Source organism: Streptomyces sp. NPDC002463 (assembly GCF_042889835.1).
Taxonomy (GTDB): domain Bacteria; phylum Actinomycetota; class Actinomycetes; order Streptomycetales; family Streptomycetaceae; genus Streptomyces; species Streptomyces nymphaeiformis.
On the sequence record NZ_JBIARL010000001.1, the window covers coordinates 1 to 57671 of the forward strand.

Below are 57671 nucleotides of genomic sequence, written 5' to 3' on the forward strand. Positions count from 1 at the left end.
CCCATCCCCAGCCGCTGGGCACCCTGACCGGAGAACAACACCCCCAGCCCCATGCCACTGGAGGCAGACCCCCGGGCCGCCTCCACCACACCCTCGGCGGAAGCCAGCAACACACCCCGGTCCTCGAACACCGGCCGCCCCAGCAACGACCAGCCCACATCCACCCGCGAACCCGCCACCCCGGCAAGACCCGCAAGCCCCGCCTCCAACGCCCCCACACCACGCCCCGACACCACCCACGGCACCACAGACGCATCCACAGAAGACTCAGGAGACGACGGCTCAGAAGGCGCGGCCTCCACGATCACGTGCGCGTTCGTCCCGCTGATCCCGAACGACGACACCGCCGCCCGCGCCACCCGACCCGAATCCGGCCACTCCACATTCCGCGTCACCAGCTCCACCGCACCGGACGACCAGTCCACATGCGGCGACGGCGCATCCACATGCAACGTCCGCGGAACCACACCCGCACGCATCGCCATCACCATCTTGATCACACCACCCACACCGGCCGCAGCCTGCGCATGACCAAGATTCGACTTCAACGACCCGAGTAGCAGCGGCCGTTCACGATCCTGCCCATACGTCTCCAACAACGCCTGGGCCTCGATCGGATCACCCAGAGACGTCCCCGTCCCATGGGCCTCCACCACATCCACATCCCCCACCGACAACCCCGCCACCGCCAGCGCGTCACGAATCACCCGCTGCTGCGACGGACCGTTCGGCGCCGTCAGACCATTCGACGCACCGTCCTGGTTGAGTGCCGATCCCCGGAGTACGGCGAGGACCGTGTGGCCGTTCTCGACGGCGTCGGAGAGCCGTTCGAGCAGGATCATGCCCGCGCCCTCGGCCCAGCCGGTGCCGTTGGCGCCGGCCGCGAACGCGCGGCAGCGGCCGTCCGGCGAGAGGGCCCGCTGGCGCGAGAAGTCGAGGAAGACCTGCGGGGAGGACATGATGGCGACGCCGCCGGCGAGGGCGAGGTCGCACTCCCCCTGTCGCAGCGCCTGCGCCGCGAGGTGCAGCGCCACCAGCGACGACGAGCACGCCGTGTCCACGGTCACGGCGGGGCCTTCCAGGCCCAGGGTGTACGCGATGCGGCCGGAGGCGACGCTGCCGGCGGCGGCGGTGCCGAGGTAGCCCTCCAGCTCGCGGGGCACGCCGGCGAAGCGCTCGGCGTAGTCGTGGTGCATGAGGCCGGCGAAGACACCCGTCCGCGAGCCCCGCAGCCCGAGCGGATCGATCCCCGCCCGCTCGATCGCCTCCCACGAGACTTCCAGCAGCAGCCGCTGCTGCGGGTCCATCACGAGGGCCTCGCCGGGGGCGATGCCGAAGAAGGCGGCGTCGAAGTCGCCGGCGTCGTGGAGGAAGCCGCCGTGGCGCGTGTAGCAGGTGCCGGGGGCGTCCGGGTCGGTGTCGAAGAGGGCGTTGAGGTCCCAGCCGCGGTCGGTCGGGAATTCGGAGATCCCCTCACGACCCTCGACGACCATGCTCCACAGATCCTCCGGAGACGCCACTCCCCCGGGATAACGGCAGCTCATCGCCACGATCGCGACCGGCTCGTCCACCACACCCGCACCACCGCGCCGCACCACCGACGCCGGCACCGCCCGGTCGGTGCCGGTGAGGCGGGCGGCGATGTGGCGGGCGAGCGCGGCGGGCGTCGGGTGGTCGAAGGCCACGGCGGCGGAGAGTCCGAGGCCGGTGGTCTCGACGAGCTGGTTGCGGAGTCGTACGGCCGTGAGGGAGGTCAGGCCGAGTTCCTTGAAGGCGCGGTCGGCGGCGGCGGGGGCGGGGGTGTTCCCTCCGAGGACGGCGACGACCGTGTCGAGGACGAGCCGTTCGAGCTCCGCGTGGCGCGCCTCGTCGGTGAGCGGGGCGAGTCGGGCCGTGAGGGCGGCGCGGACCTGCGGGTCGGCGGCCGTCCAGGCGTCTCCGGCCTCGGTGAGGCGCGGCGGCAGGAGGTGCTCCGGTCCTTCGGCGGGGGCGAGCAGGCAGGCGTCGGGGCCGGTCAGGGCGGTGTCCACGTACGCCGGGGTGTCGCCGTCCCAGGTGGAGGCGGCGAGCAGCGCGCCGGCGCCGCCGCGGGCCCGGTGGGCCCGGACGAGGGCCGCGGCGGCCGTGGTGGACGCGGCGGCGTCCTGGCCGTCGGCGCCGAGGACGGCGGTGAGCGGGGCGAGCACGACGAGGGCGGGCAGGGTCGTGGGGCCGTCCACCGCCTCGTACAGGGTGGGCAGGTCGACCGCTCCGTCCTCGTCGGCGTGGACGAGGGCGACGACCGTGCCGTCGGGGGCCGAGGTGGGCTCGGTGGCGGTGTCGACCTGGGCTCCGGCCGCCGTGAGCGCCGCCGTCAGTTCGGTGTGGCGGGCGGTCTCGGGGCCGGTGAGGAGCAGTCGGCGGACGCCGTGGCCGGTGACGAGCTGGGTGGCCGCGGCGGCGACGGCGTCGGTGAGCGGGCCGCCGAGTCCGGTGACGACGGCGATGCCCTCGGGGGCCTGCGGGCGGGCCTCGGCGTGGGGTGCGGCGGCCGGGGCGAGCCGGGGCGCGAGGGCGGTGCCGGCGCGGACGGCGATGCGGGGTTCGCCGGTTTCGACGAGGGCGCGCAGGGTGTCGAGGGGCAGGGTGTCGTCGTCGAGGTCGACGAGGACGAGGCGCTCGGGGTGGGCGGCCTGGAGCGACCGCAGGCGGGCCCAGGTCTCGGCCGCGCCGCCGGGGGCGGCGGTGTCGGCGGGGCCGCCGGGGGCCGCGTCGACGGCGTCGCGGAGGACGACGACGAGCCGGTCCTGTCCGTCCGTGAGGCGGGCGGCGAGCTCGTCGGCGAGGTCCGGGGTGGCGGGCAGGGCCCGCGCCGTGGTGTCGCCGCCGTGGCCTCCGTACACCTGCCAGGCGGAGGTGTCCGCCGGGGCGGGCTCGGAGAGGGGGGCCCATTCCGGACGGTAGAGGCCGTCGACGGTGCCGGTGCCGGTGGCGAGCAGTCGGCGCGGCAGGTCGCGCAGGGCGTCGCGGACGACCTTGCCGGAGGAGGTCCGGACGATCTCGCGGACGGCGTGGATCTCCTGGGGGACCTTGTGGTACGCGAGCCGGGCCCGGCTCGCGGCGAGGATCCGGCGCGGGTCGACGCCGTCGGGGCCGGGCACGACGAGGGCGACGGGCACCTGGCCGAGGACGTCGTGGGGGGCGCCGACGACGGCGGCGTCGCGGACGCCGGGGACGTCCCTGAGGACTTCTTCGACCTCGCCGGGGTGGATGTTCTGGCCGCCGCGGATGATGAGTTCCTTGATGCGGCCGGTGACGGTCAGGAAGCCGTCGGCGTCGCGGGTGGCGAGGTCGCCGGTGCGGTGGACGCCGCCGGCGGGGGCCGTGGCGGTGGCGGTGGCGGCGTCCCAGTAGCCGAGCATGACGTTCGGGCCCTCGACCCAGACCTCGCCCTCGGCGCCCTCGGGGACGTCCTCGCCCGTCTCGGCGTCGACGAGGCGGACGGTGAGGCCGGGCAGGACGGGCCCGCAGGAGCCGGGGACGCGGGGGCCGCCGGGGGCGTTGGAGGTGATGGGGCCGCAGGTCTCGGTGGTTCCGTAGCTGTCGAGGAGGTCGGTGCCGAGGCGTTCCCGTACGAGGGCGCGCAGCGGTTCGGCGGCGACGGAGCCGGCGGTGAGGCAGGTCCTCAGGCCGGTCGGCAGGGGGGTGTCGCGCTCGCCGACGGCGCTGACGAGCTGGTGGTACATGGCGGGCACGGCGGCCAGGAAGGTGAAGTCGCGGCTGCCGAGCAGGTCGAGCGCCTCGCCCGCGGAGAACGCGGTCATGATGTGGGCGCTCGCGCCGACGGCGGTGACGCCGAGCACGCCGAGGTGGTGGCCGAGGCAGTGGGAGAGCGGCAGCGGCCACAGCACGTGGTCGTCCTCGGAGAAGCCGAGCATCGGCGCGTAGCAGGCGGCGATCGTCCACAGGGAGTTGCGCTGGGTGGACAGGGCTCCCTTGGGGCGGCCGGTGGTGCCAGAGGTGTACAGCATGTAGGCCGGCTCGTCGAGGCCGAGGTCGTCGCGGGCGGGCTCGGCGGGCTCGGTGGCGGCGAGGGCGGAGAACGGGACGGCGCCGTCGGGGAGTTCGGCGGCGGGCGCGTCGCCGGTGACGACCAGGACGAGGCCGGGGTGCCGGGGCAGCAGGTCCCGGACCTCGTCGAGGTGGGCCGGGTCGGTGACGAGGAGGCGGACGCCGGCGTCGGTGAGGACGTGGTCGAGTTCGGCGCCGGTCAGTCGGGCGTTGACGGGGACGGCGATGCCGGCGGCGCGGGTGACGGCGTGGTAGCCCTCGACCATGTCGACGCCGTTGTCGAGGTGGAGGGCGGCGCGGTCGCCGCGCCGCAGGCCGAGGGCGCGGAAGTGGCCGGCGAGCCGGCCGGTGCGGCGTTCGAGCTCGGCGTAGCTGACGCTGCGGTCCGCGTCGGAGAAGGCCGTCTTCCCGCCGAACCGCTCGGCCTGGGCGCGGAGCAGTTCGTGCATCGGCCGGATCAGGTCGCTGCGCAGCACTTCGGCACTTCCCTCGTTGTCGTTCTCGATGCTTCGTAAGGTGTTCTGTTCGGGCCGCCGGCCCGAAGACGCCCTGGGGGGCGGGCGGTCGGCGTCAGGACAGGCCGATGAGGCCGTCGAGGGCGAGGTCCTCGCCGAAGACGCGGTCGACGAGTTCGGCGGCCTGCTCGGGGTTGAGCCGGGGGTCGCACAGCGTCGTGTAGTGGCGTTCGACGTCGGAGGCGTCGCGGACGGGGCCGCCGAGGCATTCGGTGACGTCCTCGGCGGCGGTCTCCAGGTGGAGTCCGCCGAAGTGCTGTCCGTGGGCGCGCAGGACGTCGCGGCAGGCGAGGGTCTCGGCGACGAGGTCGTCGAGGCGGCGGACCTTGGTGCCGGTGGGCAGTTTGACGGTGTTGCCGTGCATGGGGTCGCAGAGCCAGACGACGGGGTGGCCGGCCTCGCCGACGGCGCGGACGAGCGGGGGCAGGGCAGTGCCGACGGCTTCGCGGCCCATGCGGCTGATGAGGGTGAGCCGCCCGGGTTCGCGGTGCGGGTCGAGCGCGCGGCAGAGCTCCAGGACGCTCTCGGGGGTGGCGCGGGGTCCGATCTTGCAGGCGATCGGGTTGACCACGCCGCTGAGCAGGGTGACGTGGGCGTCGGCGGGGCCGCCGGTGCGCTCGCCGATCCACGGGAAGTGCGTGGATCCGAGGAACGGTTCGCCGGTGGTCTCGTCGATGCGGACGAGGGCGGCGGTGTAGTCCATGACGAGGGCGTCGTGGCTGGACCAGGGGCCGGGGTTGAGGCTGCGCAGGGAGGTGGCGGCGCGGTGGGCGCGCAGGGCCTGCTGGATCTCGTCGCTGAAGTGGTAGGCCCAGAGCATGCGGACGGGGTCGTGCCGGCGGGCCTCGGCCGAGCGGCCCTCGGCGTTGACCATGTGGCCGCGGAAGACGGGCAGTTCGGTGCCGTCGACGGTCTCGGTGGGCTGGGAGCGGGGCTTGGCGTACTGGCCGCCGAGGCGTCCGATCCGCAGGACGGGGAGCCGGGTGTGCTCGCCGAGCCGGTCGGCGAGCGCGTCCAGGTGGGCGATCTTCGTACCGGTGTGGTGCGGGGTGCCTTCGTAGAAGCTCTCCGCGCAGTCGCCCATCTGCAGGATGTGGGCCCGGCCGGCGGCGACCTCGGCGAGCCTGTCGCGCAGTTCGCGGATCTCGCCGGGGCGGACGACGGGCGGTGCGGCCGCGAGGGTGGCGCGGACGCGTCCGTACGCGGGGTGGTCGCGCCACTGCGGCTGCTGGGCGGCGGGCAGGTGCTCCCAGGCGGGGACGGTGCGGGCCGGGGACACCTGCTCGCGGACGACGATGCCCTCCAGTTCGACGAGGAGGTCGGCGCGGCACACGTCGGCGTTGAGGAAGACGATGTCCGCGGCCGGGGAGAGCGCCTCGCGGCAGATCTCCTCGACGCGGGCGATGTCGGAGCGGTGGCGTACGTACACCTTGACGCCCCGCAGGTCGTCGAGGGTGCAGCCGGGGCCGATGCCGTGCACGGAGAGGTTCCGGCCGCCGATGACGTGGGCGATGTTGTCGAGGGCGAGGCGGCACTGGGCCTCGACGTCGTCGGCGTGCATGGTGCGGTGGCCGAGGATGCCGGCGGTGCCGGAGACGTAGAGCTGTTCGCCGCCGCCGTCCTGGGCGAGGTAGGTGGCGCGGGCGAAGTTCGGGGCCTTCGGGCCGTAGCGGTTCGGGTAGTGGTAGGGCGGCACCTGGCGCGGGTTGTCGATGTTGACCTGGGTGCCCTCGCGGCAGGCGAGGAGGTAGAGGACGATCCCGCCGCCGTGCACGCCGATGACGGTGGCGGCGGGCATGCTGTCGGCCATTCCGTACCGTTCGAGGGCGCGGGCGCGGCCCACGCAGAACTCGCGGTACACCTCCAGGCCGGAGGCGTTCTCCTCGTTGATCCGGCTGATGTAGTGCCAGATGCGGTAGAGCTGCGGGTAGCCGAGGGAGCGGGTCAGTTCGACGGCCTCGGTGTAGACGGCCTCGGTGGCGTCGACGTAGTCGTCGCTCTCGGGGATGCGGGCGGTGCAGAAGAGGAACTCTCCGTCGACGGCGTAGGACAGTTCCCCGGACCGGCCCGTCTCGACGGGCCGGTCGGAGGTCCACACCTCGGCGAAGCCTTCCTCGACGGACTGGGCCGCCTGGATGCCGACGGCCGGGTGTCCCGCCTCGAGGGTGGGAGAGAAGGGCTCGTGGGTGAAGTCGACGCGGCCGAGGACGTGACGGCCGGGTGTCGTCAGGTCGTCGTCCTTCAGGCTCCTGAAGGACGGGGTCGGCGCGGTGGTGCTGTTCATGGACTGATCCCCCGTTGTGTCGTACCGAGTCGGCTACTGCGCCGGTCCTGGGAGCGTGCGTGGTGCGCCGGTCATGAGGCGTCGCGGCCGAGTGCCAGCCGGACCAGCTCGTCGGCGGCCATGTTCTTGATGGCGTGCTCCGCCGCGCGCTGCTCCGGGCGGGCCGGCCGGGCCGGTCCCGTGGGCGTGCTCGGGGCGGTGTCCGCGGGGACGATGCGCCCGGCGAGCCACTCGGCCATGGCCAGCGGCGTCGGATAGTCGAAGATCATCGTGGAGGGCAGCCGGAGTCCGCTGACGGCGTCGAGGCGGTTGCGGAGCTCGATGCCGGTGAGCGAGTCGAGGCCCAGGTCGAGGAAGCCCCGGTCCACGGCGACGGTCGCCGGAGTGGCGTGCCCGAGGACGGCCGCGACGTGTTCGCGGACGACGGCGAGGACCTCGCGGGCCCGGTCCTGCTCGGGCAGTTCGGCCAGCCGGGCCCGCAGGGCGGCCGACCGGTCGGAGCGGTCGGCGGTCCTGGCCCTGGGGAGCCGGACGAGGCCGCGGAGCAGCGGCGGCACCTGTTCGGCGTGGGTGAACATCCGGCGCAGCGCGCGGACGTCGAGGCGGGCGGGGACGAGGGCCGGCGCGTCGGTGGCGGTGGCGAGGTCGAAGAGGGCGAGGCCCTCCTCGGTGCCGAGCGGGGTGAGGCCGACGCGGGCGGCGCGGGCGCGGTCCGCCTCGGCGAGCCGGTCGACCATGCCTCCGTCGGCCTCCCAGGCGCCCCAGGCCAGGGACTGCGCGGGCAGTCCGAGGGCGTGGCGGTGGGCGGCGAGGGCGTCGAGGAAGACGTTGGCGGCGGCGTAGTTGGCCTGGCCGGCGCCGCCGAGGGTGCCGGACAGGGAGGAGAAGAGCGCGAACATCCGCAGGTCGTGGCCGCGGGTGAGCTGGTGCAGGTGCCAGGCGGCGTCGGTCTTGGGCCGCAGGACGTCCTGGACCTGGCGGTCGGTCAGGGTCTCCAGCATGCCGTCGGACAGGACGCCGGCCACGTGGGCGACTCCGGTGAGCGGCCGGTCGGCCGGGAGGGCGTCGAGGACGCCGGCGAGGGCGTCCCGGTCGGCGACGTCGCAGGCGACGGCCTCGGCGTCGGCGCCGAGGTCCCGCAGCGCCTCCAGGAGGTCGGCGGCGCCTTCGGTGGCGGGGCCGCGCCGGCCGAGCAGCAGGAGGCTGCGGGCTCCGTGGCGGACGACGAGGTGGCGGGCGAGGGCGCTGCCGAGGGCGCCGAAGGCGCCGGTGACGAGGACGGTGCCGGTGGACAGGTCGGGTCCCGCGGCGGTCTCCTCCGTGCCGGCGGTGGCGTCGGTACGGGTGGGGGCCTGGGCGCGGAGCAGCCGGGGCACCAGCGGTTCGCCGTCGCGCAGCGCGAGCTGCGGCTCGTCGAGGGCGAGGGCGTTGGGCAGGGCGGCCGCGGAGGCTTCGGTGTCGTCGGTGTCGACGAGGACGAAGCGGTCCGGGTGTTCGGTCTGCGCGGTCCTCAGCATGCCCCAGACGGCGGCGCCGGCGAGGTCGGTGGGGGCGGTTCCGGTCGCGTCGCGGGTGACGACGACGAGCCGGCTCGACGCGAGCCGTTCGTCGCCGAGCCACTCCTTCAGGAGGGCGAGCGTGTCGGTCGCGGCCTTCCGGACGGCCTCGGGCAGGTCGTCGGCGGGGTCGGTGCCGGGGTGGGTGAGGACGACGAGGGCGGGTGCCGCGGTGCCGGCGTCGAGGGCCGCCCGCAGGGCGTCGGTGTCGGCGAACCAGCGGCCGTCGCCCCACTGGGCGCGCAGGGCCCGGCTGAGCCGGAGGTCGTCGGGGCCGACGGCGGCCCAGGCACCCGCGGGGCGGCCGGTGCCGTCCTGGGGCAGCGGCAGTTCGGAGGGGGTCCACTCGACCTGGAAGAGGGCGTCGCTCGTGGTGTCGGGTGCGGCGAACTGCTCCGGGGACACGTCGCGCAGGCGGATGGTGCCGGCCCGGACGACGGGAAGCCCGGCCGGGTCCACGGCGGTCAGGGAGAGCGTCTGCTCGTCGGCGGCGGCGATGCGGACGCGCAGGGCGACGGCGCCCTCGGCGTGGACGGCGACGTCCTGCCAGGCGTACGGGAGCCGGGTGTCTCCGTCCACGTCGTCGTAGCCGACGAGGATGAGGGCCTGGAGGGCGGCGTCCCACAGCGCCGGGTGCAGGACGAAGGCGTCGGCCTCGCCGTGGCGCGCGTCGGGGAGCTCGACCTCGGCGAAGACCTCGGCGTCGCGGCGCCAGACGGCGCGGACGCCCTGGAAGGCGGGGCCGTAGTCGTAGCCGCGGGTGGCGAGCCGTTCGTAGACGCCCTCGATGTCGACGGTGGTGGCGTCCTGCGGCGGCCAGGTGCCGGCGAGTTCGACGACGGCGGGGTCGGTGCCGGGGTCGTCGCCGGAGGCGGGCACGACGGTGCCGGACGCCTGGAGCTCCCACGGGTCGTCGGGGAGGCCGTCCTCGGCGCGGGAGTGCAGGGTGAGGGAGCGGGCGCCCTCGCCGTCGGGCGCGGAGAGCGCGACGCGGAGGTGGACCGCGGCGTCCTCGGGCACGCGCAGCGGGGCGTGCAGGGTGATGTCCCGTACGAGGGGGCATGCGGCGAGTTCGCCGGCGCGGGCGACGAGCTCGACCAGTCCGGCGCCGGGCAGCAGGGCAGTGCCCCACATGGCGTGGTCGGCGAGCCACGGGTGGGTCTCGGCGGAGAGGCGTCCGGTGAGCACCAGGGCGTCGGAGCCGGGGAGTTCGGCGGCGGCGCGCAGGAACGGGTGGTCGACGGAGGTGAGGCCGAGCCCCTCGGCACCGGTGCCGCCCTCGTGCGGGGCGGCCCAGTAGCGGGTGCCCTGGAAGGCGTACGTGGGCAGGTCGAGGTGCGGGACGGGGTGGCCTGCCCAGACGGCGTCCCAGTCGAGGGCGGCTCCGTCGGTGTGCAGGCGGGCGAGCGCGGCGAGCAGGGTGCCGGTCTCGGGGCGGCCTCGGCGGAGCACGGCGGCGAAGACGGCGCCGTCGGCCTCGGGTTCGCCGGCGAGGGTGTCCTGCGCGGCGGCGGTGAGGGCCGTGTCGGGGCCGATCTCCAGGAAGCGGGTGGTGCCGCGGGCGTACAGGGTGCGCACGCCGTCGGCGAAGCGGACGGTGCGGCGGACGTGGTCGGCCCAGTACTCGGCCGAGCGGGCCTGTTCGGCGGTGAGGAGCTCGCCGGTGACGTCGGAGACGACGGGGAGCCGCGGCGGGTGGGCGGTGACGGTGCCGAGGACCTTCGCGAACTCCTCGAGCATGGGGTCCATGAGCGCGGAGTGGAAGGCGTGCGAGGTGCGCAGCGGTTTGGTGCGGACGCCTTCGGCGCGGCAGGCGGCGGCGACCTTGGCGACGAGCGTCTCGTCGCCGGAGACCACGACGGCGGAGGGGCCGTTGACGGCGGCGATGCCGGCCGTGGGGCCGTCCTGGCCGGCGGTGTCCTCGTCGATGCCGAGGCCGGTCATGAGGGTGCGGACCCAGTCCTCGGGGGCCGCGACGGCGACCATGGCGCCGCCGGCGGGCAGGGCGTCCATGAGGCGGCCGCGTTCGGCGACGATCTTCACGGCGTCGGGCAGGGACCAGACCCCGGCGAGGTGCGCGGCGGTGAGTTCGCCGATCGAGTGGCCGAGGAGGGCGGTGGGGCGCAGGCCCCAGCTCTCGGTCAGCCGGTAGAGGGCGGTCTCCAGGGCGAAGGTGGCGGCCTGGGTGTAGGCGGTCCGGTCGAGGAGCAGCGCGTCGGCGGTGTCGGGCCGGGCGAACAGGACGCTCTTCAGGGGACGTTCGAGGTACGGGGCGAAGGCGGCGCACACCTCGTCGAGGGCCTCGGCGAAGACGGGGTACGTCGCGTACAGCTCCTGGCCCGCGCCGGGCCGCTGGGCGCCCTGTCCGGTGAGGAGGACGGCGGTGCCGCCGTGGCGGCGGGAGTGGGCGGCGACGGCGTGCTCGGTGGGTTCGCCGGCGGCGAGGGCGTCGAGTCCGCGCAGCAGGTCGGCGCGGTCGGTACCGAGGACGGCGGCGCGGACGGGCAGGACGGAGCGGCGGGTGGCGAGGGCGGCGGCGACGTCGGCGGGGTGGGCGTCCTCGGTGCGCTCGGCCCAGGCGCGGAGCCGGGCGGCCTGGGCGCGCAGGGCGTCCTCGGTGCGGGCGGAGAGGAGCCAGGGTGCGGTGCCGGTGACGGTCCGGGACTCGGTGGACTCGGCGGCGGCGGGGGCCTGTTCGAGGATGACGTGGGCGTTGGTGCCGCTGAGGCCGAAGGAGGAGACGGCCGCGCGGCGGGGCCGCCCGGTCTCGGGCCAGGGGACCGGCCCGTCGGTGACCAGCCGGGCGGCGCCCGCGGTCCAGTCGACCTGGGGTGTGGGCTCGTCGGCGTGCAGGGTGGGGGGGACGGTTCCGTGGCGCATGGCGAGGACCGTCTTGATGATGCCGGCGACGCCGGCGGCGGCCTGGGTGTGGCCGATGTTGGACTTGAGGGAGCCGAGGAGCAGCGGGCGGTCGGCGGGCCGGTCCGCGCCGTAGGTGGCGAGGAGCGCCTGGGCCTCGATGGGGTCGCCGAGGCGGGTTCCGGTGCCGTGGCCCTCGATGACGTCGACGTCGGCGGGGGTGAGGCGGGCCCGGTCGAGGGCGGCGCGGATGACGCGCTGCTGGGCGGGGCCGTTGGGGGCGGTGATGCCGTTGGACCGGCCGTCCTGGTTGACGGCGGTGCCGCGGACCACGGCGAGGACGGGGTGGCCGAGGCGGCGGGCGTCGGAGAGCCGCTCGACGAGCAGCACTCCGACGCCTTCCGCGAAGCCGGTGCCGTCGGCTCCCGCGCCGTAGGACTTGCACCGGCCGTCCGGGGCGAGCCCGCGCTGGCTGCTGAAGTAGACGAAGGTGTCGGGGGTGGTCATGACGGTGGCGCCGCCGACCAGGGCGAGCGAGCAGTCGTCGTCGGCCAGGGCCTGTCCGGCCAGGTGGAGGGCGACGAGGGAGGAGGAGCAGGCGGTGTCGACGACGACGGCCGGGCCTTCGAGGCCGAAGGCGTAGGCGACGCGGCCGGCGGCCATGCTGGCGGTGTCCGTGGAAGGGCCGGAGGACATGATGCCGTTGAACACTCCGGTGCGGGAGCCGCGCAGCGCGTCGGGCCGGATGCCGGCGCGTTCGAAGGCCTCGGCGGAGCACTCCAGGAGCAGCCGGTGCTGGGGGTCGACGGTGGCCGCCTCGCGCGGGCTGATGTCGAAGTACTCCGCGTCGAAGGAGGCGGCGTCCATAAGGAATCCGCCGTCTCGAACATAGCTCTTGTCGACGGCCTCGGGGTCCGGGTCGTAGATCCCGGCGATGTCCCAGCCGCGGTCCCGGGGGAATCCGGTGACCGCGTCACGGCCTTCCTCGACCAGCCGCCAGAGTTCGTCAGGTGTGGTCACTCCACCCGGAAATCGGCATGCCATTCCGATGATGGCGAGCGGTTCCGAGGAGCGCTCTCCCGCCTTCTCCAGGCGCTCCCTGAGGTCTTTTATCTCGGCCGTGGCGCGCCGCAGATAATCCACATACTTCTGCTCGTCAGCCATTTCTTTCCCCCGTGGCGTACGCAGTCCCATTCAATGGTTTTCGGCATACCGAAGAGAACGCCGAATAATTTCACCCGGCCTGCCTGGGACGACACGGCGGCGGGGGCGGGGCAGAGGGCCCGTCAGAGAGGGTGGATCAAGTGGAATCCAGGGCCCGCCGGCCGCGAGAGCGCGGCCGGCGGGGCGGCGGGCGTGTGCCCGCGGATCAAGCGGAACGGCGCTGGGTGGTCAGTTCGTCCAGCTGCCATCGGGCGGAGCAAGAGGGACATTGGGCCACAGACCGGCCTCTCGCTGTCCTGCGGAACTGCTCCAGCGAGTCCCCTTCGACGCACAGGGCATCGGCCAACAGTTCGATCGAGCGCCGCTGCGGCGCGGTGGTGCGACCCCTCTCCAGATCGGAGATGGTGCGAATGCTGAGCCCCGAATTGAATGCTAATTCTTCCTGAGTGAGCCCGGCCCGCTCGCGCAGCAGACGCACCAGCGAAGGAAGCTCCTCCAGGCCTTGTACCACTTCTTCCAGCGGTTCTTCTCGATGTGTCGTTCGAGATATCACGCAGTTCTCCCCGTGAGCCCCCCCAGGGGCAACCGAATCCAGCCACCCCCGGGGGGAACAACGTGACGTGCATTGGCGAGATCCACCCTAACATGACGCTTCTGATCTTGGTAAGCGAGATAGGGCACACCCCCCTCACGTCACATTTCTTCACGAGGAGTTCACGCCTCCCGCGACACGCGCTCGGAGAACTCGGCCACGAACTCGCCGATTTTGCGCTCAGGATGAGCCACCATGGCCGAAAGGAGGTGCACGTACTCCTGGACCCACCGGGCCACCGCACCGTCCGGGAAATAGCCGGAGCGGTGGTTGGCCGCGATGACCGAGAACTGGTCGGTGAAGTGGATCTCGACCCGGAGCGGATGCTCCGTCTGCGCGAGCACCTGGACCGGCGTCGCCGCCCCGAGCACCGACATGAGACGTCCCAGGCCGGCGATCATGCCCGGCACGTTCTCGTTGACGACGTAGCTCTCGAAGAGCGGATCGGTGGTCTGCAGACCACCTCCCAGCTCCCGGAGCGTCTCCGGCGTCACGTACTCGTAGTCGCTGATCGCCTTGATCCGGTCCTGCACCCCGGTGAGCCAGGTCAGCAGATCCGCGTCGGGGTCCACCGTCGTCGCCACCGGCAGGATGTTGAACATCAGGCCCGCCGCCTGGTCGACGTCGACCGAGGTGGTGCTGCGGCCCGACATCAGCGCGCCGCTGACCACCCGGTCCGAGCCGGTGATCGCGCTCAGCAGCAGCGACCAGGCGCCGTACACCACGCTGTTGACACTGAGACCGTTGCTCCGCGCCAGCCGCGTGATGCCCTCCGCGTCCTCGTCCGAGACGACCACGAACTCCTGCTGGACCGGGATCGCGACGTCGGCACGACGCTCCTCCTCGGGCAGCGTGATCCGCGCCCCCGGCAGCGTCACCCCGTCCAGCTGCTTCTGCCAGAACTCCTCCGCGCCGCTCATGTCGCGCTCGGACTGCTCCTGGCAGAAGTCGCCGTAGGCCGCCGCCGGCGGGATCACCAGCGGCTCCTTGCCGGCCGACAGGTTCTCGTACGTGTCGAGGAGCGTGCGGACCATCATCGCCGCGCTCCAGCCGTCCTGCGCGAGCAGCGTGAAGAAGTGGATGTACTCCCACGTGTCGTCGGCCAGCCGGAACAGCCCGAGCCGCGTCTTCCCCAGCGAGTCGTAGAAGCCGCGCCGCCGTTCCGCCTCGATGAAGGCGGCGATCCGGCGCTCCTGCTCGACGTCGGACGCGGCCCGCAGGTCGAACGTCTCGAAGCCGATCTTCACGCCGGTGCGGACCACCTGGATCCAGCGGTCGTCCTCGTCGCGCACGTAGCTGGACCGCAGCGACGGGAACTGGTCGATGGTGTACTGCCACGCCTTCTCCAGCGCGACCGGCTCCAGCTTGTTGCCCTGGAAGCGGAAGCGCTGGTGGGTGATGTAGACGCCCGAGTCCGGCGCCCGCTCGACGAACTCCAGCGCGTTGCGCTGCATGCCGGTCGCGGGGTACGCGTCGGCGGCGTCCGGGAAGCGGGTCCGCGCCCATTCCAGGAGCGCGGCGTCGCGCTCCACCTTGGCCTTCGCCCGGACCGGACCGCGGGACTCGGCGAGCGCCGCGAGCTCCTGGATCGTCGGGCTCTGGAAGACGTCCTGCGGCGTGAGCGCCAGACCCTTCGCGGTCGCCCGGCTCACCATCTGGATGCCGAGGAGGGAGTCGCCGCCCAGGGCGAAGAAGCCCCGGTCCACGGTGATCTCCTCCAGGCCGAGGACCTCCGCCCAGATCTCGGCGAGCTGCTCCTCGTACCGGGTGCGGGCCTGGACGACCTGCTCGGTCGAGCGCACACCGCGCTTCGGGAGGGGCAGCGCACCTCGGTCGAGCTTGCCGTTGGCGGTGACGGGGAACCCGTCGAGCGCGACGATCGCGGACGGCACCATGAACTCCGGGACCCGGTCCCGCAGGAAGGTGCCGGCCTCCGAGGTCAGCCAGGTGCCGAGCTCGGCGAGCCCGGGGCGGTTGGCGTGCCGCAGCAGCGGCCGGCCCAGCTCGTCGCGGTCCGTCCAGTCCGCGGCGCACGCGCTGTCCGGGCGGCGGAAGAGCACCCGGTAGGCGCCGTCGGAGCGCCCGCCGACCCAGGCCGCGTCGGCCAGGTAGCCGTGCTCGCCGGCGAGGGCCCGCAGGACGTCCGGGTCGACGCCCCGGCCACGGGCACCACCGGCGCCGGCGAGGCCCGCGACCGCGGTGCCGTCGGCGGCGGAGGCCAGCGCGGCCACCAGCTCGCGACCCGCGGCGGTCCTCGGGTTGGGCACCGCGTCGATCTCCACGGCGTCCGGCCGCTCCTCGGCCAGGATCCGGCGCACGTCCTCCAGCGAGGACCAGGCCGCCCGGGCCGGGCTCGGGACGGCGGCGCCGTCCAGGTGCAGGACGACGTCGTAGCCGTACGCGACGAGGTCGTCGGCCTCGTCACCGGCGGGCCGCAGGGCCACCTCCACCCGGGAGATCCGCGGCAGTTCGGTCCGCAGGACGGAGAAGAACTCGGGCGCGAGCGCCAGTTCCCGCTCGTCGGCGGCCCGCCGGCGCACCCGCTCCTTCAGCTTGCCGACGGTCAGACCCGCCTCGGCGCCCGCCGCCTCGGCCTCGGTCTGGAAGGTCTCCAGGAGCGGCAGGCTCCGGATGCCGCCGAGGACGATCGCGCCGCCGGGCCGCACCAGGTCGAGGGCGCCCGTGAGGACGTCCCGCAGCCGGGCCGGGTCGGGCAGGCGCCGGGTGACGGCGTCGAGGACCACCGCGTCGAAGGGCTCGGCGCCCAGGCCGGACAGGTCCTCCTCGGACCGGTGCAGGACCTGGCCGTCGACCGCCTCGGGCAGGGCCGGCAGGACCTCTTCGCGGATCCGTCCGGCGGCCGCGCCGGACGGCTCGGTCGCCACGTACGCGGTGGTGTGCGGGGCGACGCGGGCCATCAGGGCGCCGTCGCCGGCACCGAGCTCCAGGACCCGCTGCGGGGCGAGTGCGAGGACCCGCTCCGCGAGCGCCGCGCCGGACGCGTCCTGCTCCAGGATCCGCTCGCGCTCCGCCTCCAGTGCCTCGGCCGAGGCCTGCGGGACGGCCGCGTCCTCGCCGGGGACCACGTACGCGACGAGCTGCTTGTCCTGGCCCTCGGTGACCTCCCGCGCCATCACGACCACGTCTCGGACGGCCGGGTGCTCCCGCAGGCCCGCCTCGATCTCGCCGAGCTCGATGCGCATGCCGCGCACCTTGACCTGGAAGTCCGTACGCCCCTGGAACACCATGGAGCCGTCGGGCAGGAAGCGGGCCAGGTCGCCCGTCTTGTAGAGCGTGGCGCCCGGGACCGTGCTGAACGGGTCGGGGACGAACCTCTCCTCGGTGAGCTCCGGCCGGTTGAAGTAGCCGCGGGCCACGCCGACGCCGCCGATGTACGCCTCGCCGGCCGCGCCGATCGGCACCGGCCGCAGGTTGCGGTCGAGGATGTAGATCTGCGTGTTGGCGATGGGCGTGCCGATGGAGACCGGGGCGCCGCCGAGGTCCCGCGGGCATTCCCAGCAGGTGCTGTCGACGGAGCACTCGGTGGCGCCCCACAGGTTGGTGACGGTGGCGTTGGGCAGCCGGTCGTACACGCCCTTGATCGAGGTGGCCGGCAGGTCCTCGCCGCTCGCGATCACGCGGGTGATCGAGGTGCAGGCCTCGATGCCCGGGTGCTGGAGGAACACGCGCAGCATGGAGGGGACGAAGTGCAGGGTGGTGACGCCCTGCTCCTGGATGAGGGTGGAGAGGTACTCGGGGTCCTTGTGGCCCTCGGGGCGGGCGACGATCATCCGCGCGCCGGTCAGGAGGGGCCAGAAGAACTCCCACACCGAGACGTCGAAGCTGAACGGCGTCTTCTGCAGGATCCGGTCGTCCGGGGTCAGCCCGTAGTACTCCTGCTTCCACAGCAGCCGGTTGACCACGCCGCGGTGGGTCATCATCGCGGCCTTGGGGCGGCCGGTGGAGCCGGAGGTGTAGATCATGTACACCAGGTCGTCCATGCCCACGGGGCTCTCCGGCCGGCTGTCCGGCTGGTCCGCGAACTCGGCGGGGTCGTCCAGGAGGAGGACCTCGGCCTGGTGCTCGGGCAGCCGTTCCAACAGGTGACGCTGGGTCAGCAGGAGCCGCGGCACGGTGTCGTCGAGCATGAACGCCACGCGCTGGCGCGGATAGGTCGGGTCGATCGGCAGGTAGGCGCCGCCGGCCTTGAGGACGGCCAGCAGGCCCACGACCATCTCGACCGACCGCTCCATCGAGATCGCGACGGGCTGGTCGGGCCCGACGCCCATGGCGAGCAGCCGGTGGGCGACCCGGTTGGCCCGGCGGTCGAGGTCGGCGAAGGTGACGTCCTCGCCGTCGAAGGTGACGGCGACGGCGTCCGGGGTCCGGTCCGTCTGGTCCTCGATGAGGGTGTGGAGGCAGCGGATCTGCTCCTCGGGCCAGACGCGGTCGGTGTCGTTCCAGTCGACGAGGATCCGCCGCTCGATCTCCGGCGTGAGGACCGGGAGTTCGGAGACCCGCCGCTCGCGGGCGCCGGCGAAGGCCTCCAGGACGACCCGGTAGCCGCCGAGCAGCCGCTCCACGGTGTCGTGGTCGAAGAGGTCGCTGTCGTACTCGGCGTCGACGAGCAGCGCGTCGGGCAGTTCGGTCACCGAGATCTCGACGTCGAACTTGGACGTGTCGTTGTGGATCTCCATGACGTCGGCGAAGGCCGCACCGCCGGGGCCGGAGTCGCCGCTGTGCCGCTTCATGTCGAAGACGACCTGGAACAGCCCGTTGGTGGCGGGGCCGCGCTCCGGGATCAGCTCCGCGACGAGCGCGTCGTACGGCACGTCCTGGTACTCGAAGCCCTGCTTCACGGTCTCCGAGACCCGGGCGAGGAGTTCGCCGACGGTCGGGTCGTCGCCGAGGCCGGTCTTGAGCACGACGGTGTTGACGAAGAAGCCGACCAGGTCCTGGAGGGCCTCGTGGCGGCGGTTGGCCATGGCGCTGCCGACGACGACGTCGCCGGTGCCGTCGGTCTCCCCCGCGTACCGGTGCAGGATCACCTTGAGCGCGGCGAGCAGCGTCGTGAACAGGGTCACGCCCTGCTCGGCGCTGAACGCGCGCAGGCTCTCGGCGAGTTCGCCCTCGACGCGGAAGCTCGTGGCACCGCCCTGCAGGCGCTGGACGGCCGGGCGCGGCCGGTCGGTGGGCAGCTTCACGGCGGACGTGACGTCACCGAGCAGGTCCCGCAGGTTCGCGAGGCGGGCGGCGAGCGCGTCGGCGTCGAGCGAGTCCCGCTCCCACACGGCGTAGTCGGCGAACTGCACGGGCAGCGCGGGCAGCGCGGGCTCGCGGCCCTCGGCGAAGGCCCGGTAGGCGGTCTCGATCTCGCTGCCGAACACGCCGCCGGACCAGGCGTCGGCGATGATGTGGTGCAGGTTGACGACCATGCGGTGCTCGTCGTCGCCGAGCCGGAACAGCGTCACCCGGGCCAGCGGACCGCGCGCCAGGTCGAAGACGTGGCGGGCCTCCTCGCCCACCAGCCGCTCGTAGGCGGCCTCCCGCTCCTCGGGGGTCTCCCCCTCCGCGGCCACGACGGGCACGTCCAGGGTGAGGGTCGGGGCGATCTCCTGCCAGGGGCGGCCGTCGGCGCTGGGGAAGGTGGTGCGCAGCGCCTCGTGCCGGCGGACGACCTCGTTGACCGCCCGCCGCATCACCTCGGGGCGCAGGTCGCCGGCGAGCGGCAGGGCCATGACCACGTTGTACGCGGGGCTGTCGGGCACCAGCTGGTCGAGGGTCCACAGCCGCTGCTGGCCGAAGGAGAGCGGGATGCGGTCGGCGGCCCCGGCGAGGCGGCGCTCGGCGGCGACCCGCAGCAGCGCGTCCTCCGGCTCGGTGCCGTCGGCGCGGGCGTCGATCTGCTCGGCGACGAACCGGGCGAGGGCGGCGGGCGAGGGCTGCTCGAAGAGCGTGGTCACCGGCATGGTCAGGCCCGTGGCCCGGTTCAGCCGGTTGCGGGCCTCCAGGGCGGTGAGCGACTCGAAGCCCAGGTCGAGGAAGGGGCTGTCGACGTCGACGTCCTCGGGCGAGCCGTGCCGGAGGACGGCCGTGATCGTACGGACGACCAGGTCGAGGGCGGCGGCGTAGCGCTCCTCGGCCGTGCCGTTCAGGAGGCGGGCGCGCAGCTCGTCGGCCTCGTCGTCGGCCTCCTCGGGCAGCGCGGACAGGATGTCGTCGCCGGTGTCGCCCGAGGTGACGGTGTCGATCCAGAAGCGCTTGCGCTGGAAGGGGTACGTGGGGAGGTCGACGTGGGCGCCGGTGCCTTCCGGCAGCACCGTCCGCCAGTCCACGGACACGCCGGCGGCGAAGGCCTCGCCGAGCGCGGCGAGGAGCTGGGCGCGGCCGCCGAGGCCGTTGCGCAGGGTGCCGAGGGCGCAGAACGCGGTGGTCTGCCCGGTGAGGGTCTCCTCGACGGCGGGGACGAGCACCGGGTGCGGGCTGACCTCGATGAACGAGTCGAAGCCCTGGCGGGCGAGCGCGGCGACGGAGTCGGCGAACCGGACCGGCAGGCGCAGGTTGCGGAACCAGTAGGCGGCGTCGGCCTCGGTGGTGTCGAGCCAGTCGCCGGTGACGGTGGAGAAGAACGGCACCGTGGCACGCTTCGGCGCGACCGGGGCCAGCTGCTCGGCGAGGGCGGCGCGCAGCACGTCGACCTGCGGGGTGTGCGAGGCGTAGTTGACGGGGACCCGGCGGGCCCGTACGCCGTCGGCCTTGCAGCGCTCGACGAGCTCGTCGAGGGCGTCGGCGTCGCCGGCGACGACCGAGGAGGTGGGGCTGTTGACCGCGGCGACCGCGAGCCGGTCCCCCCAGGGCTCCAGGCGGGCCGTCACCTCGTCGGAGGGGAGCGCGACGGCGGCCATGCCGCCCCCGCCGGCGAGGGTGCGCACGATCTCCCGGCTGCGCAGCGCGACGATGCGGACCGCGTCGTCGAGGCTGAGCGCCCCCGCCACGTACGCGGCGGCGATCTCGCCCTGGCTGTGGCCGAGCACGGCGTCCGGACGGACCCCGCGGGCCCGCCAGACGGCGGCGAGCGAGACGGCGACGGAGAAGAGCGCGGGCTGGACGACGTCGTCGCGGTCGAGGCCCGGCGCGCCGGGCGCCTCACGCAGGACGTCGAGCAGCGACCAGTCGACGTACGACCGCAGGGCCTGGTCGCAGGCCTCCATCTCGCGGGCGAACACCGGCTCGGTGTCGAGGAGTTCGACGCCCATGCGGGCCCACTGCGAGCCCTGGCCGGGGAAGACGAAGACGGTGCGGCCCGTGACGCGGACGCGTCCGGTCACCGTGTCGGCGGACTGGCCGCCCGCGGCGAGCTCGCGCAGGCCGTCGAGGAACTCGGAGCGGTGGCGGCCGACGAGGACGGCGCGGTGCTCGAAGAAGGTACGGGCGGCGAGCGCGCTGCTCACGTCGGCGGGCGCGGTCTCCGGGTGGGCGTCGGCGAACGCGAGGAGGCGGGCGGCCTGGTCGCGCAGGGCGGCGGCGGACCGGCCGGTGAGCGCCCAGGGCAGGGGCCGCTCGTCCTGGCCGGCGTCGGCCGTCACGGCCTCGGCCGCGGTCCGCGGGTCCGCGTCGGCCGCGCCGTCGCCGGCGTCCGCGGCGGCGGGCTGCGGCTCGGGGGCCTGCTCCAGGATGACGTGGGCGTTGGTGCCGCTGATGCCGAAGGAGGAGACGGCCGCCCGGCGCGGGGCGCCGGTCTCGGGCCAGGGCTGGAGGCCGGCGACCGGCTCGACGGCTCCCTGGGACCAGTCGACCTGCGGCGTGGGCTCGTCCAGGTGGACGAGTCCGGGCACCTCGCCGTGGCGGATCGACAGGACCGTCTTCATCACGCCGAGGACACCGGAGGCGGCCTGGGTGTGGCCGATGTTCGACTTCAGGGCGCCGAGCAGCAGCGGGCGGTCTTCGGGCCGGTCCTGTCCGTACGTGGCGAGCAGGGCCTGGGCCTCGATCGGGTCGCCCAGGGTGGTGCCGGTGCCGTGCGCCTCGACCAGGTCGATGTCGGCCGGCGTCAGGCGGGCGTTCTCCAGGGCCTGGTGGATCAGCCGCTGCTGGGCGGGGCCGTTGGGGGCGCTGAATCCGGAGCTGGCGCCGTCCTGGTTGAGGGCGGAGCCGCGGACGACCGCGAGGACCCGGTGGCCGAGGCGCTGGGCGTCGGAGAGCCGCTCCAGGGCGATGACGCCGACGCCCTCGGACCAGCCGGCGCCGTCGGCGGCGGCGGAGAAGGACTTGGAGCGGCCGTCGGGGGCGAGCAGTCGCTGCCGGGACAGCTCGACGAACGCCTGCGGCGTCGCCATGACCGTGGCACCGCCGACGAGGGCGAGCGAGCACTCGCCGGAACGCAGGGCGCGGCCCGCCTGGTGGAGGGCGACGAGCGAGGAGGAGCAGGCGGTGTCGACGGTCATCGCCGGGCCGGAGAGGCCGAGCGTGTACGAGATGCGGCCGGAGGCGAGGCTGCCGGAGCTCGTGTTGCCCAGGTAGTCGTGGTACATGAGGCCGACGAAGACGCCGGCGTCGCCGCCCGCGAGGGACTTGGGGTCGAGCCCGGCGCGCTCCAGCGCCTCCCAGGAGCATTCCAGGAGGAGCCGCTGCTGCGGGTCCATGGTCAGCGCCTCGCGCGGCGAGATGCCGAAGAAGGCGGCGTCGAAGTCGGCGGCGTCGTGCAGGAAGCCGCCCTCGCGGACGTAGCTGGTGCCCGGGTGGTCCGGGTCCGGGTGGTAGAGCGCCTCCGTGTCCCAGCCGCGGTCCTCCGGGAACGGCCCGACGCCGTCACGGCCTTCGGCGACGAGCTCCCACAGGCCCTCGGGAGTGGTCACGCCGCCGGGAAGGCGGCAGGCCATGCCGACGACGGCGAGCGGTTCGTTCGCTTCGTCGACGAGCTGTTCGTTCTCCTGCCGGAGGCGTTCGTTCTCCAGCAGCGATGCCCGAAGCGCCTCGACGAGCGAGTCGGAAGAGGTGTCCAATGGTGTCTCACTCCCACGTGGTGTGTCGTACGGCCTGGCGGATCCGGGCACCGTCACGCGCTCCCGAACTGTTCGTCCAGCAGGCTGAAGATCTCGTCCGCGGTTGCGGACTCGAGGGACCCGGTGTCGGGCTCGGAGGTCCGGGCCCAGGCACGCGTCAGTTCCCTGAGGCGGGCGACGAGCTGGTCGCGCGTGGCGTCGTCCAGCGTCGTGGCCGACACCGTCGTGCTCAGATGGTCGAGTGCCGCGTGGATCGGGCCGCCGGCGACGGGCGACGGGCCGGCCTGATCCTCGGCGAGTCGGGTACGGAGGAACTCGGCGAGCGCCGCCGGGGTCGGGTGGTCGAAGACCAGCGTGGCCGGGAGGCGCACGCCGGTGGCCGCGCCCAGCTGGTTGCGCAGTTCGACGGCCGTCAGCGAGTCGAAGCCCAGCTCCTTGAAGGCGCGGTCGGGGTCGACCGCGTCGCCGTCCCCGCCCTCGTGTCCGAGGACGGCCGCGGCCCGGGCGCGGACCAGCTCGGTGAGCCGGTCGAGCCGGTCCGCCTCGGAGAGCGCCGCGAGCTCGGCGCGCAGCGCGTCGGGTCCGTCGGCGGTGCTCGCCGTGGTCTCGGGGCCCCGCGCGGCGCGGCGGCCGGTGCCGAGGAGCGCCCGCAGCACGGGCGGCACCTCGCCGGGGCCCGTGTGGGCCCGCAGGGCGGGCAGGTCGAGCCGGGCGGGGACGAGTGCGGGAAGGTCGTGGGCGCGGGCCGCGTCGAGGGCGGCGTCGAGGAGCGCGAGCGCCTCGTCGGCGGTCATGGCGGCGATGCCGGGGGCGGCGAGCCGGCGCAGGCCGGCCTCGTCGAGGTCTCCCGTGATGTCGCTGGCCTCGGCCCACAGGCCCCAGGCGAGGGCGGTGGCCGGGAGGCCGAGCCGGTGGCGCCGGCGGGCGAGCCCGTCGAGGAAGGCGTTGGCGGCCGCGTAGTTGGCCTGTCCGGCCCGGCCGAGGACGCCCGACAGGGAGGAGAACAGGACGAAGGCCGAAAGGTCCGTCTCGCGGGTGAGCTCGTCGAGGTGGACGGCCGCGTCCAGCTTGGGGCGCAGCACCCGGTCGAGCCGCTCGGGGTCGAGCGCGGTGACGACGCCGTCGTCGACGACGCCGGCGGTGTGCACGACGGCGGTGAGCGGGTGGGCGGCGGGTACGGAGTCGAGCAGCGCGGCGACCTCGGCGCGGTCGGACACGTCGCGGGCGGCGACGGTGACGTGCGCGCCGAGCGCGGTCAGCTCGGCGACGAGGGCGTCGGCACCGGGGGTGTCGAGGCCCCGGCGGCCGACGAGGAGCAGGCGGCGCACGCCCCGTGCGGTGACGAGGTGCCGGGCGACCAGGCCGCCGAGGGTGCCGAGTCCGCCCGTGACGAGCACGGTGCCGGGGTCCGTGCCGGCCCCGGTGAGGGGCGCGGGTCCGGTGGCCGGTGCGGAGGCAGCGGGGACCCGGGCCAGACGCGGGGCGAGGATCGCGCCGGAGCGCAGCAGCGTGTCCGGTTCGCCGGTCGCGACGGCCGCGGCGAGTGCGTCGACGGACACGGTCTCCGGGTCGGCGGCGCTCACGAGGACGAACCGTCCGGGGTGCTCGGCCTGCGCGGACCGGACGAGGCCGCGGACCGCGGCGCCGGCCGCTCCGGCGAGCGTCCCGGAGCCGTCCTCGGTGTCCTCGTCGGGGGTGACGAGGACGAGGCGGGTGTCGGCGAGCCGGTCGTCGGCGACCCAGTCCTGGACGAGCCGGAGCGCTCGGGTGAGGGCGGTGCGGATCGCGTCGGCCGGGTCGGCGGAGGTCCGCAGGTCCGGAAGGAGGCGGGAGAGCGGGACCAGGGCGAGCCTCGGCAGCGGGGCGCCGGTCCCCGCCGTGCCGGCGAGCGCGGCCGGGTCGGCGTGCCGGGGCAGTCGTGCGAGGGGGCTCGCGGGGTCGGCGGGCGCGTCGCCGAGCAGTACGCAGGCGCCGGCGTCCGGCCTCTCGCCCGGCGACGGGACGGCCGTCAGGTCGAGCCGGAAGAGCGCGTCGCGGTGCGGGGCGCCGGAGGCCCGCAGCTGATCGGCGGTCATGGGGCGGACGGTGAGCCGGTCGACGGAGACGACGGGGGTGCCGGCGGTGTCGGCGGCCTTCAGGGTGACGTCGTCGCCGTCCCGGCCGAGGGCGACCCGCAGGGCGGTGGCGCCGGTGGTGTGGCTGGTGACGCCGTGCCAGGCGAAGGGCACGAGGAGCGGTGCGGCGTCCGGCTCCTCGCCGAACCGGTCGGCGAGGACGGCGTGCAGGGCGGCGTCGAGCAGGGCGGGGTGCGGGCCGTGCCCGGCGGCGTCCGCGAGGGTCCCGTTCTCGGGGGCGACCTCGGCGAGGAGTTCGTCGCCGCGCCGCCACAGGGCGCGCAGGCCGCGGAAGGCGGGGCCGTACGCGATGCCGAGTCCGGCCAGCCGGTCGTAGAGCCCGTCGAGGGCGACGGGGGTGGCGCCGGGCGGGGGCCAGGCTCCGCGCAGCACCTCCCAGGCGCCGCCCGTCGGCAGGGCGGGCGTGCCCGGGGCCTCGGGGGCGAGGGCGCCCTCGGCGTGCAGGGTCCAGGGTGCTCCCGGCTCGGCGTCCTCGGGGCGCGAGTACAGGGCGAAGGAGCGGCGCCCCGAGTCGTCGGGGGCGCCGACCGCCGCCTGGAGGTCGATCGCGCCCTCGTCGGGAACGGGCACCGGGGCGTGCAGGGTGAGTTCCTCCACGCCGGCCGGGCCCGACTCGGCGGCGAGGCGCGCGGCGAGTTCGACGGTGGCGGTGCCGGGCAGGAGCGGCGTCTCGGCGACGGTGTGGTCGGCGAGCCACGGGTGGGTGTCGAGGGCGAGGCGTCCGGAGTGGAGGACGGCGCCGCCCTCCGCGGCGGGACCGGCGAGGTCGACGGCGGCACCGAGCAGCGGGTGCCCGGTGGCGCGCAGTCCGGCGGCACGGACGTCGCCCGCCGCGCGGACCGGTTCGTCGAGCCAGAAGCGCTTGCGCTGGAAGGCGTACGTGGGCAGGGGCACGGTCCGGGCGTCGCCGCCGGCGAGGAGCGCGGGCCAGTCGACGCGGACGCCTCCGGCGTGGAGCAGGCCGAGGGAGGTGAGGAAGCGGTCCGCTCCGCCCTGGCCGCGGCGGAGGGTGGGGACGACGGCCGCGTCGGCCCCGGCCTCGTGGACGAGCTCCTCCAGGCCGTAGGTGAGGACCGGGTGGGCGCCGCACTCGACGAACGCGCGGTGGCCGTCGGCGAGGAGGGCGCGGACGGCGCCGGCGAAGTCGACCGGACGGCGGAGGTTCTCGAACCAGTAGGCGGTGTCGAGCGTGTGGCCGTCGACGGGGCCGCCGGTGACGGTCGAGTAGAACGGCGTGCGCAGTTCGCGGGTCTCGAACGTGCCGATGGTGTCGAGGAGTTCCTGCTCGACCAGGTCGATGTGGGCGGAGTGGGAAGCGTAGTCGATGGGGATGCGGTGGGCGGTGATGCCCTCGGCCGCACAGTGGGCGAGGAGTTCCCGGAGGGCGTCCAGGTCGCCGGAGACGGCGGTGGCCGAGGGGCCGTTGACGGCGGCGACGGTGAGCCGTCCGTCCCAGCGGCTCAGGAGCTCCTCGACCTCGGCGACCGGGCGGGGCAGCGAGGCCATGCCGCCGCGGCCGGTGATCGCGGCGCGGATGGGCCGGTTGCGGCGGGCGACGATCCGTACGGCGTCGGGCAGGGAGATCGCCCCGGCGACGCAAGCCGCGGCGATCTCGCCCTGGCTGTGGCCGACGACGGCGGTGGGCCGGACGCCGCAGGACTCCCACAGGGCCGCGAGGCCGACCATCATCGTGAACAGGGCGGGCTGGACGACCTCGTCCTCGTCGAGGGCGCGGGCACCGGGCGCTCCGCGCAGCACGTCGGCGAGCGACCAGTCGAGGTGGCGGTCGAACTCGTCGAGGCACTCCTGGACCCGGGCGGCGAACACGGGCGAGCTCTCCATGAGTCCGGCGCCCATGCCGGCCCACTGCGGGCCCTGGCCGGGGAAGACGAAGACGGCGCCGGTGCGGGGCTCGGCGGGTGCCGTGCCCTGGGCGAGTCGCGGCGAGGTCTCGCCCGCGGCGAGGGCGGCGAGCGAGGCGGTCAGCTCCTCGCGGCGGGTGCCGACGGCGACGGCGCGGTGCTTGAGGGCGGAGCGGCCGGTGGCGAGGGTGAGCGCGATGTCGCCGTCCCGCAGGGCGGGTTCGGCGTCGAGGCGGGCGAGGAGTCCGGCGGCCTGGGCGCGCAGGGCGGCCGGGGACTTGGCGGACAGGACCCACGGGATCGCGGGCGCGGACGCGGCGGCGAGCGGCGCGGGCCGCCCGCCGGCGGCGGGCGCGGTGGTGGCCGGTGCCGCTTCCCGGTTGCCGGCCGCGGTGGCCGTCGGAGTTGCTGCCCCGTCGCCGCCGGCGGCCGTGGCGGCCGGTGCCTCTTCGAGGATGACGTGGGCGTTGGTGCCGCTGAGGCTGAAGGAGGAGACGCCGGCCCGGCGCGGTTCCCCGGTCCCGGGCCAGTCGGTCCGCTCGGTCAGGAGGCGCAGGCCGCCGGCGGCCCAGTCGACGTGCGGCGTCGGCTCGTCGATCCCGAGGCTGGCCGGCAGGACGCCGTGCCGGAGGGCGAGGACGGTCTTGATGGTGCCGGCGAGGCCGGAGGCGGCCTGGGTGTGGCCGATGTTGGACTTCACCGAGCCGAGGAGCAGCGGTCGTCCGTCGGGGCGGTGGGCGCCGTAGGTGGCGAGCAGCGCCTGCCCCTCGATGGGGTCGCCGAGGACGGTTCCGGTGCCGTGCGCCTCGACGGCGTCGACCTGGTCGGCGGTGAGCCGGGCGTCCTCGAGGGCCTGCCGGATGACCTGTTCCTGGGCGGCGCCGTTGGGGGCGGTCAGGCCGTTGGAGGCGCCGTCCTGGTTGACGGCGCTGCCGCGCACGACGGCCAGCACCTCGTGCCCGGCGCGCCGGGCGTCGGAGAGGCGTTCCAGGACGAGCACGCCGACGCCCTCGGAGAAGGCGGTGCCGTCGGCGGCCGCGCCGAAGGGCTTGCACCGGCCGTCGGGGGCGAGGCCGCCCTGGCGGCCGAACTCGACGAGCATCGCCGACGTCGACACGACGGCCGCGCCGCCCACCAGGGCGGTGGCGCACTCGCCGCCGCGCAGCGCCCGGACGGCGTCGTGGAGGGCGACGAGCGCGGACGAGCAGGCGGTGTCGATGGTGACGGCGGGGCCCTGGAGTCCGAGGGTGTAGGCGATGCGGCCGGAGGCGAAGGCGGCTCCGGCGCCGTTGATGAAGTAGCCGTCGAGTCCCGCGGTGCCGGACGCGGTGAGGTGGGCGGCGTAGTCGCCGCTGATGATGCCCATGTAGGCGCCGGTACGGCTGCCGTGCAGGGAGTCGGCGGGGATGCCCGCCCGCTCCAGGGCCTCCCACGCGGTCTCCAGGAGGAGCCGGTGCTGCGGGTCCATGGCGACGGCCTCGCGGGGCGAGATCCCGAAGAAGTCGGCGTCGAACTCGGTGGCGTCGTCGAGGAAGGCCCCGAAGGTCCGCACGGTGGCGCTGCCGTCGGCGTTGGTCACGGTCAGCTCGTCGAGGTCCCAGTTGCGGTCCTCGGGGGTGCCGGAGACGACGCTGCCGCCGTCCGTCAGCAGCTGCCACAGGTCCTCGGGGGTGCGGATCCCGCCCGGGAAGCGGCAGGCCATGCCGACGATCGCGATCGGCTCGGCGGTCTCGGCGGCGGCGAGCCGCTCACGCGTCTCCAGGAGCTCCGCGGTGACGCGCTTGAGATAGCCGCGAAGCTTGTCCTCTGTACCCACCACTACCCCGTCCCCCGACCGTCACACGGCTCGTCAATACCTGTAAGCCTCGGTACTCGGGCGCCGGCAGAACAGGCAGAACCGGCGGCGAAACCTCGTATTCGAAATTCCGATGAACCGCCCGAGTCCGTTGTGTCCCCTTTTTCACCGGTCCGACGGAGCGGCTTGAGTTATTCGGAAAAAGATGGTTAGCCTGACCGCCGGGGGAAATTCGCGTGACCCTGCCGCGTGCTGCCTCCAGACAGATTCCCGTCCTTCTCGTGACGCGGAAAAAGACCCGGACATCGCACTGACCCGACGGAGGTCGACCGTGGTATTCCAGCCCACTCGAGGAAATCTGCCCCTGCGCTTCGGGCCCGACGTCCCCGGCGTTCCCGACATCGGGCCGACGACGCTCGACGCGGACGTCTACCGCGACCCGGAGCGCTACGAACAGGAGCGGATCAACGTCCTCAACCGCAGCTGGCAGATCATCTGCCGCTCGGAGCAGATAGCCGAGCCCGGCGACCACCACGTCTGGGAGGGCCACGGCGAGAGCATCGTCATCACCCGCCGCGAGGACGGCGGCCTCGACGGCTTCCACAACGTCTGCGCGCACCGCGGCGCCCGCATCGTCGCCGAGAGCGGCAAGAACGCCCGCCGCTTCACCTGCAAGTGGCACAACTGGGCGTACGACACCGAGGGCAAGGTCAAGGGCGTCCCGGACCGTCCCGACTTCGACCCGAAGGCGCTGGCCGGCCTCTGCTCGCCCGCCGTCGACGTCGACGAGTGGGGCGGCTGGGTGTGGGCCGTCCTCGCCGGCCCGGGCGTGGCCGGTCCGCTGAAGGACTGGATCGCCCCCGAGGTCCGGGACGACCTCGCCGCCTTCCGCATGGAGGACATGAAGCTCGTCGAGAAGGTCGAGTGGGAGGTCGACGTCAACTGGAAGGTGGCCGTCGACGCGTTCAGCGAGTACTACCACGCGCAGGCGCTGCACGGCATGGGCGGCAAGGAGGCCCAGGACGCCAAGCACTCGACGATGCATGTGTACGGGCGCAACGGCATGTACTTCGTCCCGTTCCTCGGCGTCCTCGACGACCTCATGGAGACGCTGGACCACACCCGCTACGCCATCTGCAACTACCTGCTCTTCCCCACCGCCGTCGCCAACTGCCAGGCCCTGCACACCCAGGTCTTCCGGGCGGTCCCGCTGAGCGTGACCAAGACCCGCTTCGAGGCCTGGGAGCTCCAGTACGAGATGGAGGAGGGCGACGACCCGGAGTACCAGCGCCAGGTCGACTTCTTCTGGGAGATCTACAAGGCGGTCGTGCAGCAGGACATCGACGAGTGGATCGACGTCGCCGCCACCACGCACTCCTCGGCGTACAAGACGAACATCCTGAGCAAGCGCGAGTGCATCATCGCCCACTTCCACCGGGTGATCGAGGACATGCGCACGGGCGGTGACGGCCTGGGCCTGGAGCCCAAGCCCGTCGAGGGCTGATCCCCCGCCGCCCCGGCTTTCCGCGTCCGCCCGGCGGCCCCGGACCGGCCGCGCACCGCGGGCAGCCCGATGGGGCGTGCGGGAGGACCTGGTCCTCCCGCACGCCCCATCGGCGTTCCGTGCGCGCCCGCTAGCGCGCCGGCAGCGTCCTGAGCACGGTCTCGGCCACCAGCTCGAACTGGTCGGCGAGGTAGAAGTGGCCGCCCTGGAAGGTCTCCAGGGCGAAGGGCCCGGTGGTGTGCTCGCCCCAGGCCTGCGCCTCCTCGGTGGTGACGGTCTCGTCGTCCACGCCGGTGAGGGCGACGACCGGGCAGTCCAGCAAGGGCTCGGCGGGGTCGTACCGCCAGGTCTCGATGGCCGTGTAGTCGGCGCGCAGCGGCGGGAGGATCATCTTCAGGACGTCCTTGTCGCCGAGGATCCGCGTGTCGGTGCCGCTCTGGCTGCGCAGCACCTCGACGAGCCCCTCGTCGTCGAGGAGGTGGATGCGGCTCTCCCGGTCCTTGGAGGGCGCCCGCCGCCCGGAGACGTAGAGGGTCACCGGGGCGGTGCCGAGGCGCTCGCGCATGCGGTGGGCCACCTCGAAGGCGATGGCCGCGCCCATGCTGTGCCCCAGGAACGCCACGGGTTCCTTCAGCAGCGGTTCGAGTGCCGCGTACGAGGCGTCGGCGAATTCGGAAATCGATGTGATGAGCGGATGCTGAATCCTGTCCTGCCTTCCCGGATACTGCACCGAGAGGACTCGAAGGCGATTCTTCAGGACATTCGAGAAGGGCCGGAAATAACTAGCGGACCCACCGGCGTGCGGAAAGCAGACCAGCGGTACGCCGCCCGTGCCCGCGGGCGGAAATTGGCGAATCCAGACGTCGTCGAGCCGGATGTCGTTCATATTGTTGTTTCCGTTTCTTCACGTGCGGGGCCGGCACATCCGGCCCGCCGTCCGGCGGTCAGTGGTGGCCGACGAGCCCGCGGTCCGCGCCGGAGTGCACGGCCGGGAGCGTGGCGAGGCCCTCCAGGAGCCGCTCCACGTCCTCTTCCGAGGTGTAGGGCGCGAGCCCCACGCGGACACCGCCCTCCTCACCGAGCCCGAGGTGCCGAGCGGCGTCCGCCGAGTAGAAGGTGCCGACACCGGTGTCGACGCCCCGGGCGGCGAGGTGCCGGTGGACCTCGACGGGGTGCCGCCCGGCGACGCCGATCAGCAGGGTCGGGGTCCGGCGCGCGGCCCGCGAGTGCACCGTGACCCCGTCCAGCTCGGCGAGCCCGCGCTCGAGACGCACCCGCAGCTGCTCCTCGTACGCCTCCACCGCGGCGAGCGCGGCGTCGAGCCGCTCGCGCCGGCCGGCGGCGCTCGCGGGCAGTCCGGAGAGCCCGGCCCAGAAATCGACCGTGGCACGGGCGCCCGCGAGGACTCCGTACGGCAGGATGCCCAGCTCGAAGCGCTCGGGGACGGTGTCCGTGGAGGCGAGCAGCTTGTCGGGGCTGAGCGCCTCCAGGAGCTCGGGCCGCGCGGCGAGGACGCCGAGGTGGGGTCCGAGGAACTTGTAGGCGGAGGCGCTGACGGAGTCCGCGCCGAAGGCGGCGAGGTCGACCCGGCCGTGGGAGCTCAGCTGCGCCGCGTCGACGTGGAGCAGCGCGCCGGTCCGGCGGACCAGGCGGGAGATCGCGGGCACGTCGGGCCGGGTGCCGATCAGGTTGGAGGCGGCGGTGACGGCGACCAGACGGGTCCGCTCGGAGAGCACCGCGCCGATGTGCTCGGGGGTCAGCTCACCGGTCGCCGGGTCGAAGTCGGCCCAGCGGACGGTGGCGCCGACGGCGGCCGCCGCGTTGACCCAGGAGCGGATGTTGGCCTCGTGGTCGAGGCGGCTGACGACCACCTCGTCGCCCGGGCGCCAGGTCTTGGCGAGCGTGCGGGCGTGGTCGTAGAGGAGCTGGGTGGAACTGCGGCCGAAGACGACACCGCGCGGGTCTGCGCCGAGGAAGTCGGCGAGGGCGCGGCGGGCGTCCAGGACGATGGCCTCCGCGTTGCGCTCCCCGGCGGTGTTGCCGCCGCGGTTGCACAGCGGGTCCGACATGGCGTCGACCATCGCGTCGATCACGGGCTGCGGTATCTGGGTGCCGCCCGGGCCGTCGAAGTGGGCGGACCCGGCCTTGAGTGCGGGGAAGTACGCCCGCACCGAGTCGATGTCGTAGGGCTGAGCTTTCGTCACGGGCGCTCCGTAAGTGCTGCGAATGACGCGCTTCGCCGGCCCGGACCTCGTCGTCCCTCGCCTGCGGCGTCACTGCCGGTTCCTGTCGCCGATCGTTCGGCTCGATGATCTGCCGGGGCACCCGTGAAGAACCAGGCAGAATCGATGGAGGAACTGCGCGCGGGAGCGTCAGTAGCGGGGGGCGTTGCGGGAGCGCTGCACCCTGCTGGTGCGGCGGTCCTTCGCGTTCCAGCAGGCCTTGTGCCAGTGACGGCGGTCGTCCACCCCGCCCCACTCGGGCCAGGCGACGACGTGCGGGGCGCCGGACGGGATCTCCTGGTCGCAGCCCGGGCAGCGGTAGCGCTTGCCCGGGGCGCTCGCGCCGGCGACCAGCCGGACGTACCACTCCTCTCCCTGCCAGGTCTCGGTGCGCTGCACACCGCCGTACCTGTCTCCGTGGTCGCCCTGCTGCGCGGGCTTCTCGCCGCCTCGGGAGCGGTTGTGACGCGGGGACACGGGCACACCTCACGGGGTCTGGGCACACGGGGCCTGGGAACACGGACCGTTCTCTCCAGCCTACGGGCCGCCACGCGGTGCCCCGGGCCCCGCCCGAAGCGGCTTAGCCGAAAATCGCAAGAACTTCATGAACGGCCGTTGCCTTTGGCACGTGTCAGACGTTGGTGCCTGTGCGAGGGGAGATACGCGTCGGCCGCAAGGAGGCAGAAGGCGATGCGCGTGGGTACGTTCGTTCTGGCAGCCCAGTTCCCGGGCCAGGGCCAGGGGGAGGCACTGCACCGGGCGGTGCGGACCGCCGAGGTGGCGGAGGAGGCGGGGCTCGACTCCGTCTGGCTCGCCGAGCACCACTTCGTGCCGTACGGGGTCTGCCCCTCGGCCGTCACCCTGGCCGCCCTGCTCCTCGGCCGCACCCGGCGGCTCCGGGTCGGCACGGCGGTGAGCGTGCTGCCGTCCGTCCACCCGGTCGCCCTCGGCGAGCAGGCGGCGCTGCTGCACCTCACCTCCGGCGGCCGCTTCACCCTCGGCGTGGGCCGCGGCGGCCCCTGGGTGGACCTGGAGGTCTTCGGCGCGGGTCTCGCGGCGTACGAGAAGGGCTTCCCCGAATCGCTCGACCTGCTGCTCCGCTGGCTCACCGAGCCGCGCGTCGGCGCCGACGGTGAGCGGTTCTCCTTCCGCGAGGTGCCCGTGGTGCCCCGCCCCGACGAGCTGATCGGCGGCGAGGCCGCCCCCGAGGTCGTGGTGGCCTGCACCTCGCCGAAGAGCGTGCGGCTCGCGGCGGAGCGCGGACTGCCCATGCTGCTCGGCATGCACTGCGGCGACGAGGACAAGGCCGAGATGGTCGCGGCCTGGGCGCGCTGCGCCCGGGAGGCCGGGCGGGACCCGGACGAGATCGCGCGGATCGGCGCCGGCCACGTCTCGGCGGGCGTGGCCCAGCTCGCGGACCGGGGCGCGGACGCGACGGAGGCTCTGGTCAAGGCGATGCCGGGCTGGCTGAAGCAGGGCCTCGACGCGCATGTGACGGTGGACGGTCGGCACCGTGCGATGCGGGACCCCGTGGCGTACACGGAGCTGCTGTGCGGGCTGCACCCGGTGGGCACGCCCCGGCGCGCGGCGGACCGGCTCGCGGCGACCGCGGAGCGTACGGGCATCACGCGCTTCGCCCTGCTCGCGGAGGGCTCGGGCGACCTCGCGGCGACCGAGGAGAACGTCCGGCGGCTCGGCGCGGAGGTCCTGCCGCTCCTGGTGTGACGGGCGTGACGGGCGTGACGGGTGTGAGAGGCCTCACGGCCTCCGGGACCGTGCTGCCGCTCCCGCGCCTGCCGGCGCCGATGCGCGTCGGCCCGCATCGATCGCTTTCTCCCGCGGCGCGGAGCGGCAGCACCATGTCTCAGCAGTCGCGCAGTTCCGGAGACTGGTTCAGCAGCTGCCCCCGTACCGACGTGAAACGGGCGAGCCGCTCGTCCACCGACGGGTCGAGCGGGAAGACCGCCACGCGGTGGCAGTTCTGGAAGGCGAGACGCACCCCGAAGTGCCGCTGCAGCGCACCACGAATGGCATCGCTCGCGAGCGCGCGCAGCAGCTGACCACGTGCCTGCTCATTCGGCGGCGGCGTCTGGTTGTCGGCGAACTCTCCGCCGTCGACCTTCAGCTGTGCCACCAGAGAACTGATCATCTCCCATGCGTAGGGCAGGGAGGTCCGGACGCAGTCGACGAAGTCGGCTTCGTCGACCTCGCCTCGCTCGGCCTGTTCCAACAGAGCCGGTGAGACGTCGAGCGACATGGGTTCTCCTCTCGCGACCCCGCGGACGGGGTCTTGCGGCCAGGGACGAAGGCCGGCCGTACGCCACGCAGCGTGCACGCACGACGACCTCCAGCTTCCACGGTAAGCGCGCAGTCCGGGCCGCACCAGAAGAATGGGCACACAACCGGCTGATAACCGACGGGTGTTCGGCTCACGACGGCCCCCGGAGGGCGCCGCGGCGATGCCCGAATCGCGCGGAAGAGCGTCTCTCTTGTAGCGTTGCGGACCATGCGTCTCGTCATTGCCCGTTGTTCCGTGGACTACGCGGGCCGGCTCACGGCCCACCTGCCCTCAGCTCCCCGTCTGATCCTCGTCAAGGCAGACGGCAGCGTCTCGATCCACGCGGACGACCGGGCGTACAAACCGCTCAACTGGATGTCCCCGCCGTGCACACTCAAGGAAGGCGCCGAGGGTAAAGCCGGTGAGGCGGGCATCTGGACCGTGATCAACAAAGCGGGCGAGAAACTGATCATCACGATGGAGGAGATCCTCCACGACTCCTCGCACGAGCTGGGCGTCGACCCGGGCCTCATCAAGGACGGCGTCGAGGCGCACCTGCAGGAGCTGCTCGCCGACCGCATCGAGACCCTCGGCGAGGGCTACACGCTGATCCGCCGCGAGTACCCGACGGCGATCGGCCCCGTGGACATCCTGTGCCGGGACGCCGACGGCGGGACGGTCGCGGTGGAGATCAAGCGGCGCGGCGAGATCGACGGCGTCGAGCAGCTGACCCGCTACCTGGAGCTCCTCAACCGCGACCCGCACCTGGCGCCGGTGAAGGGCGTCTTCGCGGCCCAGGAGATCAAGCCGCAGGCCCGGGTCCTGGCGACGGACCGCGGGATCGGCTGCGTGGTCCTCGACTACGACGCGCTGCGCGGCATCGAGGACGACAAGCTGCGGCTGTTCTGAGGCCCGTCTTTCCGGGCGACGGCCCCGGGTGCGCTGAGCGCGCCCGGGGCCGTCGTCGTTTCCCGTACGGGGTCAGGCGGGCGTCGACGAGGCGGTGGACGTCTCGGAGGCGGAGGGGGCACCGAGGGTGGTGGTCTCTCCGGTCGCGGGCGGGGCGGTCGTCGTCGTCGGGGGCGTGGTGGTCGGCGTCGTGGGCGCGGGGGTGGTCGTCGGCGGCTGCGGCGGCGTGGTCGTCGCCCTCGGCGGCGTGGTGGTCGGGCGCGGCCTCGTCGGGGTCGGGGACGTCGTCGGGCTCGTCGGCGCCCCGGTCCTCGTGGGCGACGTCGTCGCCGTCGGGCTGTCCGAGGACGACGGCGAGGCCGAGTCGGACGGGTTCGTCGAGGCGGACGTCGACGCGCTCCCGGAGCCCGAGGGGCTCGGGGAGTCCGAGTGGGTCGCCCGGCCCGTCTCGGCGGGGGCGGTCTCGCCGTCGGCCGGCGGCTCCTCGCCGTCGAGGCCGTCGTCGGTGCCGCTCTCGCTCGCGGTGCTGTCGGAGGTGACGTGGTCGGTGGCGGGGGGCTCGCCGTCGCCCGAGGTGAGGCCGAGGGTCACGACGGTGCCGAGGACGGCGACGAGGAGCGCGCCCGCGCCGACGGCGACGAGGTTGCGGCGGGCGCCGTCGAGGATGCCGCCCTTGAGACCGGAGCCACGGCCGGTGTCGGGCTGGGTGAGGACCGTCGGGGCGTCGTCGGCGAAGTCGGGGAACGCCGGGACCGTCGCCTTCGCCGGGGTACGGAGGGCTCCGCCCGGCAGCGGGGCCGTGACGGGCTCCGGCTTCGTGAGGGCGGGCCGGGCGGCGGGGCCGCGCAGGGCCGGGGTGCCGCGCGGCGGGGAGACGGGCTCCACGGCGGGGGCGGCGTGGTCGCCGGAGAGGTCGGCGACGAGGGCGAGCGCCCGGCGGCCGGCGACGGTGCCGCGCTTGTCGGCGAGCACGCCGCGCATGGCGATGGAGGCCTCCAGCTCGGCGCGGGCGCGCTCCAGGTTCCCGGCGCAGATCGCGAGGACGCCGAGCTCGTGGTGGAAGTAGGCCTCCTCGGCGACCTCGCCGGTGAGGCGGGCGGCTTCCTGTCCGGCGCGCAGGGCGCGTTCCCAGGCGCCCCAGTGGAGTCCGGCGGCGAAGGCGGGCGCGGCGGCGCGGGCGAGGAGGACGGCGGTGGCCCGGTGCTCGGCGGCGGGCTCCCCGGTGCCGGGGATCAGCGCGGTGAGGGCGGCGAGCAGGGCGTCGGCCTCGGCGGCGGCGCGCTCGGGGGTGACGGAGGGGTGGGCGGCCCACCAGGCGTAGTGCTGGGCGATGGTGTGGGCGCGGTCGGCGGCCTCGTGCTCGTAGCCGTGGGCGAGGAGCTGGGTGAGGACTCCGGCGGCGAGCCGGTAGCGGGGGCCGACCGGGGAGAGCAGTCCGCAGGCTCTGAGCTCGCCGAGGGCGGCGTCGGCGTGGGTGTCGCCGACGAGGGCCGGGAGGTGGGCCTGGTGCGGGACCTCGCCGCCGAGGGCGACGGCGAAGCGCAGGGCGGCCTGGGCGGAGCGGCTGAGCCGGGAGGCGAGGAGCGCGGCGGGGGCGGCGCCCTCGCCGAGGCTCGGCAGCGGTATCTCGCGCAGTTCGACGTCGGGGTCGTCGATGCCGTCGAAGGCCGCGGCCGCAGCCGCTGCCGCGGCGGCGGGGTCGGCGGGCCCGAAGGCCTCTTCGAGGGCGCCGAAGGCGTCGAACTCGGCGGGGGTGACGCGCAGCCTGTCGCGCTGCCGGAGCAGGGCGCCGGCCTGGACGAAGCGGAGCGGGAGGCCCTCGGACTCGAACCACAGGTCGCCGGCCCAGTTGGCCTCCTCCTCGGTGAGGCCGCGGCCGACGGCGCTCTCCAGGAGCTCGAGGGCGGCGGCACGGCCGAGGCCGGCGAGGAGGACCTCCTCGATGTGGGCGTCGGCAGAGGGGGCGGGGGTGTCGGGGCCCGCGGCGAGGAGGAAGGCGCACTCGGGGGCGGCGGCGAGGACCTCGTCGAGGGCGGCGCCGCCGAACTCCAGGTCGTCGACGACGACGACCGCGCCGACGTCGCGGAGCCGGTCGAGGAGGGCGGCCCGGTCGGGGCGCTGGTCGGGGGCGTACCGGACGGCTGTGAAGAGCTCGTGGAGAAGTTCGGTGGGCGTGCGGTGGTGGCCGGAGAGGCGGACGACGCCGTCGGGTGCGAGGCCGGCGCAGTCGGCGGCGACGGCGTCGAGGAGGGCGGTGCGGCCGGAGCCGGGGGCGCCGACGAGGCGGGCGGAGCGGCCGCGGCCGAGGGTGCCGGTGAGCCGCTCGCGCTCCTCCTGGCGTTCGAGGAGGGGCAGCTCGGGGGCGGCGGGGCCCGGCGGGACGGGCGGGGCGGCGGCGCGGGCGGCCTCGGCGCGCTCCTCGGCGGTGCGGGGGCGGGGGGCGGGCGGTTCCTGCCCGGGCGGGCAGGGTTCGATCTCGCTGCCGTCGACGGGGTTGACGGTGAGGAGCAGCTCGCCGGAGACGAGCCGGACGACGCGGGCGCGTGCGGGCGCCGGCGCGGGCACGCCCCGGCCCTGGCGGGCCTCCTCGCCCTCGGTGTCGTGACCGTACTCCTCCGACCCAGGGTTGATCGGGTCCATGGTCCAAGCTCCCAAGCAGCGGTGTCCGGTGCCCGCCGGTGGGTCCGTCCGGTGTGCGGGCGGGTCCGTCAAGGTGCGGGCGACCGAACCCTAGACCGTGCTCAGGCGCTCGGGAACAGTCGGGGTGCCCCCGAGACCAAGACGTCACGGTCTTGTGAGGATTGAGCGTGACGCCTGGTTCACACAGCTGCTTCACACGCGGCGGGCACCCGGGGGTCAGACGCGGGGCAGGGACTCCAGGGCGAGGCCGCCCTCGATGGCGAGGATGCGGTGGAGCCTGGTGGCGACGAGGAGCCGCTGCATCTGGGGCGGCACCCCGCGCAGGACGAGGCGCCGGCCGCAGCGGCCGGCCCTCCGGTGGGCGCCCATGATGACGCCGAGTCCGGTCGCGTCCCAGGAGTCGAGGCCGGTCAGGTCGAGCACGAGGTCGCCGACTCCGTCGTCGACGGCCGTGTGCAGGACCGTACGGGCGTCCGCCGCGCTGCGGACGTCGAGGCGGCCCCCGACGACCAGCTCGACGTGGTCGCCCCTGATGTGCATATGCGCTCCCCGAGAGTGCTCCGTCTTCGCAACAACTGACTGCCGCACCGGCAGATACGTTGCGCCTTGTCAGCGAACCGATCCCGAAATTCACCCCACGGAGTGAGACGGGGTGGCGGGTCCGGATCAGTACTTGTAGAAGCCCTGCCCGCTCTTGCGGCCGATGTCACCCGCGTCCACCATCCGGCGCATCAGCTCCGGCGGCGCGAACTTCTCGTCCTGGGACTCGGTGTAGATGTTGTTGGCGGCGTTCACCAGGATGTCGATGCCGGTGAGGTCGGCGGTGGCGAGCGGGCCCATGGCGTGGCCGAAGCCGAGCTTGCAGGCGATGTCGATGTCCTCGGCGGTGGCGACGCCCGACTCGTGGAGCTTCGCGGCCTCGACGACGAGGGCCGAGATGAGGCGGGTGGTGACGAAGCCGGCGACGTCGCGGTTGACGACGATGCAGGTCTTGCCGACGGACTCGGCGAACGCGCGGGCGGTGGCCAGGGTCTCGTCGCTCGTCTTGTAGCCGCGGACCAGCTCGACGAGCTGCATCATCGGCACGGGCGAGAAGAAGTGGACGCCGACGACGGCCTCGGGACGCTCGGTCACCGCGGCGATCTTGGTGATCGGGATCGCGGAGGTGTTGGAGGCGAGGACGGCGCCGTCCTTGACGATCTTGTCGAGCGAGCGGAAGATCTCGTGCTTGACGTCGAGGTTCTCGAAGACGGCCTCGACGACGACGTCCGCGTCGGCGACGGCATCGAGCTCGGTGGTCGCGGTGATGCGCCCGAGCGCGACCTCGGCGTCCTCGGCGGCGAGCTTGCCCTTGGCGACGAACTTGTCGTACGACGCCTTGATGCCGTCGGTGCCGCGGGTCAGGGCGGCGTCGGTGACGTCACGCAGGACGACGTCCCAGCCCGCCTGTGCCGAGACCTGCGCGATACCGGATCCCATGAGTCCGGCCCCGATGACGGCGAGCTTCCTGGCCACGATCTTCCACCCCTTTTAACGCCTGTTCACTTCTGGCTCTCCGGCGGAGATTAGCGGTCGCGGGGCCCCATGTGACCGCGAAGTAACGCGCGTCACGCCCTCTTTGACGGACGTCACACTCACGACACTCCCCGGGGCCCGCCCGGCGAGCCCGGCCTGATCCGAAAGACAGGCCCTAGCCCTCGCGCACCGCGTACGTCAGGACCTTCTCGCCCAGCAGCTCCTCGATCTCGTCGAGGAGGTCGAGGGCCTCGCGGGAGACGGCGGCGGCCTTGCCCCCGGCCGTCATCCTGTCGCTGATGAACTCGACGAGGGCGCCCTGGATCCAGGCGATCTGGCCGCCGACGAGCAGCGGCATCGGGTCGTCGGGCCCGGCGCCGACCTCCTCGCGCAGGGCGGCGACGGTGGTCCGGCGGACCTCCTGCTGGAGGGCCATGAGCCGGGCCTGGAGGGTGGGGGCCTCGTCGATCACCCGCATGAAGTCGGCGTAGCCGTCCATCAGCCCATAGGCGGGCGAGACGGCGGTGACATGGCCGCGGATCTCGCGGAGCACGGCCTGCGCGGCGGACTCCCCCGCGTCGCGGCCGCGGATCATCCGGGCGAGCCGGTGGGTGATGCCCTCCATGCGGTCGAGGAAGAGGTCCTCCTTCGCGGGGAAGTAGTTGTAGACGGTGTTGACGGAGACGTCGGCGACCTCCGCGATCTCCGCCACCGTCACGGCCTGGAAGCCGCGCTCCAGGAAGAGCCCGGTCGCGATGTCCGAGATCCGCTGCTTCGTCTGGCGCTTCTTGCGCTCCCTGAGCCCTTCAGCCATGCCCTCATCCTAGGCCGCGCCTTCATCCCCTGAAATTTTGGAGGCGTTGCAAATTTTCAGAGACTCTGTTTTTGTAGTCACCATGGCAATCATCAGCACGTCCGGACTTTCCCGGACCTTCCGGACGAAACAGGGAGAGGTGCACGCCGTCCGCGGCATCGACCTCACGGTGCGGGCCGGCGAGATCCTCGGCTTCCTCGGGCCCAACGGAGCCGGCAAGTCCACGACCCTGCGCATGCTCAGCACCCTCCTCCCGCCCACCGGCGGCGCCGCCACCGTCTGCGGCCACGACCTGCTGCGCGATCCCGTCGCCGTCCGGCGGAAGATCGGGTACGTCGCCCAGGGCGGCGGCGTCGACCCGCAGGAGACCGTCCGCTCCGAGCTGGTCGTCCAGGGACGGCTCTACGGGCTCTCGCGCACCGAGGCCGCCGCCCGCGCCGCCGGACTCGCCCGCGACCTCGACCTCACCGAGCTCCTCGACCGGAGCACCACCGCGCTCTCCGGCGGCCAGCGACGCCGGCTCGACCTCGCGCTCGGCCTGACCCACCACCCCGCACTGCTCTTCCTCGACGAGCCGACCACCGGCCTCGACCCGGGCAGCCGGGCCGCCCTCTGGGCGCTGGTCCGCCGGCTGCGCGACGAGTACGGCACGACCGTCGTCCTCACCACGCACTACCTCGACGAGGCGGACGCCCTCGCCGACCGGCTCGTGATCATCGACGGGGGCGTCGTCGCCGCCGAGGGCTCCCCCGCCGCGCTCAGGGCCGAGCACGGCGCGGAGACCCTCCAGGACGCCTTCCTCGCCATCACCGGGCGCGGCCCCGCGCCCGTCGACACCACGCCCGTCGCCGTCTAGCCGCCGACCAGGAGCCCACCCGATGCTCGTCCACGACACCGCGGTCCTCTTCGGCCGCTACGTTCGGCAGACCCTGCGCTCGCCGTTCCAGATCTTCTTCGGCGCGCTGATGCCGCTGCTCTACCTGTTCTTCTTCGGCCCGCTGCTCACCGGGCTTCCGCTCGGCCGCGCGGGCGACTCCTGGCAGGTCCTCGTGCCGGGACTGCTGCTCCAGCTCGGCCTCTTCGGGGCCTCGTTCGCGGGCTTCGCCGTCATCATGGAGAAGAACTGGGGCGTCCTCGAACGGATGCGGGTCACCCCGGTCAGCCGTCTCGCGCTGCTCCTGGGCCGGACCCTGCGGGACGCCGCCCTCTTCCTCTTCCAGGCCGTCCTGCTCGTCCTCGCCGCCCTGCTCATGGGCCTGCGGGCGCCGCTCGCCGGCGTCCTCATCGGCTTCGGCTTCGTCGCCCTGCTCACCTTCTCGCTCGCCTCGCTGTCGTACGTGCTCGCGCTGAGGCTGCCCAGCCCGCAGGAGTTCGGCCCGGCGATCAACACCCTGGCCATGCCCTCGATGCTGCTGTCCGGCCTGATGCTGCCGATGGCCCTCGCGCCCGGCTGGCTCGACGTCCTGTCGCACTTCATGCCGTTCCGCTATCTGGTGGACGCGGTACGGGACGCGTACGTCGGGCACTACGCCACCGCCACGATGCTGTACGGCGTCCTCGCCGCGACCGCGCTCACGGCGCTCGCCGTGACGGTCGGCACACGGACGTTCCGCGGGGCCCAGGCGTAACTACGCTGGTGGCATGGTCAATCTGACGCGCATCTACACCCGTACCGGCGACAAGGGCACCACGGCACTCGGCGACATGAGCCGGACCGCCAAGACGGATCTGCGGATCTCGGCCTACGCCGACGCCAACGAGGCCAACGCCGCCATCGGGACGGCCATCGCCCTCGGACAGCTCGACGAGGACGTCGTGAAGGTCCTCGTCCGGATCCAGAACGACCTCTTCGACGTGGGCGCCGACCTCTGCACGCCGGTGGTGGAGAACCCCGAGTACCCGCCGCTGCGCGTCGAGCAGTCGTACGTCGACAAGCTGGAGGCCGACTGCGACCACTTCCTGGAGCGGCTCGACAAGCTGCGCTCCTTCATCCTGCCGGGCGGCACGCCCGGGGCGGCCCTGCTGCACCAGGCGTGCACGGTGGTCCGGCGGGCGGAGCGCTCCACCTGGGCTGCGCTCGAGGTCCACGGCGAGACGATGAACGCCCTGACCGCCACGTACCTCAACCGGCTATCGGACCTGCTCTTCATCCTTGCGAGGACGGCGAACAAGGAGGTCGGCGACGTGCTCTGGGTCCCGGGCGGCGACCGCTGAGCCGGTCCCCGACGCCTCGGCCGGGTCCTTCTTCGGCCGGACGAAGTAGCTGAGCGCGATCAGGCCGTGGATGCCGACGGCCCGCCACGCGGCGAACATCCAGCTCTTCAGGCTGTCGGTGTCGCCGTCGTCCCCGACGTACCAGGTCGCGAGGAGCAGCAGGCCGGTGGCGACGGCGCCGCCGATCAGCGTGCCCAGCCAGATCCGGCCCTCGTGGCGGGCGCGGGCCATCCCGTACTTCGGGGGCTTCGGGGGCGGCGGGGCGCCGCCGAGGCGGTGGGCGGCGTGGCCGTCGAGCCACTTCACGGTGCGGTGGCCGTGGCCGACGGTGTAGCCGATGTACAGCGCGGCGAGGCCGTGCTCCCAGCTCGGGTCCGCGCCGTTCTTGAGGTCGATCGCGGTGGCGACGAGGAGCACGACCTCGAGGAGCGGCTCGGCGAGCAGCAGTGCCATACCCGTCCGGGGCATCTTCAGGAGGTAGCGGGTGGCGAGGCCGGCGGCCAGCAGGACCCAGAAGCCGACCTCGCAGAGCACGATCAGCGTGACGATCACGGCGGTTCCCCTCTCGGTTCCCCTTCAGCGTCCCGTGGGAACGGCCCCGGTTCGTCGTCGCCGGTGACGAGGTCCGTCTACATCGTTCGACGGAGGGCGGCGCGCCCGCGGATCGGCCGGTACGAGGAGGCCGGCGCGTGCGGGGGCGTGTTGGATGAGTACGTGACGCTCCCCCGCCCGCACCGCACCGATCTGTACATCGCCGCCCTCGGCCTCGTCGGCGGGCTGATCCTCTATTCGTTCGGGCTGCACACCCAGGTGGACCGGCTGTTCACCCAGCGCTGGGTGACGCTGGTGCCGCTCGTGGCGATGGCCGGGTGCGAGGCGATGCGCCGGACGGCGCCCAGGGCGGCGCTGACGGTGGGCACTCTCGCGATCGTCGCGGACCAGTTCACGTACGGGAGCCTGGCCACCGTCCTGATGTTCACGGACGTCGTGTACGCGGCCGTGGTGTACGGGTCGCCCGCGCACGCCCGCCGCGTCCCGTACACGACCGGTCTCGTCACGGTCGGGGTGACGATCGGCTTCCTGGTCTGGTGGCAGAACGCGTACGCGCTGCTCATCGGGGTCATCACCGGCATGATCTCCTTCCTCCCCGCGATGACGGGCGCGATCGTCCGCAACCACCGGGAGACGGCGGACGCGGCCAGGCTGCGGGCCGAACAGACCGCGCTGCTCGCCGAGATGGACCGGGCGCAGGCGGTGGTGGCCGAGCGGGCGCGGATGGCGCGCGAGCTGCACGACATGGTGGCGAACCACCTCTCGGCGATCGCGATCCACTCCACGGCCGCGCTGTCCCTCGACGAACCGGCCACCACCCGGCAGGCGCTGACGGTGATCCGGGAGAACAGCGTGGCGGGTCTCGCGGAGATGCGGCGGCTCATCGGGCTGCTGCGGGACAGCGGCGGGGAGACGGAGCCGGGGGCCGTGCCGAGCCTCGACGCCCTGGACACGCTGGTCGCGCGGGCCCGGGCGAACGGCTCGGCCGGCGGTCTGGACTTCGTCCTGGAGGACACCCGCCCGCCGGGCGGTGCCCTGCCGGCGCCGGTGGAGCTGGCCGCGTACCGGATCGTGCAGGAGTCGCTGACCAACGCGGTCAAGCACGCCGCCCCCGGTACGGTCAGGGTGCGGGTCGGCCGGTCCGGCGGGGTGCTCACGGTGGCGGTGGACTCGCCGTACGGGGAGCGTCCCGGGCCGCGCGCGCCCGGCTCGGGTCAGGGTCTGGTGGGCATGCGGGAGCGCACGGAGCTGCTCGGCGGGGAGTTCCGCGCGGCGGTCTCGGGGACGGTCTGGCAGGTGCGGGCGGCACTGCCCGCGGAGGAGAGGGCGGGAACGGCATGACGGTGCGGGTGGTGGTCGCGGAGGACCAGTCCGCGGTGCGGGCGGGGCTCGTGCTGATCCTGGGCAGCGCGCCGGACATCGAGGTGGTCGGCGAGGCGGCGGACGGCGAGCGGGCGGTGGAGCTGGCGCGCGAACTGCGTCCGGACCTGGTCCTGATGGACGTGCAGATGCCCCGGATGGACGGGGTGACGGCGACGGGGATCGTGGTCTCCGAGGGTCTCGCCGACGTCCTCGTGCTGACCACCTTCGATCTCGACGCGTATGTGTTCGGGGCGCTGCGGGCGGGCGCGGCGGGCTTCCTGCTGAAGAACGCCGACGCCCGTGAACTGATCGAGGCGGTACGGACGGTGGCGCGCGGCGAGGGCCTGATCGCCCCGGCGGTGACCCGGCGTCTGCTCGCGGAGTTCGCCGCGAGCAGCCGCCCGGCCCGGCCGGAGCGGGCGACGGATCCGTCCGTACTGGACGTGCTGACGCCCCGGGAGCGTGAGGTGCTCTCGGCGCTGGGGCTCGGTCTGTCGAACGCGGAGATCGCCGTACGCCTCGACATGGCGGAGGCGACGGCGAAGACGCACGTGAGCAAGGTGCTCGGAAAGCTGGAGCTGCGGAGCCGGGTCCAAGCGGCGGTCCTCGCACAGGAGTTGGGGGTTTAGCAGATCTTTGCCGACGTTGGTCTGGACCTCTTGACGATTGGTCCAGACCTTCCTACGCTCGCGGGGCGCGCGCAACTCTTCACGGACCACCCCCACCTTGTCCGTCCGCAACTTGAGGAGCACCGTTGAGCACTCAAGCACCGACGCGCAGAGCAGGGTTCAGAAAGCGGACCGCCGCCGGACTGACCGCCCTGATCCTGCCGCTGGCCGCCATGGTCGGCCTCGCCTCCCCCGCGGAAGCCGCCACCTCGGCCACCGCCACCTACACCAAGACCCAGGACTGGGGCACCGGATTCGGCGCCAACTGGACCATCAAGAACACCGGCACCACCACCATCAGCTCCTGGACCGTCGAGTGGGACTACCCCTCCGGCACCTCCGTCACCTCCGCCTGGGACGCCACCGTCACCAGCTCCGGCACCCACTGGACCGCCAAGAACGTCGGCTGGAACGGCACCCTCGCCCCCGGCGCCTCCGTCTCCTTCGGCTACAACGGCGCAGGCTCCGGCGCGCCCAGCGGCTGTAAGATCAACGGCGCTCCCTGCGACGGCACCACCGTGCCGGGCGACAACCCGCCCTCGGCCCCCGGCACCCCGGTCGCCTCGAACATCACGGACACCTCGGCCAAGCTCACCTGGACCGCGGCCACCGACGACAAGGGCGTCAAGAACTACGACGTCCTGCGCGACGGCACGAAGGTGACCACCACCACCGGCCTCACCTTCACCGACAGCGGCCTCACCGCGGGCACCGACTACTCGTACACCGTCGTCGCCCGCGACACGATCGACCAGACCGGCCCGGCCGCCGGCCCGGTCGCCGTCCACACCACGGGCGGAGGCGGCGGCCAGCCCCTCCCGAACGCCGTGAAGATGGGCTACTTCACCAACTGGGGCGTCTACGGGCGCAACTACCACGTGAAGAACATCGTGACCTCCGGCTCCGCGTCGAAGATCACGCACATCAACTACGCCTTCGGCAACGTCCAGGGCGGCAAGTGCACCATCGGCGACTCCTACGCCGACTACGACAAGGCGTACACCGCCGACCAGTCCGTCGACGGCGTCGCCGACACCTGGGACCAGCCGCTGCGCGGCAACTTCAACCAGCTCCGCAAGCTGAAGAAGGCCTATCCGAACATCAAGGTCATCTGGTCCTTCGGCGGCTGGACCTGGTCCGGCGGCTTCGGCCAGGCCGTGCAGAACCCGGCCGCGTTCGCCCAGTCCTGCTACGACCTGATCGAGGACCCGCGCTGGGCCGACGTCTTCGACGGCATCGACCTGGACTGGGAGTACCCCAACGCCTGCGGTCTGTCCTGCGACACCAGCGGCGCGGCCTCCTTCAAGAACATGATGCAGGCCATGCGCGCCAAGTTCGGCGCCAACTACCTGATCACCGCGGCGGTCACGGCCGACGCCTCCACCGGCGGCAAGATCGACGCCGCCGACTACGCGGGCGCCGCGCAGTACATGAACTGGTTCAACGTCATGACGTACGACTTCTTCGGCGCCTGGGAGGCCAAGGGTCCGACGGCCCCGCACTCCCCGCTCACCTCGTACGCCGGCATCCCGCAGCAGGGCTTCAACTCCGCCGAGGCGATCGCCAAGTTCAAGGCGAAGGGCGTCCCGGCCAACAAGCTGCTGCTCGGCATCGGCTTCTACGGCCGCGGCTGGACCGGCGTCACCCAGGCCGCCCCCGGCGGCACGGCGACCGGCCCGGCGCAGGGCACGTACGAGCAGGGCATCGAGGACTACAAGGTCCTCAAGAACTCCTGCCCGGCCAACGGCACCGTCGCGGGCACGGCGTACGCCCACTGCGGCACCAACTGGTGGAGCTACGACACCCCCGCCACCGTGAACTCGAAGATGAGCTGGGCCAAGAGCCAGGGCCTCGGCGGCGCGTTCTTCTGGGAGTTCAGCGGTGACACCGGCAACGGCGAGCTGGTCGGGGCCATCAACACCGGCCTGAGCTAGTCACGCACACAGAGAAGCGGGGACGGCGCAGCACGCCGTCCCCGCTTCTTCATGCCTCAGGCCACATTCACCCGTTGCCCCGGAGGCGCCGCCTCCAGCCAGGCCATGAAGCCCGTCCGGGCGTCCTCGCTCATCGCGAGCTCCAGGCGGACGCCCTCGTACATACAGGGCTGGATCACGGAGTCGGAGAGCAGCGCGAGCTCCTCCTCGCCCTCCGGCATCCGGCGCTCCAGGGCCACGATGGAGGCGCGCTCCAGGATCCGGCGCGGGCGGGGCGAGTACGAGAAGACACGGAACCAGGCGATCTCGTCACCGCTGTAGCGGGCGACGCCGTACACCCAGCCCTTGCCGTTCGGATCCGGCTCGTCGGGCAGGTCCCAGCGGAGCGAACAGTCGAAGGTGCCGCCGGCGCGCTGGATCAGTCTCCGGCGCAAGCCGAAGACGAAGAGCCCGATCACCACCAGTGCGACGACGATGCCGCACACGAGCAGAGCGAGGAACATCTTCACCGACCTCCTCGCTGCGTCCCGTAGCCGGCACGGCCGGCAGAACCGAATACAACCTGCATCTGCATCGCCTCAGCCGCGACACGCTCCGGAGTATTCCGGACCGTGCCGCGGCTGAGGGCACTCCTACTCGGCGCGGACCGTTAGTGGACCGCTACCGCGCGCAGCCGGACCTCGGCGCGCCGCTCGGCGGCGGCGTCGGAGTCCGTCTTCGCACGCTCCAGCGCGCGCTCGGCGCGCTGGGCGTCGATCTCGTCCGCCAGCTCGCAGATCTCCGCGAGCAGAGACAGCTTGTCGTCGGCGAACGAGATGAATCCGCCGTGGACGGCGGCGACGACGGTCGCGCCCTCGCTCGTACGGATGGTCACCGGGCCCGACTCCAGCACACCGAGCAGCGGCTGGTGGCCGGGCATGACGCCGATGTCGCCGGAGGTGGTACGCGCGATGACCAGGGTGGCCTCGCCGGACCAGACACTCCGGTCCGCGGCGACCAGCTCGACGTGCAGCTCAGCAGCCAAGGGTGGCTCCTCGGGTCACCACCCGGCGGTCGTGCCGGGTGTTGGGGTCAATTCTAGGGGGCGTGGAGAGGGGGACGGGACGGGATCCCGTCCCCCTCGGGCGAGCACGAGGCTCAGGAGACGCCGAGCTCCTTGGCGTTGTTCTTGAGGTCCTCAAGGCCACCGCACATGAAGAACGCCTGCTCCGGGAAGTGGTCGAACTCACCGTCGCAGATCGCGTTGAACGCGGCGATCGACTCGTCGAGCGGAACGTCCGAACCGTCCACGCCGGTGAACTGCTTCGCCGCGTGGGTGTTCTGGGACAGGAATCGCTCGACACGGCGGGCGCGGTGGACAGTGAGCTTGTCCTCCTCGCTCAGCTCGTCGATACCGAGGATCGCGATGATGTCCTGGAGGTCCTTGTACTTCTGCAGGATTCCCTTGACGCGCGTGGCGGCGTCGTAGTGGTCCTGCGCGATGTAGCGCGGGTCCAGGATCCGGGACGTGGAGTCCAGCGGGTCCACGGCCGGGTAGATGCCCTTCTCGGAGATCGGACGGGAGAGAACCGTCGTCGCGTCGAGGTGGGCGAAGGTGGTCGCCGGCGCCGGGTCGGTGAGGTCGTCGGCGGGGACGTAGATCGCCTGCATCGAGGTGATCGAGTGACCACGGGTCGAGGTGATGCGCTCCTGGAGGAGACCCATCTCGTCGGCCAGGTTCGGCTGGTAACCCACCGCGGAGGGCATACGGCCGAGCAGGGTCGAGACCTCGGAACCGGCCTGCGTGAAGCGGAAGATGTTGTCGATGAAGAACAGCACGTCCTGCTTCTGCACATCGCGGAAGTACTCCGCCATGGTCAGGCCGGCGAGGGCGACACGGAGACGGGTGCCCGGGGGCTCGTCCATCTGGCCGAAGACAAGGGCGGTCTTGTCGAGGACGCCCGAGTCCTCCATCTCCGCGATGAGGTCGTTGCCCTCACGCGTACGCTCACCGACACCGGCGAACACGGAAACACCCTCGTGCAGCTTCGCCACACGCATGATCATTTCCTGGATCAGAACGGTCTTGCCGACACCGGCACCACCGAACAGACCGATCTTTCCACCCTTGACGTACGGGGTGAGAAGGTCGACGACCTTCAGGCCGGTCTCGAACATCTCGGTCTTCGACTCGAGCTGGTCGAACGCCGGGGCCTTGCGGTGGATGGACCAGCGCTCGCCGACCTCGGACTCGGCCTCGGGCTCGTTCAGGATCTGGCCCAGCGTGTTGAACACGCGACCCTTGGTGACGTCGCCGACGGGCACGGTGATGCCGTCGCCGGTGTCGACCACGGGGGCCTGGCGGACCAGACCGTCGGTGGGCTGCATCGAGATGGTGCGGACGATGCCGTCACCGAGGTGCTGCGCGACCTCGAGGGTCAGCGTCTTGAGCGCGCCCTCCTCGGCCGGGTCGGCGACCTGCACGTGCAGGGCGTTGTAGATCTCCGGCATCGCGTCGACGGGGAACTCCACGTCGACGACCGGGCCGATGACCCGGGCGACGCGGCCCGTGGCGGCGGCCGTCTCAACAGTGGTCGTCATTACTTGTCACTCCCCGCGGTCGCGTCGGCCAGGGCTGCGGTGCCACCGACGATCTCGCTGATTTCCTGGGTGATTTCGGCCTGGCGGGCCGCGTTGGCAAGTCGGGAGAGGTTGTTGATCAAGTCTCCCGCGTTGTCGGTGGCCGACTTCATCGCGCGGCGCGTGGCGGCGTGCTTGGAGGCAGCCGACTGGAGCAGCGCGTTGTAGATCCGGCTCTCGACGTAGCGCGGCAGAAGGGCGTCGAGGACGTCCTCCGCCGACGGCTCGAAGTCGTACAGCGGACGGAGGGTGTCCGGCTCGCCGGCCTCCTTCGCCACCTCGTCGAGGCTGAGGGGCAGCAGCCGGGCCTCGATCGCCGTCTGGGTCATCATCGAGACGAACTCGGTGTAGACGATGTGGAGCTCGTCCACACCACCCTCGGCCGTGTCCTTCTCGATCGCCTCGATCAGCGGTGCCGCGATCTTCTTGGCGTCCGCGTACGTGGGCTCGTCCGTGAAGCCGGTCCACGTGTCGCTCAGCTTCCGCTCACGGAAGTTGAAGTGCGCGACACCACGGCGGCCGACGACATAGATGTCGACCGCGCGGCCCTCGCCCTCCAGCTTCTTGATGAGCTGCTCCGCCGCCTTGATGGCGTTGGAGTTGAAGGCACCGGCCAGACCGCGGTCGCTCGAGAGGAGCAGGACCGCGGCACGGCTCGGGTTCTCCGCCTCGGTGGTCAGCGGGTGCTTGTCGTTCGCACCCGTGGCCACCGCCGTGACCGCGCGCGTGAGCTCGGTCGCGTACGGAGTCGACGCCTGCACCTTGCGCTGCGCCTTGACGACACGCGAGGCGGCGATCATCTCCATCGCCTTGGTGATCTTCTTCGTCGCGGTGACGGATTTGATGCGACGCTTGTAGACCCGGAGCTGCGCTCCCATGAGTCAGGTCCCTTCCGTCGTCACTTCGAGACGTTGACGGCGGGAGCGTCCGCGCCGAGCAGCTTGCCGTCAGAGGTCTCGAACTGCTGCTTGAACTCCGCGATGGCGTCGGCGACGGCCGTCAGGGTGTCGTCCGACATCTTCTTGCCCTCACGGATGGAGGTCATGAGACCGGAGTGGTTCTGGCGGAGGTACGCCAGGAGCTCGGCCTCGAAGCGACGGATGTCGGCGACCGGGACGTCGTCCATCTTGCCGGTGGTGCCGGCCCAGACCGAGACGACCTGGTTCTCCGTGGGCATCGGCTGGTACTGAGCCTGCTTGAGCAGCTCGACCATGCGCTGACCACGCTCCAGCTGCGCCTTCGAGGCCGAGTCCAGGTCGGAACCGAAGGCCGCGAAGGCCTCGAGCTCACGGAACTGGGCCAGGTCCACGCGGAGGCGGCCGGCGATCTGCTTCATGGCCGGGTGCTGGGCGGAGCCACCGACTCGGGAGACCGAGATACCGACGTTCAGGGCCGGACGCTGGCCGGCGTTGAACAGGTCGGACTCCAGGAAGCACTGGCCGTCGGTGATGGAGATGACGTTGGTCGGGATGAACGCCGAGACGTCGTTGGCCTTCGTCTCGACGACCGGCAGACCGGTCATCGAGCCCGCGCCCAGCTCGTCCGAGAGCTTCGCGCAGCGCTCGAGGAGACGGGAGTGCAGGTAGAAGACGTCACCCGGGTAGGCCTCACGGCCCGGCGGGCGGCGCAGCAGCAGCGACACGGCGCGGTAGGCGTCGGCCTGCTTCGACAGGTCGTCGAAGACGATCAGGACGTGCTTGCCCTGGTACATCCAGTGCTGACCGATGGCGGAACCGGTGTACGGCGCCAGGTACTTGAAGCCGGCCGGGTCGGACGCCGGGGCGGCGACGATCGTCGTGTACTCGAGCGCGCCGGCCTCTTCCAGGGCGCCGCGAACGGACGCGATGGTCGAGCCCTTCTGGCCGATGGCGACGTAGATGCAGCGGACCTGCTTGTTCACGTCGCCCGAGCGCCAGTTGTCGCGCTGGTTGATGATCGTGTCGACGCACAGCGCGGTCTTGCCGGTCTGGCGGTCGCCGATGATCAGCTGACGCTGACCACGGCCGACCGGCGTCATGGCGTCGACGGCCTTGTAGCCGGTCTCCATCGGCTCGTGCACCGACTTACGGGCCATAACGCCCGGGGCCTGCAGCTCGAGGGCGCGGCGGCCCTCGGTCGCGATCTCGCCGAGACCGTCGATCGGGTTACCGAGCGGGTCGACGACGCGACCCAGGTAGCCCTCACCGACACCGACGGAGAGGACCTCGCCGGTGCGCTGCACCGACTGTCCCTCCTCGATGCCGCTGAACTCGCCGAGGACGATCGCGCCGATCTCGCGCTCTTCGAGGTTCAGCGCGAGACCGAGGGTCCCGTCCTCGAACTTCAGCAGCTCGTTCGCCATGGCCGAGGGAAGACCCTCGACCTTCGCAATGCCGTCGCCGGCCAGGCTGACCGTGCCGACCTCCTCGCGCGAGGCCGCGTCCGGCTGGTACGACTGGACGAAGGTCTCCAGTGCGTCCCGGATCTCCTCCGGCCGGATCGTGAGCTCCGCCATCTGGGTTCCCTGCTCTCCTTGTTGGGCCCGAAGTTTCTTAAGGGGTCTGGGGGCCGACCCCCAGGAATCTTCTGCAATCTCTGCACGGCCCAACCGGGCCGCTGGTGATGCTGTGTTGCTGTACTGCCTTGGTGCTGCTGTGGTCGCTGCCGTCAGCCGGCCAGTCGACGGGTCGCCTCGGCGAGGCGCTCCGCGATGGAACCGTCGATGACCTCTTCGCCGACGCGCACCGTGATCCCGCCGAGGACCGCGGGGTCCACCTCGAGGTTCAGGTGCATCTCGCGGCCGTACAGCTTCGCCAGTACGGCACCGAGTCGCTGCTTCTGCCGGTCCGACATCGGAACGGCCGAGGTGACGACGGCGACCATCCGGTCCCGGCGCGCCGCGGCGAGCTTGGACAGGGACTCGAGTCCCGCTTCCAGGCTACGTCCCCGGGGCTGGGTCACCAGACGGACGACCAGACGCTCGGTGGTCGCGTAGACCTTGCCGCCGAGCAGGCTGCGGAGCAGCGTGCTCTTGGCGGTGGCCGTGGCGGCCTTGTCCGTCAGCGCCGAGCGGAGCTCGTTGCTGGAGGACACGATGCGGCCGAACCGGAACAGCTCGTCCTCGACGTCGTCGAGAGCGCCCGCCTTCTGCGCCGCGGTGAGGTCGGCGATGTTCGCCAGCTCCTCGGTCGCGTCGACCAGGTCGCGCGAGCTCGACCAGCGGGAACGGACCATGCCCGAGATCAGGTCGACGGTCGCACCGCCCACCTGACCGCGCAGGAGTCGCTGCGCGAGCTCGGCCTTGGCCTCACCCGGCTGGGCGGGGTCGGTCAGGACCCGGCGCAGCGACACCTCGCGGTCGAGCAGCGCGGTGACAGCCGCCAGCTCGTCCGCGAGCACGCCCGCGTCGACCGACGTGCTGTCGGTCAGCGCGTCGAGCGCCTCACGGCCGGCGGCCAGTGCCTCGCGGCTCGCTCCGTTCATCGGCCGGCCTCTGCCTTCTCCTCAAGCTCGTCGAGGAAACGGTCGATCGCACGGCTCTGGCGGGCGACGTCCTCGAGGGACTCCCCGACCAGCTTGCCGGCCAGGTCCGTGGCGAGCTTGCCGACGTCCTGACGCAGCGAGGTGGCCGCGGCCTTGCGGTCGGCCTCAAGCTGGGCGTGACCGGCGGCGATGATCTCGTCGCGCTGGCGCTGGCCCTCCGCCCTCATCTCCTGGATGATCGCGGTGCCCTGCTCCGTGGCCTCCTGACGAAGGCGGGCGGCCTCGTGGCGGGCCTCGGTGAGCTGGGCCCGGTACTGCTCGAGCACGCTCTGGGCTTCGGCCTGAGCAGCGTCGGCCTTCTCGATGCCACCCTCGATGGCCTCGCGGCGCTCTTCCAGAACCTTGTTGATGTTCGGGAGGAGCTTCTTGGCGAGGAAACCGAAGACGATGGCAAAGGCGATCAGACCGATGACCACCTCGGGCCACGGCGGAATGAGGGGGTTCTCCTTCTCCGCCTCTTGCGCCAGGATCATGGCGAGGTTCACATCAGTGCCTTTCGTCTAAAGAGGCTGGTCGTCGCAGTTCGTCTTAGTAGACGAACGGCATGACCATGCCGATGAGGGCGAGCGCCTCACAGAAGGCGAAACCGAGGATCTGGTTGGCGCGGATCAGACCGGCGGCTTCGGGCTGACGGGCCAGGGCCTGGGTGCCGTTACCGAAGATGATGCCGACGCCGACGCCGGGGCCGATCGCCGCGAGGCCGTAACCGACCGAGCTGAGGGAACCGTCGACAGCAGCAAGGGTCTGGGACATGCCAGTTCTTCCTTCTCTTTCACGGACCGGTGGGGGTTGGCCACCGGACGAATGGGGGGCTTGTGGAGAGGACGCTCAGTGGTGCTCGGCGAGCGCGCCCTGGATGAAAGTGCAGGCCAGGAGGACGAAGACGTACGCCTGGACGGCCTGGACGAAGAGCTCGAAGCCGGTCATCACGACGACCATGACGAACGAGACACCCGCGTAGGCGATGCCGATACCGTTCAGCAGGTACCAGGAGGCGATCGTGAAGAGCAGCAGCAGCGTGTGACCCGCGAACATGTTCGCGAAGAGTCGCACGGCGTGGGTGAACGGCCGCAGGATGACGTTCGAGAGGAACTCGATGAACATGACGAGCGGGAGGATCGGGCCGAGCGACTTGTCGTAGCCCGTCAGGTTCTTCAGGCCTCCGACGAAGCCGTGACGCTTGAACGTCAGGCTCATCCAGAGGATGTAGACGAGGCCCGCGAGAGCGGCCGGGTAGGCGATGATCGCCGTCACCGGGAACTGGGCGATCGGGATGATCGACCAGAGGTTCAGCATCCAGACGAAGAAGAAGATGGAGACCATCAGGGGGACGTACTTCTCCCCCTCCTTCTTGCCGAGGGTCTCGTACACGATGCCGCGGCGCACGAAGTCGTAGCCGGCCTCGGCGGTCATCTGCAGCTTGCCCGGGATGAGCTTGGGCTTGGCGAAGGCCGCCCAGAAGAAGCCGACGACGATGATCGAGCCGAGCAGCGCAAGGAGCATCGGCTTGTTGAAGTAGAAGCCGTCGGTGTCGCCCCAGATCGGCTCGAACAGGAACGAGTGCAGACCCGGGCCTGGGAAGCCGCATCCGTCGAAGATGTGGCAGTCGGTCTCGAAAGCGAGCACCTGAGTCGGGTCAGCACTCACCGCGGGCTCCTTCAGCGTGGCGCATAGGTACGGCAACCTCGTTGTGTCGGCGCGGCGCGCAGCCGCGGTTCGGCACTGGACTGGTCTTACGGATAAGGGGGCGGCTGGTGGGCATCGAGCCTCGCGCTGCGAAAGGCGCCGGTTCCGATGCCTGCGTCCGCAGTGCCGCAGTTGGCATCGGACGATAGCAGGAAGCCGGAGGGACCTTTACGTCGGCCCTACCTTTCACTGCTTCGACCCCGTGTTCTTGGGGTCGACGTAGAACGTCTTGGCCTTCATGTGCGCCCGGGCCTGCGCAGCGGCCCACACCACGGTTGCCGCGATCAGCGAGAAGGCGAAGGCCTTGAAGTCGAACAGCGTCGTCTTCTTGAACAGGGCGAGGAGAGCGAAGAGCAGCAGCAGCTGGGCCGCGTACAGCATCATTCCCATCGCCGTGAACAACTGCGGGAGGTTCTTGGCCGTCCGCTGGAGGACGAACAACCCGGTCCCCATGAAGATGAGCACGACCAAGGTGCCGATCCCTGCGCCGAGAGCGCCCTTCCCACCGGCGACGACGCCACTGATCACCGTGGCGATGACGCCGACGGCGGCAGTGGGTACGACAGCCGAGAGGAGGAGGCGAACGTCGCTGGAAGGCATGGCGGTGTCTCCGCTTGCTTGGAGGGGGTGGTGATGGTCGTCAGGGACGAGCGTAAGCCCGGTCCGAGATGGGCCTCGGGGCCAACAGACCGTCGCACTACGGTCTTTCGGCACTGTCGCCGGGTCTCGTGAACCGTATCACAAACTATTTGAATAGGTCTTTACCCGTAAGGTGTGCAAACAGTCACACATGAGAGTGACTCCGCGCGTGTGTGCGCGACACGGGGTCACCTTGTCTGGTATTGGCCCCGGATGGGGCTTTCGTCAACCGCGCGCCCCGGCCTTACTCCGGTCGGTGAAGCGCGAACGGTGACCGATGGCGGTCGCCCCGTTGACCCCGGCGGGCACGGGTTCCCGCTCCTCCTCGACCACGCCCTCGGCCTCGGCGGGCACGGCGGGCGGCTTGCGGCGCCGGTAGCGGGGCGGGACGACCGACTGGGCCCAGCGCGGGGCACGCGGCGTGAAGCGCGGCAGCAGGAGCAGCACCAGGCCGATCGCACTCAGCGCGACGACGCCGAGGACGATCCACATCGAGGTCGAGTGGACCGAGTAGGCCAGCGTGCCGAAGGCGATCAGCGCCGACCAGAAGTACATGATCAGCACCGCGCGGCTGTGCGAGTGCCCGATCTCCAGGAGCCGGTGGTGCAGGTGGCCGCGGTCGGCCGCGAACGGCGACTGGCCCTTCCACGTACGGCGCACGATCGCCAGGACCAGGTCCGCCATCGGGATCGCGATGATCGTCAGCGGCAGCACGAGCGGGATGAAGACCGGCAGGGCGGCGTGCGTGGCCTGACGGGTCGAGCCCTCGAAGATCTTCAGCGCGTCCGGATCGACCTGGCCGGTGATCGAGATGGCGGAGGCCGCCAGGATCAGGCCGATCAGCATCGAGCCCGAGTCACCCATGAAGATCCGCGCCGGGTGCATGTTGTGCGGGAGGAAGCCCAGGCACATGCCCATGAGGATCGCGGCGAAGAGCGTCGCGGGGGCGGCCGCCTCGATCGTGTAGCCGTACCAGAGGCGGTACGCGTACAGGAAGAAGGCCGCGGCGGCGATGCAGACCATGCCGGCGGCGAGGCCGTCGAGGCCGTCGACGAAGTTCACGGCGTTGATGGTGAGGACCACCAGGGCGACCGTGAGGAGCGTGCCCTGCCAGGGGGTCAGCGCGACCGTGCCGACGCCGGGGATCGGCAGCCACAGGATCGTCAGACCCTGCGCGACCATCACGCCCGCCGAGATCATCTGCGCGCCCAGCTTGATGAGCGCGTCCAGCTCGAACTTGTCGTCGAGGACGCCGATCAGCCAGATCAGCGCGGCGCCGGAGAGCAGCGCGCGGGGCTCGTTGGACTGCTCGAAGACGCTGTTCAGGTTCTGCAGGTGGTCGGCGACGAGGAGTCCCGCGCACAGCCCGAAGAACATGGCGATGCCACCGAGCCGCGGAGTCGGTTCTCGGTGTACGTCGCGGGCGCGGATCTCCGGCATCGCGCCGGTCGCGATGGCGAACTTCCGCACCGGACCGGTGAGCAGATAGGTCACCGCGGCCGTGACACAGAGCGTCAGCAGGTAATCACGCACGGGCTGCCCCACAGGAATCGCTGGCCATCTCAGCCCCACACCCTAGCCGTGCCGTCCATGTGCTTGGAGACATCGGGGTGGCCCGAACGGTTGCGCTCGGCCTCCGGTCAGCGCCCATACGGGGGAAATCGGGAGGTCAGCTCCCGTACTTCCGCGCGTACCCGGGCCGTCTCCCCCGGGTCGTCTCGCAACGCCACGGTGAACAACGCCGCAATTCTCGCCATCTCCGGGGAGCCCATCCCCTGCGTCGTGACGGCGGCCGTGCCGAGCCGGATCCCACGCCCTTCCCCGTACGGCAGGGCGCAGGTGTCGAGCACCATGCCGGCGGCGGCGAGCCGGGAGCGGGCGGTCCGCCCGTCGACGCCGAGCGGCGCGGGGTCGGCGGTGATGAGGTGGGTGTCCGTCCCTCCGGTGGTCAGCGCGAAGCCCTCGGCGGCGAGGGCGGCCGCGAGGACCTTGGCGTGCTCGACCACCTGATGGGCGTACGCGGTGAACGCGGGCGTGGACGCCTCGCCGAAGGCCACCGCCTTCGCCGCGATCGTGTGCATCTGGGCGCCGCCCTGCGTGAACGGGAACACCGCCCGGTCGATCCGGCCCGCGAGCTCCCCGCCGCACAGGATCATGCCGCCGCGGGGCCCGCGCAGCACCTTGTGCGTGGTCGCGCAGACGACGTCGGCGTACGGGACGGGGCTGGGCGCCGCTCCCCCGGCGACGAGCCCGATGGGATGAGCGGCGTCCGCGATCAGGTACGCCCCGACCTCGTCGGCGACCTCCCGGAACACGGCGTAGTCGAGATGCCGCGGATAGGAGATCGACCCGCAGACGATCGCCTTGGGCCGGTGGTGGCGGGCGAGCGCGGCGACCTGCTCGTAGTCGACGAGCCCGGTCTCGGCGTCGACGCCGTAGGGCACGAAGTCGAACCACCGCCCGGAGAAATTGGCGGGCGAACCGTGGGTGAGGTGCCCGCCGTGGTCGAGCCCCATGGCCAGGACCGTGTCACCGGGCCTGAGAAGGGCCGCGTACGCCGCCAGGACGGCCGAGGAGCCGGAGTGGGACTGCACGTTCGCGTGCTCGGCTCCGAAGAGCGCTGTGGCCCGCTCGACGGCGATCCGCTCGACGGCGTCCGCGTACTCGCAGCCGCCGTGGTGCCGGGCGCCGGGATAGCCCTCGGCGTACTTGTTGGCGAGCGGCGAACCGAGCGCGGCGAGCACCGCCGGCGACATGAAGTTCTCGGCGGCGATCAACT

The 57671-nt window shown here is 72.6% G+C and carries 34 protein-coding genes and 2 pseudogenes (1 of these 36 running past the window's edge); 9 read left to right on the forward strand and 27 right to left on the reverse strand.

The genetic code is table 11. The annotated features are described in order from the left end of the window. The 6 genes and pseudogenes from ACFYX3_RS00005 to ACFYX3_RS00030 all read right to left on the reverse strand — a co-directional run. On the reverse strand, positions 1 to 4526 hold a 4526-nt coding region (locus ACFYX3_RS00005), incomplete at its 3' end, for a beta-ketoacyl synthase N-terminal-like domain-containing protein (protein ID WP_389006479.1). Positions 4527 to 4620: 94 nt separating this feature from the next. Beyond that, a complete protein-coding gene (locus ACFYX3_RS00010) occupies positions 4621 to 6849 on the reverse strand; it encodes an FkbO/Hyg5 family chorismatase (protein WP_382662482.1) in 2229 nt (742 codons plus the stop codon). Between the two features lie 71 nt (positions 6850 to 6920). Next, a pseudogene (locus tag ACFYX3_RS00015) lies at positions 6921 to 12425 on the reverse strand (type I polyketide synthase); the annotation flags it as partial. A 208-nt stretch (positions 12426 to 12633) separates the two neighbouring features. Next, positions 12634 to 12981, reverse strand: a complete 348-nt coding sequence (locus tag ACFYX3_RS00020; protein WP_382662478.1) for a helix-turn-helix domain-containing protein — start codon at positions 12979 to 12981, stop codon at positions 12634 to 12636. Positions 12982 to 13142: 161 nt separating this feature from the next. Beyond that, positions 13143 to 21980, reverse strand: a pseudogene (locus ACFYX3_RS00025) (amino acid adenylation domain-containing protein); the annotation flags it as partial. 95 nt (positions 21981 to 22075) lie between these two features. Continuing rightward, entirely contained in the window at positions 22076 to 27838 is a 5763-nt protein-coding gene (locus tag ACFYX3_RS00030; protein WP_389006482.1) for a type I polyketide synthase, read from the reverse strand. A 307-nt stretch (positions 27839 to 28145) separates the two neighbouring features. On the opposite strand from ACFYX3_RS00030, the gene ACFYX3_RS00035 reads away from it, so the two are divergent. Further along, a complete protein-coding gene (locus ACFYX3_RS00035) occupies positions 28146 to 29318 on the forward strand; it encodes an SRPBCC family protein (RefSeq protein WP_181924503.1) in 1173 nt (390 codons plus the stop codon). Between the two features lie 130 nt (positions 29319 to 29448). Here ACFYX3_RS00035 and ACFYX3_RS00040 read toward each other — a convergent pair whose 3' ends face one another. The 3 genes from ACFYX3_RS00040 to ACFYX3_RS00050 form a co-directional block, all read right to left on the reverse strand. Then, positions 29449 to 30204 (reverse strand): thioesterase II family protein, encoded by a 756-nt coding sequence (locus ACFYX3_RS00040; protein ID WP_376589596.1) that lies wholly within the window; start codon positions 30202 to 30204, stop codon positions 29449 to 29451. Between the two features lie 58 nt (positions 30205 to 30262). Beyond that, positions 30263 to 31522, reverse strand: a complete 1260-nt coding sequence (locus tag ACFYX3_RS00045) for a cysteine desulfurase-like protein (protein ID WP_389006487.1) — start codon at positions 31520 to 31522, stop codon at positions 30263 to 30265. 168 nt (positions 31523 to 31690) lie between these two features. Continuing rightward, a complete protein-coding gene (locus ACFYX3_RS00050) occupies positions 31691 to 32017 on the reverse strand; it encodes an ATP/GTP-binding protein (RefSeq protein WP_352028407.1) in 327 nt (108 codons plus the stop codon). 213 nt (positions 32018 to 32230) lie between these two features. Between ACFYX3_RS00050 and ACFYX3_RS00055 the strand changes: the two genes are divergently transcribed. Further along, a complete protein-coding gene (locus tag ACFYX3_RS00055; RefSeq protein WP_389006491.1) occupies positions 32231 to 33265 on the forward strand; it encodes an LLM class flavin-dependent oxidoreductase in 1035 nt (344 codons plus the stop codon). Positions 33266 to 33404: 139 nt separating this feature from the next. Here ACFYX3_RS00055 and ACFYX3_RS00060 read toward each other — a convergent pair whose 3' ends face one another. Next, the gene (locus tag ACFYX3_RS00060) at positions 33405 to 33797 is read right to left on the reverse strand and encodes an SCO5389 family protein (protein WP_015036224.1); all 393 of its coding nucleotides are present in this window, start codon (positions 33795 to 33797) and stop codon (positions 33405 to 33407) included. A gap of 249 nt (positions 33798 to 34046) precedes the next feature. On the opposite strand from ACFYX3_RS00060, the gene nucS reads away from it, so the two are divergent. Beyond that, positions 34047 to 34727, forward strand: coding sequence for an endonuclease NucS (gene nucS / locus ACFYX3_RS00065; protein ID WP_389006494.1), 681 nt, complete (start codon positions 34047 to 34049; stop codon positions 34725 to 34727). Positions 34728 to 34799: 72 nt separating this feature from the next. Here the strand turns inward: nucS and ACFYX3_RS00070 are convergent, their stop codons facing one another. The 4 genes from ACFYX3_RS00070 to ACFYX3_RS00085 form a co-directional block, all read right to left on the reverse strand. Beyond that, positions 34800 to 37367 carry an ATP-binding protein gene (locus tag ACFYX3_RS00070; RefSeq protein WP_389006497.1) on the reverse strand — a complete coding sequence of 856 codons (2568 nt, stop codon included), beginning with the start codon at positions 37365 to 37367 and terminating at the stop codon, positions 34800 to 34802. A 216-nt stretch (positions 37368 to 37583) separates the two neighbouring features. After that, entirely contained in the window at positions 37584 to 37907 is a 324-nt protein-coding gene (locus ACFYX3_RS00075; protein ID WP_041131268.1) for an STAS domain-containing protein, read from the reverse strand. Positions 37908 to 38033: 126 nt separating this feature from the next. Beyond that, the gene (locus ACFYX3_RS00080) at positions 38034 to 38882 is read right to left on the reverse strand and encodes a 3-hydroxyacyl-CoA dehydrogenase family protein (protein ID WP_389006502.1); all 849 of its coding nucleotides are present in this window, start codon (positions 38880 to 38882) and stop codon (positions 38034 to 38036) included. Positions 38883 to 39057: 175 nt separating this feature from the next. Further along, positions 39058 to 39696, reverse strand: a complete 639-nt coding sequence (locus ACFYX3_RS00085) for a TetR/AcrR family transcriptional regulator (protein ID WP_389006505.1) — start codon at positions 39694 to 39696, stop codon at positions 39058 to 39060. A gap of 82 nt (positions 39697 to 39778) precedes the next feature. Between ACFYX3_RS00085 and ACFYX3_RS00090 the strand changes: the two genes are divergently transcribed. Genes ACFYX3_RS00090 through ACFYX3_RS00100 form a run of 3 tightly spaced genes read left to right on the forward strand, consistent with a single transcriptional unit; the run spans position 39779 to position 41910 of the window. Continuing rightward, complete coding sequence (locus ACFYX3_RS00090; protein WP_389006508.1) at positions 39779 to 40552, forward strand: ABC transporter ATP-binding protein; 774 nt, start codon at positions 39779 to 39781, stop codon at positions 40550 to 40552. A gap of 22 nt (positions 40553 to 40574) precedes the next feature. Further along, a complete protein-coding gene (locus tag ACFYX3_RS00095) occupies positions 40575 to 41324 on the forward strand; it encodes an ABC transporter permease (protein WP_376589612.1) in 750 nt (249 codons plus the stop codon). A gap of 13 nt (positions 41325 to 41337) precedes the next feature. After that, positions 41338 to 41910 carry a cob(I)yrinic acid a,c-diamide adenosyltransferase gene (locus tag ACFYX3_RS00100; RefSeq protein ID WP_389006511.1) on the forward strand — a complete coding sequence of 191 codons (573 nt, stop codon included), beginning with the start codon at positions 41338 to 41340 and terminating at the stop codon, positions 41908 to 41910. Here the strand turns inward: ACFYX3_RS00100 and ACFYX3_RS00105 are convergent. After that, positions 41827 to 42462, reverse strand: coding sequence for a hypothetical protein (locus ACFYX3_RS00105; protein ID WP_389006514.1), 636 nt, complete (start codon positions 42460 to 42462; stop codon positions 41827 to 41829). The two genes, ACFYX3_RS00100 and ACFYX3_RS00105, sit on opposite strands and share 84 nt — an antisense overlap. Positions 42463 to 42624: 162 nt before the next feature. On the opposite strand from ACFYX3_RS00105, the gene ACFYX3_RS00110 reads away from it, so the two are divergent. The 3 genes from ACFYX3_RS00110 (at position 42625) to ACFYX3_RS00120 (ending at position 46426) form a co-directional block, all read left to right on the forward strand. After that, positions 42625 to 43803, forward strand: a complete 1179-nt coding sequence (locus ACFYX3_RS00110; protein WP_389006517.1) for a sensor histidine kinase — start codon at positions 42625 to 42627, stop codon at positions 43801 to 43803. Continuing rightward, positions 43800 to 44453, forward strand: a complete 654-nt coding sequence (locus tag ACFYX3_RS00115) for a response regulator transcription factor (protein WP_116158815.1) — start codon at positions 43800 to 43802, stop codon at positions 44451 to 44453. The genes ACFYX3_RS00110 and ACFYX3_RS00115 overlap by 4 nt, the downstream gene beginning before the upstream one ends. A gap of 212 nt (positions 44454 to 44665) precedes the next feature. Continuing rightward, on the forward strand, positions 44666 to 46426 hold the full coding sequence (locus ACFYX3_RS00120; protein WP_389008031.1) for a glycosyl hydrolase family 18 protein: 1761 nt from the start codon (positions 44666 to 44668) through the stop codon (positions 46424 to 46426). 56 nt (positions 46427 to 46482) lie between these two features. On the opposite strand, the gene ACFYX3_RS00125 is transcribed toward ACFYX3_RS00120, so the two are convergent. The 12 genes from ACFYX3_RS00125 to glyA form a co-directional block, all read right to left on the reverse strand. Then, positions 46483 to 46929, reverse strand: coding sequence for a DUF2550 domain-containing protein (locus tag ACFYX3_RS00125; RefSeq protein ID WP_376589619.1), 447 nt, complete (start codon positions 46927 to 46929; stop codon positions 46483 to 46485). Positions 46930 to 47075: 146 nt separating this feature from the next. After that, on the reverse strand, positions 47076 to 47450 hold the full coding sequence (locus ACFYX3_RS00130) for a F0F1 ATP synthase subunit epsilon (protein ID WP_389006522.1): 375 nt from the start codon (positions 47448 to 47450) through the stop codon (positions 47076 to 47078). Positions 47451 to 47563: 113 nt separating this feature from the next. Next, a complete protein-coding gene (gene atpD, locus ACFYX3_RS00135; protein ID WP_352028397.1) occupies positions 47564 to 49006 on the reverse strand; it encodes a F0F1 ATP synthase subunit beta in 1443 nt (480 codons plus the stop codon). Continuing rightward, complete coding sequence (locus tag ACFYX3_RS00140) at positions 49006 to 49923, reverse strand: F0F1 ATP synthase subunit gamma (RefSeq protein ID WP_389006526.1); 918 nt, start codon at positions 49921 to 49923, stop codon at positions 49006 to 49008. The genes atpD and ACFYX3_RS00140 overlap by 1 nt, the downstream gene beginning before the upstream one ends. Positions 49924 to 49943: 20 nt before the next feature. Next, positions 49944 to 51539, reverse strand: a complete 1596-nt coding sequence (gene atpA / locus ACFYX3_RS00145) for a F0F1 ATP synthase subunit alpha (RefSeq protein ID WP_116158819.1) — start codon at positions 51537 to 51539, stop codon at positions 49944 to 49946. A 152-nt stretch (positions 51540 to 51691) separates the two neighbouring features. Further along, positions 51692 to 52507: a F0F1 ATP synthase subunit delta gene (locus ACFYX3_RS00150; protein ID WP_389006529.1), complete on the reverse strand. Its 816-nt coding sequence runs from the start codon at positions 52505 to 52507 to the stop codon at positions 51692 to 51694. Next, positions 52504 to 53040: a F0F1 ATP synthase subunit B gene (locus ACFYX3_RS00155; protein ID WP_376589631.1), complete on the reverse strand. Its 537-nt coding sequence runs from the start codon at positions 53038 to 53040 to the stop codon at positions 52504 to 52506. The genes ACFYX3_RS00150 and ACFYX3_RS00155 overlap by 4 nt, the downstream gene beginning before the upstream one ends. A 55-nt stretch (positions 53041 to 53095) precedes the next feature. Continuing rightward, positions 53096 to 53320, reverse strand: coding sequence for a F0F1 ATP synthase subunit C (locus tag ACFYX3_RS00160; RefSeq protein WP_116158821.1), 225 nt, complete (start codon positions 53318 to 53320; stop codon positions 53096 to 53098). 75 nt (positions 53321 to 53395) lie between these two features. After that, positions 53396 to 54229 (reverse strand): F0F1 ATP synthase subunit A, encoded by an 834-nt coding sequence (atpB, locus tag ACFYX3_RS00165; protein WP_389008034.1) that lies wholly within the window; start codon positions 54227 to 54229, stop codon positions 53396 to 53398. 210 nt (positions 54230 to 54439) lie between these two features. Then, complete coding sequence (locus ACFYX3_RS00170; RefSeq protein ID WP_389006533.1) at positions 54440 to 54853, reverse strand: hypothetical protein; 414 nt, start codon at positions 54851 to 54853, stop codon at positions 54440 to 54442. Between the two features lie 264 nt (positions 54854 to 55117). Then, complete coding sequence (locus ACFYX3_RS00175; protein WP_389006536.1) at positions 55118 to 56425, reverse strand: MraY family glycosyltransferase; 1308 nt, start codon at positions 56423 to 56425, stop codon at positions 55118 to 55120. A 107-nt stretch (positions 56426 to 56532) separates the two neighbouring features. Further along, positions 56533 to 57671: the 3' portion of a serine hydroxymethyltransferase gene (glyA, locus tag ACFYX3_RS00180; RefSeq protein WP_382662450.1), read on the reverse strand. Its footprint extends 109 nt past the window's final position; 1139 of the gene's 1248 nt are visible here — the last part of the coding sequence; the start codon falls outside the window, past its right edge; its stop codon occupies positions 56533 to 56535.

Bases quoted from the DNA above. Each gene is read 5' to 3' on its own strand.
- ACFYX3_RS00010 (WP_382662482.1), bottom strand. From the start codon at position 6,849: ATGAACAGCACCACCGCGCCGACCCCGTCCTTCAGGAGCCTGAAGGAC.
- ACFYX3_RS00040 (WP_376589596.1), bottom strand. From the start codon at position 30,204: ATGAACGACATCCGGCTCGACGACGTCTGGATTCGCCAATTTCCGCCC.
- ACFYX3_RS00055 (WP_389006491.1), top strand. From the start codon at position 32,231: ATGCGCGTGGGTACGTTCGTTCTGGCAGCCCAGTTCCCGGGCCAGGGC.
- ACFYX3_RS00060 (WP_015036224.1), bottom strand. From the start codon at position 33,797: ATGTCGCTCGACGTCTCACCGGCTCTGTTGGAACAGGCCGAGCGAGGC.
- nucS (WP_389006494.1), top strand. From the start codon at position 34,047: ATGCGTCTCGTCATTGCCCGTTGTTCCGTGGACTACGCGGGCCGGCTC.
- ACFYX3_RS00070 (WP_389006497.1), bottom strand. From the start codon at position 37,367: ATGGACCCGATCAACCCTGGGTCGGAGGAGTACGGTCACGACACCGAG.
- ACFYX3_RS00075 (WP_041131268.1), bottom strand. From the start codon at position 37,907: ATGCACATCAGGGGCGACCACGTCGAGCTGGTCGTCGGGGGCCGCCTC.
- ACFYX3_RS00085 (WP_389006505.1), bottom strand. From the start codon at position 39,696: ATGGCTGAAGGGCTCAGGGAGCGCAAGAAGCGCCAGACGAAGCAGCGG.
- ACFYX3_RS00090 (WP_389006508.1), top strand. From the start codon at position 39,779: ATGGCAATCATCAGCACGTCCGGACTTTCCCGGACCTTCCGGACGAAA.
- ACFYX3_RS00095 (WP_376589612.1), top strand. From the start codon at position 40,575: ATGCTCGTCCACGACACCGCGGTCCTCTTCGGCCGCTACGTTCGGCAG.
- ACFYX3_RS00100 (WP_389006511.1), top strand. From the start codon at position 41,338: ATGGTCAATCTGACGCGCATCTACACCCGTACCGGCGACAAGGGCACC.
- ACFYX3_RS00115 (WP_116158815.1), top strand. From the start codon at position 43,800: ATGACGGTGCGGGTGGTGGTCGCGGAGGACCAGTCCGCGGTGCGGGCG.
- ACFYX3_RS00120 (WP_389008031.1), top strand. From the start codon at position 44,666: ATGGTCGGCCTCGCCTCCCCCGCGGAAGCCGCCACCTCGGCCACCGCC.
- ACFYX3_RS00125 (WP_376589619.1), bottom strand. From the start codon at position 46,929: ATGTTCCTCGCTCTGCTCGTGTGCGGCATCGTCGTCGCACTGGTGGTG.
- atpD (WP_352028397.1), bottom strand. From the start codon at position 49,006: ATGACGACCACTGTTGAGACGGCCGCCGCCACGGGCCGCGTCGCCCGG.
- ACFYX3_RS00140 (WP_389006526.1), bottom strand. From the start codon at position 49,923: ATGGGAGCGCAGCTCCGGGTCTACAAGCGTCGCATCAAATCCGTCACC.
- atpA (WP_116158819.1), bottom strand. From the start codon at position 51,539: ATGGCGGAGCTCACGATCCGGCCGGAGGAGATCCGGGACGCACTGGAG.
- ACFYX3_RS00150 (WP_389006529.1), bottom strand. From the start codon at position 52,507: ATGAACGGAGCGAGCCGCGAGGCACTGGCCGCCGGCCGTGAGGCGCTC.
- ACFYX3_RS00155 (WP_376589631.1), bottom strand. From the start codon at position 53,040: ATGATCCTGGCGCAAGAGGCGGAGAAGGAGAACCCCCTCATTCCGCCG.
- ACFYX3_RS00160 (WP_116158821.1), bottom strand. From the start codon at position 53,320: ATGTCCCAGACCCTTGCTGCTGTCGACGGTTCCCTCAGCTCGGTCGGT.
- ACFYX3_RS00170 (WP_389006533.1), bottom strand. From the start codon at position 54,853: ATGCCTTCCAGCGACGTTCGCCTCCTCCTCTCGGCTGTCGTACCCACT.